Annotated in this window: 56 protein-coding genes (2 of these 56 only partly in view); 39 read left to right on the plus strand and 17 right to left on the minus strand. The window is 61.8% G+C overall.

Features of this window, described 5'->3' with window-relative positions; translation table 11 throughout:
* From cofE to LB532_RS24175, 12 genes are all read left to right on the plus strand, one after another.
* Positions 1–213: the end of a coenzyme F420-0:L-glutamate ligase gene (gene cofE, locus LB532_RS24120; RefSeq protein ID WP_140640832.1), read on the plus strand. The gene continues 558 nt to the left of window position 1, outside the view; the window shows 213 of its 771 coding nt (coding positions 559–771); its start codon lies beyond the left edge, outside the window; it ends in the stop codon at positions 211–213.
* A complete protein-coding gene (gene cofD / locus LB532_RS24125) occupies positions 213–1,190 on the plus strand; it encodes a 2-phospho-L-lactate transferase (RefSeq protein WP_140641025.1) in 978 nt (325 codons plus the stop codon). The genes cofE and cofD overlap by 1 nt, the downstream gene beginning before the upstream one ends.
* Entirely contained in the window at positions 1,187–1,900 is a 714-nt protein-coding gene (cofC, locus tag LB532_RS24130) for a 2-phospho-L-lactate guanylyltransferase (RefSeq protein WP_140640834.1), read from the plus strand. The genes cofD and cofC overlap by 4 nt, the downstream gene beginning before the upstream one ends.
* Positions 1,897–4,299, plus strand: a complete 2,403-nt coding sequence (gene cofH, locus LB532_RS24135; RefSeq protein WP_140640836.1) for a 5-amino-6-(D-ribitylamino)uracil--L-tyrosine 4-hydroxyphenyl transferase CofH — start codon at positions 1,897–1,899, stop codon at positions 4,297–4,299. Before cofC ends, cofH begins: the two co-directional genes overlap by 4 nt.
* 299 nt (positions 4,300–4,598) lie before the next feature.
* On the plus strand, positions 4,599–6,062 hold the full coding sequence (locus LB532_RS24140; protein WP_224557294.1) for a pyridoxal-phosphate dependent enzyme: 1,464 nt from the start codon (positions 4,599–4,601) through the stop codon (positions 6,060–6,062).
* Between the two features lie 41 nt (positions 6,063–6,103).
* A complete protein-coding gene (locus LB532_RS24145; RefSeq protein WP_181169404.1) occupies positions 6,104–7,069 on the plus strand; it encodes a CoA transferase subunit A in 966 nt (321 codons plus the stop codon).
* Complete coding sequence (locus LB532_RS24150; protein WP_140640840.1) at positions 7,062–7,832, plus strand: CoA-transferase subunit beta; 771 nt, start codon at positions 7,062–7,064, stop codon at positions 7,830–7,832. Before LB532_RS24145 ends, LB532_RS24150 begins: the two co-directional genes overlap by 8 nt.
* Before the next feature lie 19 nt (positions 7,833–7,851).
* A complete protein-coding gene (locus tag LB532_RS24155; RefSeq protein ID WP_140640842.1) occupies positions 7,852–8,805 on the plus strand; it encodes an LLM class flavin-dependent oxidoreductase in 954 nt (317 codons plus the stop codon).
* 60 nt (positions 8,806–8,865) lie between these two features.
* Positions 8,866–10,146, plus strand: coding sequence for an ArgE/DapE family deacylase (locus LB532_RS24160; protein ID WP_140640844.1), 1,281 nt, complete (start codon positions 8,866–8,868; stop codon positions 10,144–10,146).
* Positions 10,147–10,330: 184 nt separating this feature from the next.
* Positions 10,331–11,470 carry a Re/Si-specific NAD(P)(+) transhydrogenase subunit alpha gene (locus tag LB532_RS24165; protein ID WP_140640846.1) on the plus strand — a complete coding sequence of 380 codons (1,140 nt, stop codon included), beginning with the start codon at positions 10,331–10,333 and terminating at the stop codon, positions 11,468–11,470.
* A 99-nt stretch (positions 11,471–11,569) separates the two neighbouring features.
* A complete protein-coding gene (locus tag LB532_RS24170) occupies positions 11,570–11,893 on the plus strand; it encodes an NAD(P) transhydrogenase subunit alpha (RefSeq protein ID WP_181169405.1) in 324 nt (107 codons plus the stop codon).
* Positions 11,890–13,275, plus strand: a complete 1,386-nt coding sequence (locus LB532_RS24175; protein WP_140640850.1) for an NAD(P)(+) transhydrogenase (Re/Si-specific) subunit beta — start codon at positions 11,890–11,892, stop codon at positions 13,273–13,275. Before LB532_RS24170 ends, LB532_RS24175 begins: the two co-directional genes overlap by 4 nt.
* Positions 13,276–13,365: 90 nt before the next feature.
* Here LB532_RS24175 and LB532_RS24180 read toward each other — a convergent pair whose 3' ends face one another.
* Both LB532_RS24180 and LB532_RS24185 read right to left on the minus strand, forming a co-directional pair.
* Positions 13,366–14,214, minus strand: a complete 849-nt coding sequence (locus LB532_RS24180) for a MerR family transcriptional regulator (protein WP_140640853.1) — start codon at positions 14,212–14,214, stop codon at positions 13,366–13,368.
* A 140-nt stretch (positions 14,215–14,354) separates the two neighbouring features.
* Positions 14,355–14,828, minus strand: a complete 474-nt coding sequence (locus LB532_RS24185) for an Lrp/AsnC family transcriptional regulator (protein WP_140640855.1) — start codon at positions 14,826–14,828, stop codon at positions 14,355–14,357.
* A 124-nt stretch (positions 14,829–14,952) separates the two neighbouring features.
* Between LB532_RS24185 and LB532_RS24190 the strand changes: the two genes are divergently transcribed.
* Positions 14,953–16,146: a diaminopropionate ammonia-lyase gene (locus LB532_RS24190; RefSeq protein WP_140641029.1), complete on the plus strand. Its 1,194-nt coding sequence runs from the start codon at positions 14,953–14,955 to the stop codon at positions 16,144–16,146.
* Here LB532_RS24190 and LB532_RS24195 read toward each other — a convergent pair.
* From LB532_RS24195 to LB532_RS24210, 4 genes are all read right to left on the minus strand, one after another.
* Complete coding sequence (locus LB532_RS24195) at positions 16,143–16,913, minus strand: GntR family transcriptional regulator (protein WP_140640857.1); 771 nt, start codon at positions 16,911–16,913, stop codon at positions 16,143–16,145. The genes LB532_RS24190 and LB532_RS24195 overlap by 4 nt on opposite strands.
* 130 nt (positions 16,914–17,043) lie before the next feature.
* Positions 17,044–18,264, minus strand: coding sequence for a xanthine dehydrogenase family Fe-S subunit (locus tag LB532_RS24200; RefSeq protein WP_140640859.1), 1,221 nt, complete (start codon positions 18,262–18,264; stop codon positions 17,044–17,046).
* On the minus strand, positions 18,264–19,100 hold the full coding sequence (locus LB532_RS24205) for an FAD binding domain-containing protein (protein ID WP_140640861.1): 837 nt from the start codon (positions 19,098–19,100) through the stop codon (positions 18,264–18,266). Before LB532_RS24205 ends, LB532_RS24200 begins: the two co-directional genes overlap by 1 nt.
* Complete coding sequence (locus tag LB532_RS24210; protein ID WP_140640863.1) at positions 19,097–21,448, minus strand: xanthine dehydrogenase family protein molybdopterin-binding subunit; 2,352 nt, start codon at positions 21,446–21,448, stop codon at positions 19,097–19,099. Before LB532_RS24210 ends, LB532_RS24205 begins: the two co-directional genes overlap by 4 nt.
* A gap of 446 nt (positions 21,449–21,894) precedes the next feature.
* Here LB532_RS24210 and LB532_RS24215 point away from each other — a divergent pair, with 446 nt between their 5' ends.
* The 20 genes from LB532_RS24215 to LB532_RS24310 all read left to right on the plus strand — a co-directional run bounded on the left by LB532_RS24215 (position 21,895) and on the right by LB532_RS24310 (position 43,360).
* Positions 21,895–22,872, plus strand: a complete 978-nt coding sequence (locus tag LB532_RS24215) for an acetamidase/formamidase family protein (RefSeq protein ID WP_140641031.1) — start codon at positions 21,895–21,897, stop codon at positions 22,870–22,872.
* 40 nt (positions 22,873–22,912) lie between these two features.
* Positions 22,913–24,130: a transporter substrate-binding protein gene (locus LB532_RS24220; protein WP_140640865.1), complete on the plus strand. Its 1,218-nt coding sequence runs from the start codon at positions 22,913–22,915 to the stop codon at positions 24,128–24,130.
* 72 nt (positions 24,131–24,202) lie between these two features.
* Complete coding sequence (locus LB532_RS24225; RefSeq protein WP_140640867.1) at positions 24,203–25,069, plus strand: branched-chain amino acid ABC transporter permease; 867 nt, start codon at positions 24,203–24,205, stop codon at positions 25,067–25,069.
* 32 nt (positions 25,070–25,101) lie between these two features.
* The gene (locus LB532_RS24230; RefSeq protein WP_224557296.1) at positions 25,102–26,106 is read left to right on the plus strand and encodes a branched-chain amino acid ABC transporter permease; all 1,005 of its coding nucleotides are present in this window, start codon (positions 25,102–25,104) and stop codon (positions 26,104–26,106) included.
* A 1-nt stretch (position 26,107) separates the two neighbouring features.
* Entirely contained in the window at positions 26,108–26,821 is a 714-nt protein-coding gene (locus LB532_RS24235) for an ATP-binding cassette domain-containing protein (RefSeq protein WP_140640869.1), read from the plus strand.
* Positions 26,821–27,510 carry an ABC transporter ATP-binding protein gene (locus LB532_RS24240; protein WP_224557331.1) on the plus strand — a complete coding sequence of 230 codons (690 nt, stop codon included), beginning with the start codon at positions 26,821–26,823 and terminating at the stop codon, positions 27,508–27,510. Before LB532_RS24235 ends, LB532_RS24240 begins: the two co-directional genes overlap by 1 nt.
* Before the next feature lie 361 nt (positions 27,511–27,871).
* The gene (locus LB532_RS24245) at positions 27,872–28,675 is read left to right on the plus strand and encodes an ABC transporter ATP-binding protein (RefSeq protein ID WP_140640872.1); all 804 of its coding nucleotides are present in this window, start codon (positions 27,872–27,874) and stop codon (positions 28,673–28,675) included.
* The gene (locus LB532_RS24250) at positions 28,668–29,459 is read left to right on the plus strand and encodes an ABC transporter permease (RefSeq protein WP_140640873.1); all 792 of its coding nucleotides are present in this window, start codon (positions 28,668–28,670) and stop codon (positions 29,457–29,459) included. The genes LB532_RS24245 and LB532_RS24250 overlap by 8 nt, the downstream gene beginning before the upstream one ends.
* Positions 29,434–30,438, plus strand: a complete 1,005-nt coding sequence (locus LB532_RS24255; RefSeq protein ID WP_224557297.1) for an acetamidase/formamidase family protein — start codon at positions 29,434–29,436, stop codon at positions 30,436–30,438. Before LB532_RS24250 ends, LB532_RS24255 begins: the two co-directional genes overlap by 26 nt.
* A 22-nt stretch (positions 30,439–30,460) precedes the next feature.
* Positions 30,461–31,543: an ABC transporter substrate-binding protein gene (locus tag LB532_RS24260; RefSeq protein WP_140640875.1), complete on the plus strand. Its 1,083-nt coding sequence runs from the start codon at positions 30,461–30,463 to the stop codon at positions 31,541–31,543.
* 39 nt (positions 31,544–31,582) lie between these two features.
* A complete protein-coding gene (locus LB532_RS24265) occupies positions 31,583–33,943 on the plus strand; it encodes a xanthine dehydrogenase family protein molybdopterin-binding subunit (RefSeq protein WP_140640877.1) in 2,361 nt (786 codons plus the stop codon).
* Positions 33,940–34,779, plus strand: a complete 840-nt coding sequence (locus LB532_RS24270; RefSeq protein ID WP_140640879.1) for an FAD binding domain-containing protein — start codon at positions 33,940–33,942, stop codon at positions 34,777–34,779. The genes LB532_RS24265 and LB532_RS24270 overlap by 4 nt, the downstream gene beginning before the upstream one ends.
* Complete coding sequence (locus LB532_RS24275) at positions 34,776–35,978, plus strand: xanthine dehydrogenase family Fe-S subunit (RefSeq protein WP_140640881.1); 1,203 nt, start codon at positions 34,776–34,778, stop codon at positions 35,976–35,978. Before LB532_RS24270 ends, LB532_RS24275 begins: the two co-directional genes overlap by 4 nt.
* Positions 35,975–36,907, plus strand: coding sequence for an ABC transporter substrate-binding protein (locus tag LB532_RS24280; RefSeq protein WP_140640883.1), 933 nt, complete (start codon positions 35,975–35,977; stop codon positions 36,905–36,907). The genes LB532_RS24275 and LB532_RS24280 overlap by 4 nt, the downstream gene beginning before the upstream one ends.
* A gap of 207 nt (positions 36,908–37,114) precedes the next feature.
* Positions 37,115–38,356, plus strand: coding sequence for an MFS transporter (locus LB532_RS24285; protein WP_140640885.1), 1,242 nt, complete (start codon positions 37,115–37,117; stop codon positions 38,354–38,356).
* A 59-nt stretch (positions 38,357–38,415) separates the two neighbouring features.
* Positions 38,416–39,369, plus strand: coding sequence for an XdhC family protein (locus LB532_RS24290; RefSeq protein WP_140640887.1), 954 nt, complete (start codon positions 38,416–38,418; stop codon positions 39,367–39,369).
* 170 nt (positions 39,370–39,539) lie between these two features.
* Positions 39,540–39,968: a MarR family winged helix-turn-helix transcriptional regulator gene (locus LB532_RS24295; protein ID WP_140640889.1), complete on the plus strand. Its 429-nt coding sequence runs from the start codon at positions 39,540–39,542 to the stop codon at positions 39,966–39,968.
* Positions 39,969–40,053: 85 nt separating this feature from the next.
* The gene (locus LB532_RS24300; RefSeq protein WP_140640891.1) at positions 40,054–41,067 is read left to right on the plus strand and encodes a nitrilase-related carbon-nitrogen hydrolase; all 1,014 of its coding nucleotides are present in this window, start codon (positions 40,054–40,056) and stop codon (positions 41,065–41,067) included.
* Between the two features lie 395 nt (positions 41,068–41,462).
* Positions 41,463–42,734, plus strand: a complete 1,272-nt coding sequence (locus LB532_RS24305) for an acetamidase/formamidase family protein (RefSeq protein WP_140640893.1) — start codon at positions 41,463–41,465, stop codon at positions 42,732–42,734.
* Positions 42,735–42,739: 5 nt separating this feature from the next.
* Entirely contained in the window at positions 42,740–43,360 is a 621-nt protein-coding gene (locus LB532_RS24310; RefSeq protein ID WP_140640896.1) for a hypothetical protein, read from the plus strand.
* Between the two features lie 236 nt (positions 43,361–43,596).
* Here LB532_RS24310 and LB532_RS24315 read toward each other — a convergent pair whose 3' ends face one another.
* On the minus strand, positions 43,597–44,073 hold the full coding sequence (locus tag LB532_RS24315) for a hypothetical protein (protein ID WP_224557301.1): 477 nt from the start codon (positions 44,071–44,073) through the stop codon (positions 43,597–43,599).
* Positions 44,074–44,306: 233 nt separating this feature from the next.
* Between LB532_RS24315 and LB532_RS24320 the strand changes: the two genes are divergently transcribed.
* A complete protein-coding gene (locus LB532_RS24320) occupies positions 44,307–45,254 on the plus strand; it encodes an AraC family transcriptional regulator (RefSeq protein ID WP_140640900.1) in 948 nt (315 codons plus the stop codon).
* Between the two features lie 106 nt (positions 45,255–45,360).
* Here the strand turns inward: LB532_RS24320 and LB532_RS24325 are convergent, their stop codons facing one another.
* Genes LB532_RS24325 through LB532_RS30350 form a run of 3 tightly spaced genes read right to left on the minus strand, consistent with a single transcriptional unit; the run spans position 45,361 to position 46,422 of the window.
* Entirely contained in the window at positions 45,361–45,783 is a 423-nt protein-coding gene (locus LB532_RS24325; RefSeq protein WP_181169407.1) for a hypothetical protein, read from the minus strand.
* On the minus strand, positions 45,780–46,046 hold the full coding sequence (locus LB532_RS30345; protein WP_224557333.1) for a glycosyltransferase family 25 protein: 267 nt from the start codon (positions 46,044–46,046) through the stop codon (positions 45,780–45,782). The genes LB532_RS24325 and LB532_RS30345 overlap by 4 nt, the downstream gene beginning before the upstream one ends.
* Positions 45,934–46,422, minus strand: coding sequence for a glycosyltransferase family 25 protein (locus LB532_RS30350; RefSeq protein WP_140641037.1), 489 nt, complete (start codon positions 46,420–46,422; stop codon positions 45,934–45,936). Before LB532_RS30350 ends, LB532_RS30345 begins: the two co-directional genes overlap by 113 nt.
* Positions 46,423–47,538: 1,116 nt before the next feature.
* Here LB532_RS30350 and LB532_RS24340 point away from each other — a divergent pair.
* Positions 47,539–48,240, plus strand: a complete 702-nt coding sequence (locus LB532_RS24340; RefSeq protein WP_318011242.1) for an ATP-dependent DNA ligase — start codon at positions 47,539–47,541, stop codon at positions 48,238–48,240.
* 174 nt (positions 48,241–48,414) lie between these two features.
* On the opposite strand, the gene LB532_RS24345 is transcribed toward LB532_RS24340, so the two are convergent.
* The 5 genes from LB532_RS24345 to LB532_RS24370 all read right to left on the minus strand — a co-directional run bounded on the left by LB532_RS24345 (position 48,415) and on the right by LB532_RS24370 (position 50,446).
* Complete coding sequence (locus LB532_RS24345) at positions 48,415–48,654, minus strand: hypothetical protein (protein ID WP_140640904.1); 240 nt, start codon at positions 48,652–48,654, stop codon at positions 48,415–48,417.
* A 2-nt stretch (positions 48,655–48,656) separates the two neighbouring features.
* Complete coding sequence (locus tag LB532_RS24350; RefSeq protein WP_140640906.1) at positions 48,657–48,920, minus strand: hypothetical protein; 264 nt, start codon at positions 48,918–48,920, stop codon at positions 48,657–48,659.
* A 193-nt stretch (positions 48,921–49,113) separates the two neighbouring features.
* Positions 49,114–49,302: a hypothetical protein gene (locus tag LB532_RS24355; protein ID WP_140640908.1), complete on the minus strand. Its 189-nt coding sequence runs from the start codon at positions 49,300–49,302 to the stop codon at positions 49,114–49,116.
* Between the two features lie 167 nt (positions 49,303–49,469).
* Complete coding sequence (locus tag LB532_RS24365; protein WP_140640910.1) at positions 49,470–49,859, minus strand: hypothetical protein; 390 nt, start codon at positions 49,857–49,859, stop codon at positions 49,470–49,472.
* Complete coding sequence (locus LB532_RS24370) at positions 49,859–50,446, minus strand: hypothetical protein (RefSeq protein WP_140640912.1); 588 nt, start codon at positions 50,444–50,446, stop codon at positions 49,859–49,861. Before LB532_RS24370 ends, LB532_RS24365 begins: the two co-directional genes overlap by 1 nt.
* A gap of 99 nt (positions 50,447–50,545) precedes the next feature.
* Between LB532_RS24370 and LB532_RS24375 the strand changes: the two genes are divergently transcribed.
* Positions 50,546–50,806 carry a hypothetical protein gene (locus LB532_RS24375; protein ID WP_140640914.1) on the plus strand — a complete coding sequence of 87 codons (261 nt, stop codon included), beginning with the start codon at positions 50,546–50,548 and terminating at the stop codon, positions 50,804–50,806.
* 294 nt (positions 50,807–51,100) lie between these two features.
* Entirely contained in the window at positions 51,101–51,283 is a 183-nt protein-coding gene (locus LB532_RS24380; protein ID WP_140640916.1) for a hypothetical protein, read from the plus strand.
* A gap of 269 nt (positions 51,284–51,552) precedes the next feature.
* Here the strand turns inward: LB532_RS24380 and LB532_RS24385 are convergent, their stop codons facing one another.
* On the minus strand, positions 51,553–52,788 hold the full coding sequence (locus LB532_RS24385; RefSeq protein ID WP_140640918.1) for an MFS transporter: 1,236 nt from the start codon (positions 52,786–52,788) through the stop codon (positions 51,553–51,555).
* Between the two features lie 101 nt (positions 52,789–52,889).
* Between LB532_RS24385 and LB532_RS24390 the strand changes: the two genes are divergently transcribed.
* Positions 52,890–53,798, plus strand: coding sequence for a LysR family transcriptional regulator (locus LB532_RS24390; protein ID WP_140640920.1), 909 nt, complete (start codon positions 52,890–52,892; stop codon positions 53,796–53,798).
* 522 nt (positions 53,799–54,320) lie between these two features.
* On the opposite strand, the gene LB532_RS24395 is transcribed toward LB532_RS24390, so the two are convergent.
* Entirely contained in the window at positions 54,321–55,199 is an 879-nt protein-coding gene (locus tag LB532_RS24395; protein WP_140640922.1) for a GNAT family N-acetyltransferase, read from the minus strand.
* 250 nt (positions 55,200–55,449) lie between these two features.
* Between LB532_RS24395 and argE the strand changes: the two genes are divergently transcribed.
* Positions 55,450–56,525, plus strand: the 5' portion of a protein-coding gene (argE, locus tag LB532_RS24400; RefSeq protein WP_140641039.1) for an acetylornithine deacetylase. It continues 49 nt past the right edge of the window; 1,076 of the gene's 1,125 nt are visible here — the first part of the coding sequence; the start codon lies at positions 55,450–55,452; its stop codon lies off the right edge, out of view.

Below are 56,525 nucleotides of genomic sequence, written 5' to 3' on the forward strand. Positions count from 1 at the left end.
ATCGACCGGGTTGGGGCGGCGGATCTTTTCGGACGCGAGCTCAAAGTGACGGAGATCGCCACCGCAGACGAGCTCGCCTCGGCGGCTTCCCTGCTCATGGGGCAAGCCAACGAAGGCAGGCCCGTCATCGTCATACGAAACTACCGTTCGGCCGCGCCTCAAAGGCCAGCCTCGGCACTTCTGCGCAGTCGCGAAAGGGACATGTTCCGGTGATGGTGCGTCCTGGCAAAGGCAAGGTGGTGGCCCTGTGTGGCGGGGTCGGTGGGGCAAAGCTTGCTTATGGCCTGTCCCGGCTCCTGGGCAACCGTCTGGTCCTGATCGTCAATACGGGCGATGATTTTGAACATCTCGGCCTGTCGATCTCGCCTGATATCGACACCGTCCTCTACACATTATCGGGCCTCGCCAATCGCGAGCTCGGCTGGGGCCGCCAGGATGAGACCTGGAACTTCATGAGCGCCCTGGAGACCATTGGCGGGGAGACCTGGTTCAGGCTGGGCGATCGCGATCTTGCGCTCCATGTCGAGCGGACACGTCGACTCGGGGAGGGGGAGACGCTCACCCGCATCGTCGCGGATTTCGCATACAGGTTCGAAATAGCGGCCACCATCTTGCCAATGAGCAACTATCCCATCCGCACCATGGTCGCGACGGCTGAAGGCATGCTGCCTTTCCAGCGTTACTTTGTGGAGCAGCGTTGCGCGCCGCCCGTCAACGGCGTTGTTTTCAAAGGCAGCCGTGCGGCCGTTGCGTCGAAACAGGTCCTGGGTGCCCTTGAGATCCCGGACCTGCGCGCGATCGTTATCTGCCCCTCGAACCCCTTCCTCAGCATCGATCCGATCCTGTCCGTCCCCGGGATCAGGGAGCGTATCGAGAAGTCTTCGGCGCCCGTTGTCGCTGTCTCTCCCATCATCGGCGGCAAGGCGGTCAAGGGTCCCACAGACAAGATCATGGCGGAGCTTGGGGTGCCTGCGACGTCCAATGCGATCATGCGCCACTATGGCGGTCTGCTCGACGGGCTGATCATCGACACATACGACGAGCGCGACCGTGCCGACCTGTCGGGCAATGTGAGGGTGGCGCGGACCTTGATGAAGACCGACGATGACCGTGGCCAGCTGGCCACAGCCGTATTGGACTTTGCCGATCAGTTGACGGCGATGGCCATTGCCAGGAGGGAAAGGCAATGACGCGCGCCGCCCGCTTGCCTGTCAGCGGTGCGTGGGCGCTTGTTCCGGTCAAACCCTTTGGATTGGCCAAATCGCGGCTTGGCGCCTTGCTCAGCGCGGCCGAGCGCAACGTGCTTGCCCAGGCGATGTTGAAGGATGTCATGGAAGCGCTTTGGCAGGCGCATGGTCTGAACGGCGTGCTGGTCGTAACCAGTGATCCCGAGGCGCAGTCCATTGCCCGGTCTTTCGGCGCAAAGGTCCTGAACGACCCCTTGGACACCGGGACAAACACGGCCGTCGAGCTCGGCTTGCGCTACCTGGCCAAGGCGGGTGCCAGCCGCGCGCTGGTCGTTCCGGGCGACATTCCTTTCATCGTCGCTGACGAGATCGAGGCGGCCTTGTTCGCCATGGATTGGAATCCGGTGGTGCTGGCGCCGGCGCGCCGCGACGGCGGCACCAATCTCTTGGGTCTGCGCGGCCCAGACGTCATCACCCCGGCCTTCGGCCCCGACAGCTTCGCCCGCCATCTGGCCGCGGCTAAGCTGCTCGGTCTCGAACCCGCGATCTTGCAGCTAAGCGGTGCCAGCAATGACATCGACGTGCCTGGCGACCTGATGACCGGCAAGCTGGCCGGAGGCCCCGCCCGCCGCACGCGGGCGCTACTTGCCCGCATCACTGACCTCAAGATGCGGGCGTCCACGCAAAACACACTGGAGTTGTCGCGGCTATGAGCAATGCTGATCTGTTGGCCGAGTTTCCCCTTTCGCGTCGTCTAGAACGCCAGGAGGCCCTCGATCTCATCGCGGTGAAGGACCTGACGAAGCTGCTGGAAACCGCTGCAGCTCGGCGCGATCAGGCTCACGGGCCCTATGTCTCGTACTCGCGCAAGGTCTTCATCCCGCTGACGCAGCTCTGCCGCGATGTCTGCCATTACTGCACCTTTGCCCAACCCCCGCGTAAGGGGGAGCGCGCTTTTCTCACACCGCAGGAAGTTCTGGCCATCGCCAGGGCAGGCAAGGAGGCTGGTTGCAAGGAGGCGCTGTTTACACTGGGCGACAAGCCGGAGGCCCGTTACCGTGCTGCTCGAGAGGAGCTCGCGCAACTGGGTCACGCGACAACCATTTCCTATCTACGGGAAATGGCGGCGCTGGTGCTGCGCGTGACCGGCTTGCTGCCACACGTCAATCCGGGTCTGCTCACTGACGACGACCTCGTTGCGCTGCGCAAGGTTTCGATCTCGCAGGGCATCATGCTTGAAAGTGCCTCGGAGCGGCTCTGCGCCAAGGGCGGCCCGCATCACGGCTCCCCCGACAAGCACCCCGTTGCGCGCCTCGATACGATCAGGCGCGCGGGTAAAAAGGCTGTTCCCTTCACTTCCGGCATCCTGATCGGTATTGGCGAGACGCGGGAGGAGCGAATCGACGCTCTGCTGGCCTTGCGCGAGCTCAACGATCGCTATGGGCATCTGCAGGAAGTGATCATCCAGAATTTCCGGCCCAAGCCGGGCACAAGGATGGCCGACGCGCCTGCACCCGATTTGGAAGACCATCTCTGGACCATTGCGGTTGCCAGACTGCTCTTCGAACCGCAGATGAACATCCAGGCTCCGCCAAATCTCAGCCCAGGCGCCCTGGCGCAACTGGTCGGCGCCGGCATCAATGACTGGGGCGGTGTCTCACCGGTGACACCCGACCATGTCAATCCCGAGGCACCGTGGCCGCATCTGGAGGAGCTCGGCTCGGCGACGCGTCATGCCGGCAAGAAGCTCGTCGAGCGCTTGGCGATCTACCCCGCTTTCGCCCGCGATCCGCTCCACTGGGTCGATGCGGACTTGCGCTTCTCGCTCTATAACCTTGTCGATGCCGACGGCTGGCCCCGTACCGACCACTGGTGCCCCGGCCGGCTCGACCAGCTGCCCACCGCCGATGTGGACTTGTTGCGGGCAAAGCCCATGCCGGCCAGCAAGAGCATCCAGGCCGTGCTGGACAGAGCCCGCGAAGGGCGCCTGCTTGGGGAAGCGGACATCGTGACGCTTTTTCGGGCGCGCGACACGGATTTTGCAGCCGTGTGCCGCGCCGCTGACGACCTGCGGCGCCGAACCAATGGCGATGTCGTGAGCTACGTGGTGACGCGCAACATCAACTACACCAACATCTGCTATTTCAAATGCCAGTTCTGCGCCTTCTCGAAGGGCAAGATGAGCGAGAACCTGCGTGGGCGCCCCTACGATTTGGAGCTCGACGAAGTGGCAGGCAGGGTGCGTGAGGCCTGGGAACGCGGCGCCTCCGAGGTCTGCATGCAGGGCGGCATTCACCCGTCCTATACGGGTGACCGCTATCTGTCGCTCTGCCGCGCGGTCAAGGAGGCGGTGCCCTCCATCCACATGCACGCCTTCTCGCCACTAGAGGTCTTCCAGGGCGCCAAGACGCTAGGCCTTTCTGTGTCAGACTTTCTTGCGCAGCTCAAGGCGGTGGGGCTCGATACATTGCCCGGGACGGCGGCCGAGATTCTTGATGACGAGGTGCGGCGCACGCTTTGTGCCGACAAGCTCAACACAAAGGAGTGGCTGGACGTCATGCGCGCCGCGCACGGCCTCGGCTTCCGTTCGACCGCCACCATCATGTTCGGCCATATCGACGCCTATGAGCATTGGGCAAGGCACCTGATCCGGGTGCGTGACCTGCAGGCCGAAACCGCCGGGTTCACGGAGTTCGTGCCATTGCCGTTTGTGCACATGGAGGCCCCGATCTATCTCAAGGGGCGGTCGCGGCCTGGCCCGACATTCCGTGAGGCGATCTTGATGCATGCGGTGGCGCGGCTCACGCTCCACCCGCACATCACCAACATCCAGGCCTCCTGGGTGAAGCTTGGCCCCGAGGGGGTGCGTCACTGCCTCAACGCCGGTGTCAACGACCTTGGGGGGACGCTTATGGATGAGAGCATCTCGCGCTCCGCCGGCGCCAGCCACGGCCAGGAGATGACGCCTCAGAGGATGGAAAGCATAATTGTCGATGCCGGGCGTGTGCCACGGCTCAGGACCACCACCTACGGCAATGCCTCGCAAAAGCAGCGCCAGCGCGCGCACATGGCTGCCCTGCCTCGACCGCTATGGGTCCTGCCGGCAGTTTAGCCAAGTCACGCCGTCGTTGGATTGGGAATCGTCGGCTAGGGCCTTGGCCGAAGATGCCCCTGATCTCGACAGACAAGATCGCGGATCGTCCGGTCGGCAATTTCGAAACCGTTGCCCGACTGCCTGTATCCGGCAGCGAGCATTCTTATGCGAATGCATCCCTCCTTGCCACAGGATTTTGCCTCTTTACTAGTCGTACTAATGTTAGTATGATAGTCTGATATTGACGTTGCACATGCAGCGAATGGGGAAAAGTTGCGATGATCGGGCTGGGAGAGGCTCTGCAGGACAAGGCGCAAGTGCTCGATGCGGATATCCGTCGCGCCGCGGTCGAGAGGGCGCGCGAGCGCGCCATCGTGCTTCCCACCTTTGCCCAGCTTGCCGGCGAGGAGCCGATCCCTCAACGGGCGCTTGAGCGTCTGGCAGACGTTGATCCCGACGCGGCTGACCCATCCAATCTGTGGCGGGTAAACTGGTTCAATGATGCCGGCCGCCGCGGTCGCTCCGACGTGCCGTCCTATGTCGTCTTGCCCGCGGCGCTGACTGGGGTGAGGACGCCCATCGTGGTGCTTCTGGGCGCGCGCTTCCCCATGATCGGCGCCCACAAGGTGCTGCCGGCCTATGCCGGCCTGGTCACGCAGCTGGTTTCGGGCCGGTTCAATCCTGACCGCCATCGCGCGATATGGCCCTCGACGGGCAATTACTGTCGTGGCGGCGTCGCGATCTCCCGTATCCTGGGTTGCGCCGGCGTGGCGGTTCTGCCCGAAGGGATGAGTCGGGAGCGCTACGAATGGCTGGAGCGCTGGGTTGCCGACCCGTCCCACATCGTCAGGACAGTCGGAACCGAGAGCAACGTCAAGGAGATATACGACAAGTGCCATGAGCTGGCGCTGAGCGACGAGAACGTCATCCTCAACCAGTTCTCGGCCTTTCCGAACTACCTGGCCCACCACGTGTGCACGGGCGGTGCCTGTGACAGGGTGTTCTTCGATTTTGCTGCCGCCCATGCCGGCGCGCGGCTGGCCGCCTTTGTGTCGGCAACCGGCTCTGCCGGGACCATCGCGGCCGGTGACCGGCTCAAATCCACGCACGGGACCCGGATCGCGGCGGTGGAGGCGGTCGAGTGTCCGACCCTGCTTGAGAACGGCTATGGCGAACACAACATCCAGGGCATTGGCGACAAGCACGTTCCCTTGATCCACAACGTCATGAATCTCGATTTCGTCATCGGGATATCGGATCGCTCCACCGACCTCCTCAACCTGCTTTTCAATGCTGATGGCATGCGCTTCAGGCTGGCGAGGCGTTTTGGCTTGGAGGAAGCGCAGCTTTCGTTCCTGGACGAAATCGGCATCTCCGGAATCGCCAATATCCTGGCTGCGATCAGGCTCGCCAAATACATGGACTACGGGTCCGACGATGTTGTGATGACGATCGCCACCGATGGAGCCGGTCTCTATCGCAGTGAGCTTGAGACCTTGGAGCGCAAGGAGTTTGGCGGCGGGATTTCCGATGCAGACATCGCCGCGGTGCTGGCTACCCATCTTGGAGCGTCCGCGGGGCCCCATCTTCTGGAAACCGACGCGCGGGAACGCCGGCGCATTTTCAATCTCGGCTACTACACCTGGGTCGAACAGCAGGGCGTGACTGCTGACGATTTTGAGGCGCGCCGCGACCAGTCATTCTGGCGCGGCGTCGCGCAGAGCGCGCCCGATTGGGACGCGCTGATCACGAGTTTCAACGCTGAGGTCGGCTTGAATTAGGCAAGAGGCGGTCCCGAGCCGCCTGTGAAAGGAGAGAATGCGTGCTTAATGCTCAGGTAGAGCCCTATACGAAGCTCAGGGAGAACCTCGCTGGCCGCGACCGCAGTTTACGCGAGAAGGTGATGTCTCTCCAGGAGGCTGCCTCCTTCGTCCAGGATGGCATGAAGGTGGGTATCGGCGGCTCGACGATGTCGCGCACGCCCATGGCGCTGATCTGGGAGGTCATTCGCCAGCGCCGCCAGAACCTTTCCTGCTCGCGTTGCATCGTTTCAACCGACGGCGATCTCCTGTTCGGTTCTGGCGTCTCCGACCACATCATCACCAGCTGGTTCGCCCAGGGCATTCTTTGGGGCCTGTCCAAGGTGATGCGGCTGCATGTGGAAAAGCTCGGCAAGAATTACGAAGAGTGGAGCCATATGGGCGTCGGCATGCGCTTTCGCGCCGGCGGCATGGGCGTGCCCTTCTTGCCGATGCGCGCCATGCTGGGTTCTGGCGTTCTGGAACAGCGTCCCGAGGCGCAGCCTTTCGATTGTCCTTTCACGGGCGAAAAGCTCTTGCTCGTGCCGGCGCTGAACCCGGACGTCGCTCTCATCCATGTGCAGCGCTGCGACGCTTACGGCAACGCCCAGATCGATGGCCTGCAATTCATGGACCTCGACCTCGCAATGGCTGCCAACCGCGTGATCCTGACCACCGAGCGTATCGTCTCGAACGATCAGATCCGCCGCGCTCCGGATCAGACCAAGATTCCGTTCTTCTGCGTCGATGCGGTGGTCGAGGTTCCCTATGGCTCGGCGCCGCATGAATGTTTCGGCATCTACGAGCCGATGCTCAATCACATGGAGGCCTATGTCGCGCAGGTGAACGGGGACCCCGTCAACGGCATGCGCGACTACCTGGACCGCTACTTCTACGGGCCGGACTCCTGGAACGACTATCTCGCACTGATCGGTATGGAGGAGCTTCTCGATGCAAGCCGCAAGGGCCGCAGCATTTACAATGACTGAGAAAAATCACTACACCGCGGCCGAAATCCTGGCCGTGTTGAGCTCGCGCCAGCTGCGCGACGGGCAGGTGGTCTTTGCGGGGGTTGGGACGCCGCTTCTGGCCGCCACGCTCGCGCAGCGCCTGCGTTGCCCGGGCCTCACGATCCTGTTCGAAGGCGGGGTGGTCGGCGCCTTTGTCGAGCCGGGCAAGCTGCCTCCCTCGACCAATGATCAGCGCTGCACCAAGCGCGCCAACATGGTGCTGGGCAGCGCCGACGTCCTGCTGCTCCTGCAGCGCGGATATGTCGATGTCGGGTTCATGGGCGGGGCGCAGATCGACCAGTTCGGCAATCTGAACTCCTCCTATATAGGTGACCCCAAGGACCTCAAGACGCGCCTGCCGGGAACCGGCGGCGGCAACGACATCTCCAGTCTCACCAACATGATCGTCGCCATGAAGCACGAGAAGCGTCGCTTTGTCGAGAATGTCGACTTCATCACCAGTCCCGGCTTCATCCGCGGCGGCAACAGCCGTGCCGAAAGCGGGCTGCCGGCCGGCGGCATGTTCCGTGTCATCACCGAGCTCGCCGTCTTCGGCTTCGATGACAAAACCCGGCGCATGAAGGTGCTGGCGCTCAATCCCGGCGTCTCGCGCGAGGAGGTCCAGGACAATACCGGCTTCAGGCTGGATTTCGATGAGAAAACGGCGGTCACCGAGCCGCCGACCGATCACGAGCTGCAAACGCTGCGGATGCTCGACCCCGAGCGCCTGTTTACTGCCTAACCCTGTGGGAGATTTTTCAATGACTGTATTGTCAAAGACGTTTGGTATCGCCGCGCGCAATTTCACCGCCTATCCCGAAATGCCGAGCGCCAAGGCGCTTGTCGACTATGGTGTACGCGTCGAGGAGCTTGGCTTCGATTCGGTCTGGGTCTGGGACCACATGTTGCTGGGCGTCGATCCGAATTTCCCGATCATCGATTCCCTGACGGTCCTGACGGGCATTGCTGCACGCACCAAGCGCATCAAGATGGGCACGGGCATCCTGGTCCTGCCGCTGCGCAACCCCGTTGCGCTCGCCAAGCAGTTGTCCAGCATGGACCAGCTTTCGGACGGCCGCCTCGTGATGGGCATGGCCTCCGGCTGGTACAAGCGCGAGTTCGACGCCATGGGCACCCCGTTCGAGAAGCGCGGCAAGATCATGGACGAAAACCTTGAGATCATGCGCCGGCTGTGGACCGAGCCGTCGGTGTCAGGCGAGTACATGAACCACAAGATCTCCAAGGCGGTGATGTATCCCAAGCCGCACCAGAGCGAGATCCCGATCCTGATCGGCGGCTATGTCGACCGTGTCCTGCAGCGCGCCGGCACCGTCGGCGACGGTTGGCTGACCTATTTCTACCGTGCCGAGGACTTCAAGCGCTCCTGGGACAAGATTCGCACCTACGCCAAAGAGGGCGGAAAGGATCCTGACAAGCTGCTCAACGCCTCCCAGCTGCCGATCATGATCGGCCCGTCAAAGGATGCGGTCCGTGAGGCCATGATGGACTGGTTGAACAAGGAGTGGGACTTCCCCGAGCACAGCGATTGCACGCGCGAGAGTGCGGTCATGGGCTCGGTCGACGACTGTGTCGCGCAGCTCAAGGAGCATATCGACGCCGGCGTCCAGAAGATCATCTTCGTCCCCTACAAATATCAGATGGAGCAGGTCGAGACGATCGCCCGCGAAATCATCCCGAGGCTCAAGGCGCTCTGACGGCGCCGCATCCCCGGCGGGCGCCGGGCAAACCTCAGGCCAGACTCCGGAGAAATTCTAATGACTGATAGAGAGCGCAGGAACATTCTCTACAAGATCGACGGATTGCGCGATCATGCCGTCGAGTTCCTGCAAAAGATGGTGTCCATACCGAGCGTGACCGGCGATGAGGCCGCGATCCAGAAATTCGTCGGCGGCTACATGAAGGATATCGGCCTTGAGGTCGACAGTTGGGATACGGACTGGGAGGAGCTGAAAAAGCATCCCGGCTATCGCCCGGTGGCGCGCGGTTACGAAGGACGCCCCAACATCGTGGCGACACTGAAGGGTACCGGTGGCGGGCGCTCGCTTCTGCTCAATGGGCATACTGATGTGATCCCCGTCGGCAATGGCGAGGGGTGGAGCGACAATCCCTGGTCGGCCAAAATCGAGAACGGGCGCATCTATGGACGGGGCTCCTGCGACATGAAGAGCGGGGTCGCCAGCCATATTCTGGCGGTCCAGTACCTCAAGGAACTGGGCCTGACACCCAAGGGCGACGTGCTGATCAACGTCGTCATCGACGAAGAGGTCAGCGGCCATGGCACACTCGATACCGTGATCCGTGGCTATAGCGCGGATGCCGGCATTTCGGGCGAGACCAGCGACCTTCACGTCCAGCCGGCCTGCATCGGCCGCATCTGGTTCGAGATCGAGATCCAGGGCAAGCCCGCCGGCATCCAGCAGCGCTACCTCGGCGTCAGCGGCATCAAGCTTGGGCAAAAGATCGTGGAAGCCGTGCAGGAGCTGGAAGACGAGCGTGTGGCGAGCGTCAAGCACCCGCTCTATCCAAGTGCGATCGATTCCTTGCCTTGCATTATCGGCAGCTTCCAGGCCGGCAACTATCCGAGCGCCTTCCCGGCGACGGCGCTGCTGAAGGGCAGTATCGGCACTGTTCCCGGCGAGGATCATGAAGGGGTCAAGCAGAGCCTGGTGAAGAAGATCGCCGAGGCGGCCAAGAAAGACGACTGGATGAAGGACCATCCTCCGGTCGTGCGCTTCGTTGGCTATGACGCGGAGGCTTCCGAGATCCCGCGCGAGCATGCAATCGTCCAGACCGTCAGCCGTGTCTACACGGAAATCACTGGCAAGGAGCCGATCATCAGCGGTCGCCAGGGCGCCGCGGATACCCGCTTCCTCAACAGCTATGGCCACACCCCCACGGTGATCTTCGGACCGGGCTCGACCGCTGTCATGCACGCCAATGATGAGTATGTCTCGATCGACGACTACATCACCTCGATCAAGGTGATGGCGCTCAGCATCTATGACTGGTGCAACGCCGATCCTGTCGCAAAATAGGTTCCCCTCGGGCACTGACCGCGCCCGAACTGGGCCCGCGAAAGCGGGCCTTTTTTTGGCTTCGCCGCTCAGATTCTGTCTATCATACTATAAATAGGTTGACTTTGCGCAAACAAAGGTCCATGGTGCATTTGGACAGCGCGAGCCGTTTTGGCCCCCCTTGTCCGTTCAATGGGGAAGCGTCATGCATATTTGTGTCTTATCCGACAAGCTGACCGACAGCCGGGTCGCGGCAACGCCCGAGACGGTCCGCAAATATACCGCCCTCGGCGGCACGGTCGACATCCAGGGCGGCGCGGGCGACGGCGCCGGCATATCCGACCAGGACTATGAAAAGGCCGGTGCCAAGCTGGTCGCGGACGCGCGCTCAGCCGTGCGCGAAGCCGATATCGTGCTCTCGGTGAACAGGCCTTGCGAGGACATCATCCGGGCCTGCCGCCCGGGGGCTGCCATCATTGCGACCATGGACCCACACCGGGCCAACGGGGCACTGGACGTATTGGCCGGCGCCGGCGTCTCGGCCTTTGCCATGGAGCTCATGCCACGCATTTCGCGGGCGCAGGCCATGGATGTCCTCTCCAGCCAGGCAAGCCTTGCCGGCTACCGCGCCGTGATCGATGCCTCTGGCGAGTTCACCAGGCTGCTGCCGATGATGGTGACGGCGGCGGGCACGGTGCCTGCGGCCCAAATCTTTGTCATGGGCGCAGGCGTCGCTGGCCTGCAGGCGATAGCGACCGGCCGGCGGCTTGGCGCGGTGGTCAGCGCCACCGATGTGCGGCCCGCGGCGAAGGAACAGGTGGAATCGCTTGGCGGGCGCTTTGTGGCTGTCGAAGATGACGAGTTTCGCGCCGCCGAGGCTGCGGGAGGCTATGCGAAGGAAATGTCCAAGGCCTACCAGGCCAAGCAGGCGGAACTCGTCGCGGCGCATATCCTGAAGCAGGACATCGTCATCACGACCGCTCTTATCCCGGGGCGCCCGGCACCGCGGCTTTTGACCAAGCAGATGATCGACACGATGCGCGCCGGCTCGGTGCTGGTGGATCTTGCGGTCGAGCAGGGCGGTAACATCGAGGGCTCTGTTCCGGGCCAGGTGGTGGTGACCGATGGCGGCGTGAAGATCATTGGCAATTCCACCATCTCGAAGGTGGCTGCGACCGCGTCCAATCTTTATGCACGCAACCTTCTAAGCTTCGTGTCGACGATGGTCGATGCGGAAAAAGCTGCTCTGGCGATCGACTGGGAAGACGAGCTGATCCGCAGCACGAACCTGACCCGAGACGGCTCGATCGTGCACCCCGCCTTCCAGAAGGCGAAACCGAACTGACGCCGACCCGCTAACCGCGCTTATGTCGCCGCTTGGCGGCCCTCACCTTTGGGGATGGGCCGTCCCCCCGGGCCGTCGCGCCAAACCTTGGAGACCGTCGTGACCTCGACCTCAGTGATTCAGCTCTTTGTGTTTATGCTCGCCGGCTTCGTCGGCTTCCAGACCATCAGCCGCATCCCGCCATTGCTGCATACGCCGCTGATGGCTGCCACCAACGCCATCTCTGGCATTTCGCTTGTTGCCTCCATCGTGCTGGCGGGCTCCGGCCAGGGTCTGATCGGAAGCTTGCTCGGCGCAGTCGCCGTGGGGGGTGCCATGGCCAATGTCGTCGGCGGCTTCCTGATCACCGACCGTATGCTCGCGATGTTCAAGTCCTCGCCGGCAGCCAAAAGGGGAGGGCGCAACGGCGCCAATGACCAATGACTGATACCCTTATCCAGATCGCATATCTCGCGGCGGCAACGCTGTTTATCCTCGCCCTGCGCGCCCTTGGTCATCCCGACACGGCGCGTCGCGGCATGCGCATGGCTGCCTTCGGCATGCTGGTCGCCATCTGCGCGACACTGTTCCAGCAGCGTATCGTCACCTTTGAATGGATTGCCATAGGCGCGGTCGTCGGGGCGGCGGTGGGCTACCCGCTTGGAATGTGGGTGCCCATGACCGCGATGCCGCAGCGTATTGCCTTCAGCCACGCCTTCGGCGCCTTGGCGGCGACCCTGGTTGGTATTGGTGAATATATTCACGGCCTGCATGGAGCGGGCCTGACAGCGGCCAAGATGACGGCAATCGGTTTTGAGGTCCTGTTCGGCTCGCTGACGGTTACCGGCAGTTTGATGGCCTTCGGTAAGCTCCAGGAACTGCTGCCGGGCAGGCCGATCACCTTTGCCGGCCAGAACGTGTTCAACATCTCGCTCTTCCTCGCGGGCGTGATCTGTCTTGGTTGGGTGATTTACGATCCCTACAACGTCAATGCCTTCATCGCCATCGGCGCCATAGGCTTGGCCGTCGGCATCTTGATGGTCGTGCCCATCGGTGGCGCCGACATGCCTGTCGTGGTCTCGTTGTTGAACTCCTATGCCGGCCTGGCAGCTGTCGCCACGGGTTTTGCGATCGACAACAACATCCTGATCGTTGTCGGCGCGCTTGACGGGGCGAGCGGCTTCATTTTGTCGATCGCCATGAGCAAGGCGATGAACCGCTCTTTCACCAATGTCCTGTTTGGCGCCTTCGGCGCGGCCGACAGTGGGGGTGCTGCCCATACCGCAGCTTCCGGTGAGATGTCGCCCATCAATGCTGAGGACGCAGCCCTGCGGCTGGCGTTTGCCCAGCGCGTCATCATTGTGCCCGGCTACGGACTGGCCGTCGCCCAAGCCCAGCACCAAGCGCGCGAGCTCGTCGACCTGATGGAAAAGCGCGGTGTCGATGTGCGCTTTGCCATCCACCCGGTCGCGGGACGCATGCCCGGCCACATGAATGTGCTTTTGGCAGAAGCGGGGGTCTCCTACGACAAGCTGGTCGACATGGAAGACATCAATCAGCGCTTCGCCGACGCCGACGTGGCGCTTGTGGTGGGAGCCAACGACGTGGTTAACCCGGCGGCGCGCACAAATCGCGCCTCGCCGATCTATGGGATGCCGATCCTGAACGTGGTTGACGCCAAAAGTGTCATCGTGCTCAAGCGCGGCAAAGGCACCGGCTTCTCGGGTGTCGACAATGACCTTTTCGTGTCGCCCAAGACGTCGATGCTGTTTGGCGACGCAAAGCAGTCGCTGGCAAAGCTCGGCGCCGAGGTCAAGCTCGCCTAGGGCTGATCCAACCAGGAGGGGCGGTTTGCCGTGCTCATGAAACGGTGAAACGCCCTCCCCGGATACAGTCGTTCGCAGCGACGGCTGCGATCAGTAGGTGGGTGGCGTGTTCACCCACAGCACCTTGGTGACCTGATCGGTAGAATTGCCATATTTGTGCGGGCGATGGCTGGCAAAGGTCATCGCGTCACCGGTGTCCAGCGCATAATCCTCGGTTTCGTCCAATGTGAGATCGAGTCTGCCTTCCAGCACAAACAGGAACTCTTCCCCTGGGTGCTTGTAGCTCTCGCCGCTATGGCTGCCCGGCTCCAGGATGAAAAGCAGGGATTCGAGCGAGCTCTCAGCGCGGAAAAGCTGCTGGATTTCGATGCCATCGAGATTGATGTCCAGCGGGCGCCTTTCACCTTCCTTCACAATCAGCTTGTTGGGCTCGAACGCCCCGCCCAGGAGCGCAACCGTGTTGGTGTCGAGCGCATTGGCAAGCTTCAGCAAGGCGGCGAAAGAAGGGTTGGCGACCGAGCGCTCGACCGCGCTGATATAAGAGGGGCTGAGACCGGTCGTCGTCCCGAGTTGCCTGAGACTGACCCTCTGTTTCTGGCGCAGGGTCTGGAGCTTGAACCCGAGCAGCGCGGGTGGCGCGGTGACCGAATTGCCCTGGCCCGAGCCGGGCTCGGCCAGCGCATGTTTGATGCCGGCCAGGTTTACCCCCGAATTCGACAGGTCCCGGATACGGCGCATGCGTTGAAACTGCTCCACCGGATAGATCCGGTAGCCCGACTTGGTGCGCGAGGGCGCAATCAACCCATGCTTGTCCCATTGCCGGACTTTGCTTGCCGAGACGCCGAGCATCTCGGCAACCTCACCAATATAGAAGCCGCCGACCTCGGAAGCCGTGGGCGCCGGTACGACCTTTTCAGATCGTGACATGTGTCTGTTCATTCAATCAATCCTGCAAAGGACGGATGGCTCTGCGGCTGCGGGCATGGGAGGGGCGACAACACATGCCTGAAGACGCGATTCCTGCAGTGACCAGTGTCACAAATTAGCATTAATTTTGCGCCGAACCAGTGCCGAGGCGGCTAGGCTGCGGGGAGCGGCACCGACAGCCCCACCTTGACCCGTTCCATGGCCACCAGCGTGCGAAAGCGCTTGACGTTGTGGTTCTCGAAAAACAACCGCCGCGTCAGGGCCTCATATTCCGCCATAGAGGCGACCGTCACAATGAGGATGAAATCGGCATCGCCCGTCACATAGTAACATTGCTGTACCCGAGGATCGGCAGCAAAGCTGCGCTTGGCGGCATCGAGCAGGTCGAGCCGCTCGCTCTCGATATTGACCTCGACAACCACCGTGATCGGCAGCCCGACATGGGCCGGATCTGCCACCGCATAGTTGCCGACAATGGCGCCTTCCTCTTGCATGCGGCGCACGCGACGATGGACGGCCGCGGCTGAGAGGTTGACCCTTTCGCCGATAATTCGTTGCGGCGTCGTATTGTCCCTTTGGAGAATATCAAGGATGGCGACGTCGAAGTTATCCAGCTTTTGCGGCATCGATTTTCTTTTTTGCAGAATTGAGATGATTTTTGCAAAGAAATTTCGCTGAGGGAAAGAAATCAGGCGAAATCTCTATCGCAAATAGAAACATAATATCGCCAGATAATCAATGGAGATCGGCGTGCTGTTACTTAATTCCCATTTCGATTATAAAGCGCCTTTGGACGCAGTTGACGCCGAAACCCTGAGCGCCGATGCCGTAAAAATGGTCCAGCGCTACCTCGAGCACCGCTCAAATCATAAGCCCACCGATCTCGTCAGCCTGGCTGGCCTGGCAAGCGAGGTCGGCATTGCCTCAATTCACGTCAAGGACGAGAGCACGCGTCTGGGGATGGGCAGTTTCAAGGCGCTCGGTGGCTCATATGCGGTAATCCGCCTGGTGCTGGAGGCCGCCTATCGCAGGCTCGGTCTGCCCGTCGACGTCAGCGAGCTGCAGTCGCCGGCGGTGCGCAAGACTGCCGAAGGCATGATCTTCGGCTGCGCCACGGATGGAAATCACGGCAAATCGGTGGCATCGGGCGCACGGCTGGTGGGGGCCAAGGCCGCGATCTTCGTCCATTCCGGCGTCAGCGACGAACGGGTGGCGGCGATCGCCGAATACGGCGCGCAGATCATTCGCGTCAACGGCACCTATGACGATTCCGTGGCAGTGGCTGAACGGACGTGCCGCGAGAGCGGCTGGACCGTGGTGTCGGACACCTCCTGGCCTGGCTATGAGCGCATTCCTGGGCTCGTCATGCAAGGCTATACCGCAATGCTGGGCGAGGCATTGCGCCAGCTGCCCGAATGGCCAACGCATGTGTTCATGCAGGCAGGGGTCGGCGGCCTGGCCGCGGCCGTTGCAGGCTATTTTGACATTGTCATGGGACCGAAGCGGCCGAAATTCGTCGTGGTCGAGCCCGACCTCGCGGCCTGCCTCTATCAAAGCGCCGTCAATGGCTCGCCCGTGAAGATCGATCATGGCCAGGCGACAATCATGGCGATGCTTGAATGCTACGAACCCTCACTGGTGGCCTGGCGCATCCTGAGCCGCAAGGCTGATGCCTTCATGACGGTCAGCGACGATGACGCAGCCAATGCCATGCGGCGGCTGGCAAAGCCAGCCTCCGGCGATCGCGCAATCGTTGCTGGCGAGAGCGGCGGGGCGGGGCTCGCGGGCCTGCTGCGCGTGATGACCAATGCGCAGGACCGCAAGGCGCTCGGGCTTGACGAGAACGCCCGCGTGTTTGTCATCAACACCGAGGGCGCGACCGACCAGGGTCGTTACCAGGCCATCGTCGGGCGCGAGCCGCGCCAGGTCCTGGAGGCGGCCTAGCCCTTGGTCCGCGAAGCCTTCTTGATGCGCGATTTCTCCAACAGGTCGATGCGCATCGCGAAACATTCGCGTTGATAATGGATGTTCGCCACATAGATGGCGACGTCCTTGTCGTCGACGAGGATCAGCCGACAATCAGCGGTCGGTTCGCCAAGGCCGATCTTGAGAAGCTCCGCCGTCTCAGGATCGGCCACGCCAATCGTCAACGTCTGATAGGCATGGGCGATGGTGATGTCTTCCATCTCCACCATTTCTGGCAAGGCGGCATGATGGGTGAAGCGCCTGTTGTCCCTGTCGAATATATCCTGAGCCAGGTGCAGGTTCACAACCGAGAAGGGCTCGCCATCATTATACTGGACGCTGCGCAGGAACGCGTAGCCGTCGGCAAGCTTGCCTTCACCTTGCTGCAGATCGGGCGGCGAGGCCCTGTTCTCGACATGGACGCGCTTGGGCACATTCTTGCGGATCGAGGCGATCATCATGTCGAAATCGGTGGCGAGATTAAGCCAGCGATTGCGCTTGGGTTTGCCCGACACGAAGGTTCCGCGACCTTGCTGGGCATCGAGAAGACCCTCGCCGCGCAAGAGGTCGATCGCCTGGCGGATGGTCACGCGGGCGACCGAGAACTCCTGTTCCAGGACTTCGATGGTTGAGATCTTCTCGCCTTCAACCCAATGGCCAGTTTCGATACGCTGCCGCATAACGGAAGCCACCTGGACATAGAGCGGTATGCGGCTCCGATCGTAGTTCGAGCTGATTCTATTCATGGTCCCTACTTATGACAGATAAGCTGACTTCGCCAGCCGGTTCTTCTGTCAATCGTTGGAATCATGGTCTTTGCGTGTCAAACAGGTCGCACGCGCTATCTGATCTTGTACTATCTCGCGCGAGACCGCCCTAACCTTGGCCGGGCTTGCTTCGCTTGCCAAACAGCGCTGAGAAGATGCCCTTGATGCGTCCCAGGATCACAGAGGACATCAGCGAGCCCGCATCGAACTCCGTGGCGACGGCGACCTCTGCGCCTTTGCCGGAAAGCTTGGCCTCCAGATTCTTCACGAAGGCCTCGATGATGCGATTGGCGACGTCCTGCACGAGCCCCGACCGGCCAAACTGTGCCAACATGCCCGTGAGCGTGTAGCCGATGGTGACATCGACCTTTGTCTCGCCAACATTGGCGCCTTGCTTGACCGCGTAGCCGATGAGGCCGCGGGTCGCCGAGTTGCTGCGCTGATCGCGGCCGGCGCCGGAGATTTGGCCGGTGCGCGAAGCCTCGTCACGCGTGACGCCGGCGACGCCCTGGAACTCGGCACTGATGGGCCCAACTTTGACTTTAATGCGCCCCTCGACATGCCCGTCGACCGGCTCGCCGGTGAGGGAGGCACCGGGCAGACAGGACGCAACCTCGCCGATGCGCCCAAAGAAATTCCAGACCGCTTCCGGGGGGTGGGAGACAACAAAACCCTGGCCAAAAGACATTTGCGGCTTCCAGTCCGCATCAAGCTTGGTGTCGGCCTTATTGCCGGCAGAAGGGACGGCGGCCTTCGCCGCTTGCGGCCTGAGCTTCGCCTCGCCGCCTAGCGCGGCCGGCGCGTGGCCCGAACCCGCGGGACCGAGCACGGTCCTGTAGCCGCCCGGCACCGCCCCGACGCGACGCGCACGGCGGGCTTCGATCACGCCCGCAATCGCCCGCACGATCCCGACATAGCCGGTGCAGCGGCAAAGATTGCCACTCATCAGGACCCGGATCTCGTGTTCGGAAGGAGCCTCCATGCGCAGCACCACGTCGCGCGCCGAGACCATCATTCCAGGCGTGCAATAGCCGCATTGCAGGCCATGTTCCTTGGAGAAGGCGGCCCTGAGCTCTTTTGCGATCTCGTCGTCGTCGAGCCCTTCGATGGTCGTGACTTCGGCGTGGTCGCATGCGACCGCAAAGGTGATGCAAGAACGTGTCGGCACACCGTCCACGAGAAGGGTACAGGCCCCGCATACGCCATGCTCGCAACCAATATGGGTGCCGGTGAAATTGTGGGTCTCACGCAAAAAGTCTGCGAGATGCGTGCGCGGCTCCGCCGAGGCGGTGGTCGCCTTGCCATTGACGGTGAGATTGATCAAGGTCATCAGGGCCTCGCCTGTTCGATTGCACGCCGCAACGCGACAACATGCGATCGCCGCTCGATTTCGTCGCTCATGCCGCTCTCTTGCGCCATCTTGGCGGTAGCCTCTCGATCGAAGCCATCGATGAGATTCTTGGCTGTGCCGTCGCCGATCAGGTGCCGTGCGTCGGGCACGACAAATGGCCGGCTCTCGGTGGCACCGATGACGGCGCGGCTTAGCTTGCGCTGTGGATCGAGGAGGAAGGCGCCGATGGCGTGGGCGAACTCGCCGGTCTTGCGGCAGCTCTTGTAGTAGCCCCATCTGGCGCCCGGGCTGAGCTTGGGGATCGTCACCGACACCAGCATCTCGCCGTGACGAAGGTCGGCCTCCAGCGCGCCGAGCATATAGTCCTCGACGGCCAGAACGCGGCTGCCCTGCGGCCCTTGCAGGGTCACTTTCGCACCGAGTGCCGACAAGATCGAAATCCAATCGGCGGAGGGATCGGCGTGGGTGATGCTGCCGCCGATGGTGCCTCGGTTGCGCACCGCGCGGTAGGCGATACCGCGCGCCACGCTAGGCATGGCGCCACGGGTAACGTCGGGCACGCGGCAGTCTTCGAAATCCGCATGCGTCACGCAGGCGCCGACGACAATGCTGTCGCTCTCCTCACGCACGGAACGCAGGGCGCCTATGCCCGTGATGTCGACGATCAGGTCGGGCTGAACCAGGCGCATGTTGAGCATCGGGCCGAGCGACTGGCTGCCGGCCATCAACTTGGCGCTGCGGGTGTCGTCCACCAGCAGTGCGATTGCGGCAGAGATTTCCGCCGGGCGCGCATAATCGAAGTTTACCGCTTTCACGCTGCTTTGCTCCGCCCATTGTCCTTGCCGTCGCCCGCGATCGCCTCCAGCACGCGGCGCGGCGTCATCGGCGAGTGCAGCAATTCGACCCCAAAACCCTTCAAGGCGTCGTTGATCGCGTTACCGATTGCAGCCGGCGGTGCAATCGCCCCGCCTTCGCCGATCCCCTTGACGCCAAACTCGGTGTAGGGCGCGGCAGTCTCCATGTGGTCCAACCTCGGCGCCGGCACTTCAGTCGGCCCCGGCAGGAGATAATCCGCGAAGGTCGAGGCAAGCGGCTGGCCGGAGGCATCGAAATTCATCTCTTCGTAAAGGGCGGTGCCGATGCCCTGCGCCAGGCCGCCATAGATCTGCCCGTCGACCACCATCGGATTGATGAGCTTGCCGCCATCCTCGACGATCACGTAGTCGAGGATCTCGATATTGCCCATCTCGGGGTCGACCGCGACCACGACCGCGTGCGCCGCGTAGCTGAAGGTGCCGGAATCGCGCGCCGGCTTGTAGCCGATGGTTGTCTCCAGGCCACGCGGGTCGACATTGGCGGGCAGGTCCTGCGGGCGGCGATACCAGGTGTGCGCGATCTCGGCCATGGTGACGCTGCCATTCGGCCCGTGCACGACACCCTCCCTGAGATAGACGTCCTCGACCTTTGCCTGCAAAAGATGGGCGCCGATCCCCCTGGCCAGCCTTGCGATCTCCTTGGCCGCGGTGGCCACCGCGCCGCCGGACATGACGGCGCTGCGTGAGCCCCAGCTGCCGGTCGAATATGGCGTGTATTCGGTGTCGCCATGGACGAGCTTGATCTTCGATATGTCGATGCCGAGGAACTCGTGGGCGATCTGGGGCATGGTGGTCTCCATGCTCTGGCCGTGCGAATGGGCTCCGATACGCAGTTCCAGCCCACCGTCGGGCGTCATGCGCGCAGTTGCCTGCTCGTGGCCAGGCACCATCGGGATGCCCCAGCCCGCATAGACCGACGTGCCATGCGCGCCCTGCTCGCAATAGATGGAGTGGCCAACACCGACCAGCCTGCCGTCGGCCTCGCCCCGACGCTGGCGTTCGCGCACCTTGTCGACGTCGATTGCAGCAATTGCCCGCCTCAGGGCCTCGGGATAATCGCCACTGTCGAAATGCTTCTTGGTGATATTGTCGAACGGCATCTGCTCGGGCCGCACGAGGTTCTTCAGCCGCACCTCATGAGGCTCCAGGCCGGCCGCGCGTGCGACCGCGTCCATGATGAGCTCGATCGCATAGCACACGCCCGTGCGGGCCACACCGCGATAGGGCAGGATGGGACACTTGTTCGTCGCAACCGAGTACGTGCGACAGCGATAGGATGGAAAATCATAAGGGCCAGGCAAGATCGAGGCGACTTGAGCGGCCTCCAGGCAGGCCGAGAAAGGATAGGAGGAGTAAGCGCCCGAATCGACCGAGGCGACGCATTCGACACCGCGTAATTTGCCGTCGAGATCGGCATAGGCGGTGATCTGGTAATGATGCTCCCGGCAATTGGCGCCGGCAGTCAGGCTTTCGCGACGGTCTTCGAGCCACCGCACAGGATGTCCGCACCGCATGGCGTACCAGCCAAGGCACACATCTTCCGGCAACAGAATGCCCTTGTAGCCGAAACCGCCGCCAACGTCAGGAGAGACGATCCTGATCTGATGCTGCCCAAGGCCGAGGCACTCGGCCATGCCGTTGCGCACGATGTGGGGCATCTGGCTGCCCGTGTAGAGCACCAGCTGGTCCATGCGGTTGTCCCAATAGGCGATAGTGCCTCGGCCCTCCATCGGCGCCATGCTTTGACGCGCCGTCGAGATCTCGCGCACCACCTTGATGGGCGCATCGAGGGCTGCCTCCATGTTGACGTCGACAAAGGTCTCCAGAAAGACGTTGTCGCCCCAATGCTCGTGCAAAAGCGCCGATCCGGGCTCGCGCGCCTTCAGCATGTCGTGGACGGCCGGCAATTCCTCCAGCTTGATATCGACCATGGCCGCGACATCCTCGGCGGTGGCCCTTGTCTCGCCCACACACATTGCCAGCAACTCGCCAACCTGGCGAACCTTGTCGAAGGCAAGAATGGGCTGCTCAGAAGCCTTGAAGCCGGCGAGACCCGAAATCGCCACGATGGGCTTGACGCCCTTGAGGTCTTCGGGGAGCACGACGCGCCCACGGATATCGCCGGGGACAGTGGCGCCGCGCACCCTGGCATGGGCTAGCGGTGAGCGCACAAAGGCAACATCCATCATGCCGGGGAGCCGGATGTCGCCAACGAACTGGCCGCGGCCGCGCAGATAGCGGTCGTCTTCCTTGCGCAATAGCGAGGCGCCGACGCCTTGTGCCTTCATGTCTTTCTCCACCTTGGTGACCGAGCGACTCTCGCATCTCTCCCAAGGTGCGCATCGGCCTGAACGTCAGAAATTCATACTATCATTAGTATGATAGAAAATCAACGCGGTGCGGAAGCGTTTTGCAAGCCTTTTGATGTGTGATAAGGTTAGAGAAGTTTCATACAGAAGCGTGCCGCAATCTGCAAGGCTCAACATCGGGAGTCGCCGCTCGTGGTTGATTCTCAGCGAAACGGCGCATTTGCAGGCATCGGGAGGAATTTGGTGGCGCTCGGCGGCGCCTGGAAGGATCCACTGCGTAGCTGCTCTCGTCGATCATTCGTTAGCCAGGCTTGACAGTGTGCAATAAGGTTCTATTATACCAATCATAGGATGTTTACGCGACTGGGGACGCCGCTCGCGAGAGCCGATGTGCCTTGGCAGCCAAAGTGGCAGGATGCATTTCAATGGTTCGTTATTACCTCCCGGCCAGCACCAAGACCGTGCAGTGGGGCGTCTGGGACGCCCGCATCCCGCCGGTCATGCACATCAAGTCGGGCGATAGCGTCACCATAGACACATTGTCGGGCGAGCCCGAGGACCTGCCCGCGGACGCCAGCTTCAATGTGCTCGACGATCACCGGATCGTGCTGGCCGCGGGCCTGCGTGGTCCTGGGCCGCACATGCTGAGCGGTCCGATCGCTGTCGAAGGCGCTGAGCCTGGCGATGTGCTGGAGGTGCGCATCGACGAGATTGAGCTGCGCCAGGATTGGGGCTGGAACCTGCAAAAGCCGCTGCATGGAACCTTGCCAGACGAGTTTGCCGAAGAGCGCAGGCTGCATCTGCCGATCGATATCGCCGCGGGCACCGTCACCTTGCCGTGGGGGCGGAGCATGACGTGTCGCCCCTTCTTCGGCAATATTGGGGTCGCCCCGCCAAAGAGCTTCGGGCGGCTGTCTTCCGTCGAGCCGCGCATGTTCGGCGGCAACATCGACAACAAGGAGTTTGTTGCCGGCACCACGATTCTGTTCCCGGTATTCGTGCCGGGCGCGCATTTTTCCGTGGGTGACGGGCATGCCCTGCAGGGCGATGGCGAAGTCTGCCTGACCGCGGTCGAGACGGCGCTCAGGGGCACTTTCACCATCAGGGTGCAGAAGAACAGGTCACGGGCTTTGCCAGTGGCCATCACCGAGACATCGCTGATCTCAATGGGGTTCCATCCAAGCCTGGACAACGCCGCCGAGATCGCGCTCCGCGAGATGATTTCGCTCATTGTCGAGCTATCGGGTTTGTCCCGCCAGGACGCTTACACCCTATGTTCGATAGCGGCGGATCTTCGGATCACGCAAACTGTAGATCGAGAAAAGGGCGTGCACTGCGTGATCGCGCGCCAGGACCTGCCGAAGTTCGGGGAGGAGATAAAGACTCTGTCCTCGTTCGTCTGAATAGCCAGCAAATCTGAATGGGAGGAGAAATATGGTTACGATGAGACGCCGCACATTCCTGAAGGGGACCGCCGGTTTGCTTGCGGCACCCTATATCGTTCGCAACGCCTTTGCGGGCGATACGATCAAGGTCGCGTCTATCCACGATGCCAGCGGCGTGCTGGACATCCTTGGCAAGCCGATGGCGCAGATGGTCAAGATGGCCGTCGACGAGATCAACCAGGCAGGCGGCCTTTTGGGCAAGCAGCTGGAGCTGGTGAGCTACGACACCCAGTCCAACAACCAGCTCTACGGCCAATATGCCACCGAGGCTGCAACACGCGACCAGGTGGCGGCAGTGTTCGGCGCCGTCACCTCGGCATCGCGCGAGATCATTCGCCCGATCCTGCGCCGTTATAAGACGCTGTTCTTCTACAGCACCCAGTATGAGGGTGGCGTTTGCGACCGCAACATCTTCTGCTTGGGCACCACGCCAGGCCAAAAGACCGTGAAGATCGTTCCCTACGCGATGAAGAAGTTCGGCAAGCGCGTCTACACCGTCGCTGCCGACTACAATTTCGGCCACATCGTCAGCAAGTGGCACGAGAAGGTCGCAAAGGACAATGGCGGCACTTTTGAAGGCGTGGAATTCTTCCCGCTGGAACAGACCGACTTCGGCGCCACCTTGAAGAAGATCCAGAGCATCAAGCCGGACCTGGTGATGGCCGATCTCGTCGGCAGCAACCATATCGGCTTTTTCCGCCAGTGGGCCGCCGCCGGCATGTCGGGGCGCATCGGCCTGGCGTCGACCATCTTCGGCACGGGTAACGAGCAGCTCTTCACCAACCCGGCCGAGCACAACGGCATCCTCACCAGCGCCTGCTACTTCCCCGAGATCGACTCTGCGCAAAACAAGACCTTCGTGGCCAACGCCGCCAAGGCCACGGGCAGCGATCGCTCGCCGATCAACGAGCTGCCCGCCATGAGCTACTATGCGCCGAAATTGTGGGCCGAGGCGGTCAAGAAGGCCAACAGCGTCGACCGCGACGCCGTCATTGCTGCGCTCCAAGGCAATCTGGCGTATGCTGGCCCCGGTGGCTCCGTGACGGTCGACGGCAAATGCCACCACGTGTCGCATGATATCTATATCGCTGAGGCTCACGATCACGGCTTCAACATCCTTGAGCGGTTCGAGAACCTGCCGCCATCGGACACGGCCGCTGTTTGCGACCTCGTCGCCAACCCGAACGACACCAAGCAGTACGTTCTGGGCGAGTAAGGTCTGGTTCGCGCCTGCCGTGCTGTTTGGTTGCCGGCAGGCGCGTCCAGTTTGACGCGGTAAGGGAACGCAATGGATTACACTTTCATCCTGATCATCCAGGCTTTGTCATCGGTGGCGATGCTCGTCCTGCTCTCCATCGGTCTCGCCATCATGTTCGGCATGATGAAGGTCATCAATTTTGCGCATGGCGAGTTTCTCATGATTGGCGCCTACACGTCCGTCATGTCCGTCAATGCCGGCCTCAACTTCTGGATCGCCACCTTCTTCGTGGCGCCCTTGTCGGTGGCGTTGGTCGGCTTTGTCGTGGAGCGGCTGATCATCCGTCACCTCTATGGCAGATTGATCGAGACCATGCTCGCCACCTGGGGGCTGAGCCTGTTTCTCATCGGCGCCGTCACATTGGTGTTCGGCAATACCGTTACCGGCATCTCGGCACCGCTTGGCGCCGTAGAGATCGGCTCCTATTCGACCAGCGCCTATGAACTGCTCCTGATCGTGCTTGCGCTATTTTTGCTTGCTGCCTGCGCGATCTTCCTGAAAGGCACCAAGGCTGGCCTGGTGGCGCGCGCCGCCATGCAGAATTCCGACATAACGGCCGTTCTCGGACATGAGCCGGCCAAGATCTATTGTGCGACCTTCGTCGTGGGCTCGGCAATCACGGGGCTGGCTGGCGGGCTGATTGCGCCACTGACAGGCGTCTCGCCAAGCATGGGGCTCGCCTTTGTCGCGAAAGCCTTCATCACCGTCATCTGCGCCGGTCCCGCCGTGATCACGGGCACCGGACTTGTGGCCTCCACCTTCGGCAGCATCAACACCGCCGTTACCTTCCTGTCGACGCCGGTCTTTGGCGAAGTCGCCCTGCTGCTCTCGGCGATCGTGCTGTTGCGCGTCATGCCGCGCGGCTTCACGGCCAAGTTCTTCAGGGGGAGCCTATGACCAGCTCCGCCATAACTGAACGGATCCCCGACGTGTCTGCGAAAGCCTCTTCATCCGACGGTATCATCATGGTTGCGACGCTGCTTGCAGCGATCGTGGTGGCCGTCGTCTTCCCGATGTTTGCCCAGCTCTACACCGTCATCAACGCGACCATCTTCATCAGCCTCTGCATCCTGTCGCTCAGCCTCGGCCTGGTCTGGGGCTATGGCGGGATCTTCTGTCTCGGACAGGCGGTGTTCTTCGGACTGGGCGGTTACGCTTACGCCATTGCCTCGCTCAATGCAGGCGAGACCACGATTGGCGTGGCGGCCGCAATTCTGGTGCCGATGTTCTTCGCCGCCCTGGTTGGAAACTTCATCTTCTGGGGCAGGATCGGAGACGTCTATGTCGGCGTTATAACGCTCACCATCACCCTCATCTTCAGCCAGTTGCTGAACGGCTCGGCCGGGGATGCCTACACGATCGGTTCGGTGCCGTTGGGCGGCTTCAACGGTATACCGATGACGCCGCAGCTCAACATGCCCGGCGACCCGTCCAACACGCTCTCGACCGAAGTGATCTTTGGCGTCGCGATCATCGCGCTCGCTTTGGCCTACGTGCTGTGCCGCGCCTACCTCGCCTCGGCGACGGGCAAGACCATGGTGGCGATCAGGGAAAACGAGACGCGGGTGGAGTTGCTTGGCTATGACACGCGTGTCGTCAAGCTCATCACCTTCGTTATCGGCGCCGGGCTTGCCGGCCTCGCCGGGATGCTGTTTGCCAATTCGCTCACCGTCACGCCCAACATGTTCAGCCTTTCCATCACAGCCCAGATCGTCATCTGGGTGCTGATCGGCGGTCGCGGAACATTGCTTGGCCCGCTTGTCGGCTGCGTCCTGATCCAGGTCCTGACAACGGCTTTGGGAACGAGCGGGTTCATCAATCCTGAAGTGATCCTCGGCGGCGTCCTGATCATCTTCGTCATGTTCGTGCCAAGCGGCTTGGCGCCCGCCTTGCGCAGCCTGTTGCTGCGCCTGACCGGAAACAGGGAGGGCTGAGATGTCGATGATTGAGGTAACCGGGCTCGGAATGCGCTTTGGTGGCGTGGTCGCGCTGGATTCCGTCAGCTTTGCCATCGGCACCAACCAGCACTGCTGCGTCATCGGTCCGAACGGGGCTGGCAAGAGCACCTTCTTCAAATGCCTGACGGGGCAGTTGAAACCTTCGGACGGCGATGTGCGCTTCAAGGGTCGCTCGATCCGGGGCCTGCATCCGCATCAGATCGCCAAGATGGGCATTGGCATCAAGACCCAGGTTCCAAACGTCTTTGACGGTCTGACGGCGGCCGAAAACATCCAGATCGCCCTGCGACGGGTCTGCTCGGGTGCGCGGCTTTCCTCGCGACTCGACGAGATTTTGGAGACCATGCATGTCGCAGAGATCCGCAACAAGATGGTTGGCAAACTGGCGCATGGCCATCGCCAGCTCGTCGAGCTCGGCATGGTGGTCGCGCAGGACCCGGACCTGATCCTGCTGGACGAGCCTGCCGCTGGCATGACCAAAGCCGAATCGACGCGCCTTGCCGGGCTCATCAAGGAGCTTGCCAAGAAGCACGCCGTTATCGTTGTCGAGCACGATATGCATTTCGTGCGCCTGATCGGGGGCAGGGTGACGGTCTTCAACCGCGGCGAGGTGCTGATGGATGACCATGTCGACCTCGTGCTCAGCGATCAGCGCGTGAAAAATGTCTATCTCGGAAAGCAGGCCGCGTGATGTCAGTCCTATCGATCAAAGCGCTCCGCTCAGGATATGGCGATATCGCCGTCATCAACAGGGTCGATCTCGAATTGCGCGACAACGAGTTCCTGGGCGTGTTCGGTCACAATGGCATGGGCAAGTCTACGCTCATGAAGACGATCGCCGGCCTGGTGCGCGCGACGGCCGGCCACATTCTGCTCGATGGCGAAGAGATCACCGGTAAGACGGTCGCCAAACGTGCAAAGGCTGGTCTCGGCTACGTCCCGCAGGGCAGGCAGATCTATCCCAACCTCAGCGGCGAAGAGAATCTCAAGGTCGCCCAGCTGGGCGCCGGTTCAGGCAGCGTGAGCATCGAAGCCGTCGTGACGCTCTTGCCGCGCATTGGTCCGCTGCTCAAACGCCTTGGCGGCGTCATGTCGGGCGGCGAGCAGCAGATCCTTGCCCTCGGTCGCTGCCTCATTGCCTCGCCCCGCATCATTTTGCTGGACGAGCCGACCGAAGGTATTCAGCCGTCTATCCGTGAAGAGATGGTAGAAACCCTCAAGCACATAAGATCTCAAACGACCATATCAATCATCCTGGTCGAGCAGAATATCGAGTTCCTGAAGTCGCTTTCGGATCGCATCGTTGTGCTCCAGAAAGGGACAATCGTGTCTGAAGTCGTTGACGTGTCAGGTGCCGAGCTTGAAAGCATCGATTTGTAGATTTGATTTTATGACTCGTAAATTGCGATGAATCATCATAAATTTTGAGTGGAAGTATTTTCGGCTTAAATTGTGAAAAAAGGATTCAAGGAGGAAGAAGATAGATTTGAATATCTGATCTATAAGACATGAATGTTAGTCGTCACGCATAAAGTGGACGTCGCGCTCCTTGCCCCCGATTGCTGTCTCTAATCTGCGTGGCCTGCCCGATCTGGCTGGCGCACGGACGGCTGTGAAAAAGCCCCTTGTCACATAATAATTCCTAAGGTACCTAAGATAGTACGATAGGAAGATAGAACGAAGGGCAAGGCTGCCGGTCGACGGCAGTCCGGGGCTTTCGTTGCAGGTGGGGGGCGAGCTTATGGGCCAAGTCAGGCCTTTTAGTGCTGCAAAACCGGGAGGCGCCGTCGTGGATCCGAATGGATTGCAGATAGACAATGTGCGCAAAGTCTTCGGACAACTGGAGGCGATCCGCAACGTATCCATCAACATCGAGCAGGGTGAGTTCGTGAGCCTGCTCGGGCCGAGCGGTTGCGGAAAGAGCACTCTGCTGATGATGGTCGCCGGCCTCACGCACCCCACATCGGGCACGCTGAAGCTCGCGGGCAAGCCGATAACGGGTCCCGACGCCAATGTCGGCGTGGTGTTCCAGAGCCCGGTGCTTTTGCCCTGGCGCACCATCTTGGACAACGTCCTGTTCCCCATTGAGTTGCGCAGGCTCCCGCGCTCCCAATACCTGCCGCGCGCTCGTGAACTGTTGAAGATGAGCAAGCTGGAGGATTTTGCCGATGCGCTGCCAAGGCAGTTGTCCGGTGGAATGCGCCAGCGCGCCTCCATCTGCCGGGCCCTGATCCACGATCCGAGCACTTTGCTGATGGACGAGCCCTTCAGCGCGCTCGATGCCATCACGCGTGACGACATGGCCTTCGAGCTCCTGCGCATCTGGCAGTCCAACCGCAAAACCGTAGTCTTTGTCACCCACAGCATCCGCGAGGCGGCCATTCTCTCCGACCGCGTGCTGGTCATGGGCAAGCGCCCGGCAACCATCATCGACGAAGTCGAGATCGACCTGCCGCGGCCGCGCGAACGGAGCATGCCGGAGGAGGAACGCTTCAACGCTATCGTTCGCCGCCTGCGCACATCGATCGAGGCCAGTCATGCTTAAGAAGCTTCGCGCATCCATCCGGTCTTCCATCGCCCCGATTGCGGTAACGCTGGTGCTCTTCCTGATCTGGGAGGCCTCGGTGCGGCTTCTCGGCATCAGGAGCATCGTGCTCCCGGCACCAAGCGAAATTGTTGCAGTCATCATAGAGCGCCACGATCTTCTCATGACGCATCTTTGGCCCTCGCTCTATTTGACCATTCTGGGTTTTCTGCTGTCGGTGGTCGGCGGCATATTCGTTGCCATCCTCATTACCTATTCCGAGGTCCTGCGGCGCGGTCTCTATCCGGTGATCGTGGTATCCCAGGTCATCCCGAAGATATCCATCGCCCCGCTCTTCATCGTCTGGTTCGGTACCGGTGCGATGTCGAGCCTCCTCCTGGCCTTTCTGATCGCCTTTTTTCCCATGACGATCAACGCGGCGCTCGGCCTCCAGGCCATTGACGAGGATATCAGCCGGATGGCGCGCACTTTCATGGCCAGCCGCTGGCAGATCTTCTGGAAGATCCGTCTGCCGAATGCGCTCCCCTACATTTTCGGCGGCATGAAGATTTCCATCACCCTGGCGATCATCGGCGTGATCGTCTCGGAGTTTGTCGCCTCGCAAGAGGGCATTGGCTACCTGATCAAGCTTTCCGGCGGCCTGCTCGACACGCCACTGATGATGGCTGCCATCACCGTGCTCAGCGTGAGTGGCCTCATCATGTACTGGGTCATTGCCGAGGTCGAGCGTCGCACCGTCTTCTGGCAGGTCGCTGCCGATGAATCCGCGCGTCAGGGAGGCTGACATGAACAAGCATATGATACGCCTCGAAGCGACTGCGGCCACCGTTCATATTGGGTTCCATCACGGCACCCTATCACCCGTGCTTGAGGTGGACTCGGGCGCCGAGGTCTCGGTGCAGACGCTGTCGGCCGACTCATCCCATCCGGTCCCACGCGAATGGCTGCCTGAGGGCATCGATGACATCTGGTCGAAGGCCGAGCGCGGCACCGGCCCACATATCCTGACCGGGCCGATTGCGGTGCGTGGCGCCATGCCCGGAGAGGTGCTTCAGGTCGACATCCTCGAGATACGCCTGACGCAACCCTATGGCTACAACATCGTCAGCCCCCTCAAGGGCATGTTTGCCGGTGAAGAGCCACTGCAGCGCACGCATATCATTCCGATCGACCTCGAAACGGGCCTCGCCCTCGTGGCGCCTGGCGTGTGCGTCGCCACGCGCCCATTTTTCGGTCAGGTCGGTGTGGCGCCGCCCCAGGAGTGGGGCCGCCTCGACAGCCGCCCGCCGACGCGCTTCGGCGGCAACATCGACAATAAGGAACTCCTGCCCGGGACGCGCCTGTTCCTGCCTGTGGCCAATGAGGGCGCGCTGTTCAGCGTTGGCGACGGCCACGCCGCCCAGGGTGATGGCGAGGTCAATCAGACGGCGATCGAAACCAGTCTGGATGGGCGGTTCCGGCTGACGGTTCGGCGCGACATAAAACTGACCTGGCCCTTCGCCGTGACGCCCACGCATCTGATGACGATGGCGTTCCACGAGGACCTCGACGACGCGGCGCGCCTGGCCATGCGCGACATGGTGGGCCTGCTGGAGCGCTATTATGCGCTGTCTTTCCACGACGCCTACCGGCTCTGCAGCGTGGCCGCAGACATGCGTATCACCCAGTTCGTCAATGGCAATCGCGGCATCCACGTCATGATGCCGCGAGAGCCGCTCACAACAATCGAAAAGAACCAGGCTGCGCAATCGCTAACTGGCTGATCAAAGGAGAGGAGACGTGACCATGGACAGACGCGCATTTCTTAAATCCACCGGGGCGCTGGGTATCGGCGCAGGACTTAATCTCGCAATGCCGGCGATCAGCCGTGCGGCGCTGACGCCGGTGAAGTTCACCCTGGCATGGCTGCCGCTCGGCACGTTCAGCTATGCCTTTGTCGCCAAGGCCAAGGGCTTATTCGAGCAACACGGCCTTGATGTCACCATCGATCGCGGCTTTGGCTCCGGCAAGGTATGCGTGCCGGTCGACCAGGGCCAATATGAGTTCGGCGTGATCGACGCCAGCGTCGCGATGAACTGCGTATCGCGCGGTCTCGACCTGGTGTCGGTGGCGGGCATCTGGCCGAAATCACCGGTCGGGATCTTCTCGCTCAAGGAGAAGGGCATCAACAAGCCGCAGGATCTGGAAGGCAAGACCGTCGGCTTCGATGTTGGCAGCGGCGACTTCCAGCTCTGGCCGGCCTTCGTCAAGGCGACCGGCATTGACGACGCCAAGGTCAATAAGGTGACCATGGATGCCGCCTCGCTGATCAAGGCTTTGATCGAGAAGGACATCGACGCCGAGGGGAATTTCTTTGGCTCGATCGCGCCAAGCCTGTGGTCGCAGAACCTGGAGATCAACGCGGTGCTCTACGAGGACTATGGCGTCAGGAGCTTCAGCAACGTCATCGCCTGCAAGCAGTCGACCGTCGCCGACAAGCCGGAGCTGTGCAAAGCGTTCCTGAACGGGCTGCTTGAGGGGCTGAAATACGTCTATCTCAACCCGGAGGAGTCGGTTCAGCTGCATCTGCAGAGTGTGAAGGAATTCCAGGGCGGCAGCGTCGCCAATCAGAAGGTCATCGAATACGGCCAGGCCGTCAGCACCGCGCTCGGGATGGTGCCGGAAGTCAAGAAGAACGGCCTCGGTTTCATGGATCCGGGGCTCATGCAGGTCACGGCCGACACGGTCAAGAACTATATGGGCGCGAAGGACCTGCCCGACATCGCCAAGCTCTACACCAACCAATTCATCGGCGAGGTCAATCTCACCGAGCAGGAGTGGGCCACGGTCGAGGCACGGTCGGCGAAGTATCTGCCCAAGCAGGGTTGATCATCACCCATCCGCGTGAGGTGTCGGCTGGAGGAAGAGATGGTCAAAGAATCTGGTGTCAGCGCATCGGTTCCCCGCAAGGAAGATGCTCGCTTCCTCGTCGGAAAAGGGCAATATGTCGCCGACTTCTTCATTGCCGGGGCGCAGGAAGTCGCCTTCGTGCGCAGCCCGCTGGCACATGCGCGCATCCGAGGAATCCACGTCCCTGACCATCTCAGGGACGTGGTGTTCACCGCCAAGGACTTGGAGGGTGTAAAGCCGATCTTCGCCGCGACTGCACTGCCCAAATTCAAGCATTCCCACGAGCCGATCCTGGCTTCGGACAAGGTGCGCTATGTCGGCGAGATCATCGCCATGTGCGTGGCGAAAACCCGGGCGGCGGCCGAAGACATCGTCGCCCAGGTCAGCGTCGACTTCGAAGAGCTGCCGGCCATCACCGACATGGTCGGGGCGCGTGAGGAGGGTTCCGCGCTCGTCCACGAGCATTGGGGCGACAACGTCTTCATCGAAATCAATGTCGATGGCGACATCGAAAAAATTGCTGCCAGCGCGCCGGTCAAAGTCACTTACGACATCCGTACTTCGCGCCAATGCATGTTCCCCATGGAGGGGCGGGGCGTCCTCGCCTATGTCGACGAGCGTCTCGGTTACCTCACGGTGGTCACGGCGACCCAAATGCCGCACATCGTCCAGACGGGGCTCGCGGAGTGTCTGGGAATATCCGAAAGCGAGATCCGGATCATATCGCCCGACGTCGGCGGCGGGTTTGGCTATAAGGGTCTGCTTTTGCGCGAGGAGGTGGCCCTGGCCTGGTTGGCCAGGAGCAAGGGGATAGCGGGGCGTTGGCTCGAAGATTGCCGCGAGCACCTGTCTGCCAACGCAGACTGCCGGGAGCACATGTACCACATCACCGGCTATGCCGATCGGGAGGGCCGGCTGCTGGCTCTCGATTGCACGGCAAGCGTCGATGCGGGTGCCTATTCTGTGTACCCGACGTCATCGGCGCTCGAGGCTTCGCAGATCGCCAACCTCCTGCCCGGCCCCTATGACTTCAAGGTCTATCGCTGCCGCTCAGCCGCCGTGGCGTCCAACAAGCCACCGATCTTGCCTTACCGCGGTGTGGCGCGCCCCGGCGTCTGCCTGGCGATCGAGGCAGTCATGGATGCCATCGCCTGGGAGACCGGTCTTGAGCCCTATGAGGTGCGCATGCGCAACCTCGTGCGCGCCGATCAGATGCCCTATCTCAACGTCGTCAACAAGCTGTTCGACAGCGGCGATTATCCAGAATGCATGCGCCAGGCGGTCGAGGCGATCGAAGTCGCCAAGATCCGTCAGCGCCAGCGCCAGGGCGAGCCGGATGGGCGCCTGATCGGGGTCGGCGTATCCTTCTTCTGCGAGCAGGGCGCCTTAGGCACGGGCGTGCTCTCCGGCTGGGGCCGGCCAGTGGTGCCAGGCTACGAGCAGGCCTCGGCCAGGCTGACGGCCAACGGACATCTGGAAATCAGGGTCGGAACGCATTCGCACGGGCAAGGCCACGAAACCACATACGCGCAGATCGCGCATGAGGTGCTGGGCGTGAAATTGGAGAAGATCAAGATCCTGCAGGGCGACACGCTCTACAGCCCGTTCTCCACCGGCACCTACGCGTCCCGCTCGATCGTCATGGGCGGCGGCGCCGTCGCGCAAGCTTCCCGCGAGCTCGGCGACAGGATAAAGCGCATCGGTGCCTGGCTGCTCCAGGCCGATATTGCCGATGTCGAGATCGCCGACGGGTTGGTGGTCAGGGACAATGCAAGCGTCTCCATGCGTGAGATCGCGAACGCCTGGTACCTGCAACCTCAGCAGCTCCCGCCAGACGCCAATCCGGGAGGCCTGGAGGTGACTGCCGGATATCGGGCCGGAAAAGACAGCGGCACCTTCAGCTACGCGGCGCACGCGGTCGTGGTGGCGGTCGATCCCGATACGGGCTTGATCCAGCTTCTCGACTACGTGGTCGTCGAAGATGGCGGCGTGCTGATCAACCCCATGATCGTCGACGGACAGATCGTTGGCGGAACCGCGCAGGGTATCGGACAGTGCCTTTACGAGGTCATGCCCTATGACGTGCAGGGCCAGCCGCTCGCCTCGACACTCCTCGATTACATTTTGCCTGGCGCTCCTGAGGTCCCAAACGTCAGGCTCTTTCACATGGAGACACCCTCGCCGCACACCGAATTTGGCGTCAAGGGGATAGGCGAGGGGGGCGCCGTCGGTCCACCCGCGGCGATTGTCTCCGCCGTCAACGACGCTTTGCGGCCGCTCGGTGTCGAAGTTCACGATCTGCCGCTCAGACCCGACATGGTCCTCGACGCCATCCTGGGCGCCCGGCAACGGTTGAAAGCGAAGGTCGCCTTACAGTGAAGCCTGCCAATTTCGATTATGTTCGCCCACGCACAGTCGCCGAGGCAACAAAGGCTCTCCTTTCCGCCAATGGCAGCGCAAAAGTCATAGCAGGTGGACAGTCTCTCGGCCCGATGCTCAATCTGCGGCTCGTCCAGCCAAGCCTGCTGGTCGACATCGCCGGCCTGCCGGAACTGACGCAGGTGAAGCAAGATCGCGCCGGCCTGACCGTCGGCGCAGCCATAACAGCGGCCGATATCGAAGATGGCCGCGTCCCGTCCGCGTCCGTTCCCGTGTTGCCCCGCATTGCCGGCGGGATCGCCTACAGGGCGGTCCGCAACAGGGGCACGATCGGGGGCAGCCTGTGCCATGCCGATCCGGCGGCCGACTGGGTATGCACGCTGGCCGCGCTCGGCGCTATCGGCCACGCCGTCGGGCCGGACGGGAAGGGGCGCGACATCCCCTTAAAGCAATTCATGTTGGCGGCCTTCGAGAATTCGCTCGCCGACGCAGAAATCCTCGTCTCAGTCACCATCCCGGCGCTCTCGCCCTCGGCCCGTTTCGGCTACTCCAAGATCTCGCGAAAGACCGGTAAATTCGCCATGGCGAACGGTATCGTCGTCCAGGATCCCAACCACCGTACCTTGCGGGCGGTGATGGGGGCGACCGATGGCAAGCCAATCCTGATCGAGGACGCCCGCCCGGTCTTCGGGGAGCGCCTCGACGCGTCCGATATCCGGGTTGATGAAACGCTCCTGAAGCGCCTCCTGACGGATAGCGGCGTCACCGCGGATCGCGCCCAACATCTCCACATCACGGCGCTGAGGCGCGCCGCGCAGGAGGCTTTCGCCGCATGACCAGGGTCGAACTGAAGCTGAATGGCCGCCAGGTCAGCGCCGAGGTCGAGGCGCGCACGCATCTTGGCGATTTCGTGCATGACGACCAGCGGCTGACTGCGACGCATCTTCGGTGCGAGCAAGGCGTTTGCGGCGCATGCACGATCTTGGTCGACGGGATGCCGGTACGCTCCTGCATTACCTATGCCGCTCAATGCGCCGGCGCCGAGGTGACGACGCTGGAGGGCCTTGAACGCGACCCCATCATGGTTGCCTTGCGGGCCGCCTTCATGGCCGAACATGGCCTCCAGTGCGGGTTCTGCACGCCAGGCATGCTCGTCACGGCGCGCGACATCGTTTCACGCCTGCCCGACGCCGACGAAGAGCGCATCCGTCGTGAGCTGTCGGGCAACCTATGCCGTTGCACCGGCTATGCCGGCATCGTGCGGGCCGTAAAGCGGGTCCAGGACGAGCGTCGGCGTGGTCTAGCCGCTGCTGCGGCCATCAGCCGCCTCGGTCCGGCCGGGGCGCATCACCAGACCGAGAGCGTTTCGATAACCGCAGTCCAGAAGCCGGCGCCGGCCCCGCAGTTGCCTGATGCCGATGAGGGCCAGCTCGAAGGGGAGGTGGGCCTCGGTGCCCGCAAGGCCAATCTTGAAACCAAACTGGCCTTCAAGGTCGCCCGGCCGGTCGAGGAGGTCTGGGCCACGATGGAAGACATTGAACGCGTGGCACGCTGCATGCCGGGCGCCTCACTTGCCGGGCCGCCTGTCGATGGCCACATCAAGGGCTCCGTGTCGGTCAAGATTGGCCCGATCGCCACGAACTTCAGCGGCGCGGGCGTCGTTGTCCGCGATGAGGCCGAGCGCCAGGGCATGCTGTATGGCTCGGCCCGGGACAGGTTGAGTGGGTCCAGCGCACGCGCAGAGGTGGCCTATGCCGTCCATCGCGATGGTGAGGCCTCGACGCGCGTCGATCTCACGGTGCGCGCCTTGCTAGCCGGCCCCCTGGCGCAATTCGGCCGCAGCGGGATTGTCCAGGACCTGATCGCCCGTATCGCGGGCGAATTTGCGAAAAGGCTGGAGCACAATCTGGCGACCGGAGAGCACGCTCCCGACAGCGACACCTCGTTCAATCCTGTCAGCCTGTTCTTCTCGGTCGTCCAGGCGCGCATTGCGAACTTCTTCGGCCGCTTCTTCAGCGGAGGCAAAAAGTCATGAGCTCCAAACTGCGGATCGCGGTCCCCGACCTCATCTCACCGTCCTACTTTCCTGCCGAGGCCGCGGTTGAGCTTGGCTGTTTCCGCGACGAGGGGATCGACGCCGAGCTCGAGCTCATTTCACCGGTCGAACGCGCCTATGCCGATCTTCGTGACGCAAAGGTCGACTTCGTCGCCGGTTCCGCCCATTCGGCCCTGTCGGCTTTTCCGCGCTGGAAGGGCGTGCGCCTCCTGTGCGCGCAGTCGCAAGGCATGTACTGGTTCCTGGTGATGCGTTCTGACCTCGGCGCCCGGCGCAACGATTTGAGCGTGGTCAGGGGTCGCCGGATCGGCGCGGCGCCCTGGGTCGGCATGGGGCTTAGGCACCTGCTGGTCGAAAGCGGCATAGATCCTGTGCGCGACGAGGTCACGATCATGCCGACACCGGGATCGCTCGATGCGAAAGTCAATTTTGGCGTGGCGGCGTCCCGGGCCCTGGAAGCTGGCCTGATTGACGGGTTCTGGGCCAATGGCATGGGGGCTGAGATTGCGGTCGGATCTGGTGTCGGCACGCTGGTGCTCGACGTGCGCCGTGGTGACGGACCGCAAGGGGCGTTCAACTTCACCATGGCGACGCTGGCCGCCACCGATGCGTTCATCCAGTCGCGACCCGAGGCCGCGGCCGGAGCCGTGCGGGCGATAGCGGCCGCGAACCGCAAGCTGGTCGAGGACCCGACGCGGGCGCATACGGTCGGGATGAAGATATTTCCGCAGGAAGCCGACCATATCGTCGAGCTCATCCGGCGAGATGTCCCGTTCTACCAGACAGCGCTCTCAACGGACTTTGTGTCGGGCATGAACACGTTTGCCCGCAACGTCGACATCCTCGACGTGGATGTCCCCTACGAGCACGTTGTTGCGGAGCAATTTGCTCGGTGGTGGACGCACTGATGGGGCCCGGGCGGCCTTGGCCGGCCAAAGATCCGTGCGGCCTCATGGCCCAGATCGTTTGGCAGATCATGGACCTTTTTGGATCGGCCTTGTGCCCGGACGGTAAGGGTCTGGCCGCGACCACCGGCGCAGCGGCAGGCTGCGTTGACCGACGCGCATAGGCTGGCAGGGACCTTTGGCGGGCCGGCCATCTTGGAGATGTCTGGAATGACGAAATCGCAAGGGGTGAACGGCGCCTTCCTGATGCTGGCCATCCTCCTCATCTCCTTCAATCTGCGCCCTGCCATTGCCGCGATCGGGCCGCTGACGGCCCAAATCCTCAGCGACACCGAGATGGGGTCGACAGGAATTGGGCTTTTGACCACGCTACCGGTGTTCCTGATGGGCCTTGCGGCAATGAGTGTGCGCCGGGTTCGCCGGGCGCTGGGCGAGAAGATGGGCATTGGACTCGGCGCCCTGGTGATAGCTGGCGCATGTGCCGCAAGGATGTGGTTTCCGACCGGACCGGGGCTCTTGGTGACGGCGGCCGGCGCGGGCGTTGGCATCGCGATCGTCCAGGCGCTTGTCCCGGGGTTCATCAAGCGCAATTTTGCCGCAAACACCGGCCGCGCCATCGGTCTCTACTCGACCGCGATCGTGGCGGGGGCGGCTGTCGGATCGGCGAGCGCCGCCATGTTGGCGGATCGCCTTGGCTGGCCCTCTGCGCTCGCCTTCTGGGCGATCCCCGCATTTCTGGCCATGGCGCTATGGATGGTGGCCAGCCGCAACGCGGCCTCTGACCAGCGATCGCCCTCCGGGCAGGCGCACGCCGCCAGCCAGGTCACATTCTGGCGCAACCCGCGTGGCTGGTCGTTGTTGATCTTCTTTGCCGTTGGCACCGGGGCGTTCGTGATCGTTGTGGCCTGGCTGCCGCCTTTTTATGTCGAGCTCGGCCAATCGCCGAAGCTTGCCGGCTATCTGCTCGGCGCGCTCACCATTATCGAGGCCTTCACGGCGCTCGGTGTCGCCGTCTTCATCCATCATTTTCCTGATCGACGTGGGCCCCTGATCACGTCGCTTGTCTTGGTGCTGGCGGGCCTCGCCTGTCTGCTGCTCTCTCCGATCCTGCTCGCCATCCCCGCGGTGATCTTGCTCGGCGTTGGCATCGGCATCCTGTTTCCGCTGTCGATTATTGTCTCGATCGACCACGTCAACGATCCGACGCTGGCCGGCGATCTCACGGCCTTCACGCAAGGCGGCGGCTACATGGCGGGAAGCGTCTTTCCGCTTGTCGCCGGGGCGCTGAGAGACGCCTTCGGGAGCCTCTCGCCAGGCTGGCTGCTGATGGCGGCGGGCATCGTCGCGGGTATCCTGCTTGTGCTGCGCTATTCGCCGCAAAGCTATCTGGAATTCAGGAGAGGTTTGACGCCGGCGGCCCTGCCGAATGCCGTGCCGACCAGAGTACATTGAGTGCAAGCCAGTCTGCGGGCTCGCTCGCACCGGGGGGTTGAACCAGGAAAAGGACCCAGATGATGGGACAGCAAGTCGATGGCTTGGAACGGTTTGACGACTATGTGATCGACTTCGTGCGCGAGCGCATGATGGCTGGCGAGCGGGTCGTCATCGTCACCCTGGTCCACATCGAAGGCTCGTCACCGCGGCCCGTGGGGGCGCAGATGGCGGTTTCGGAGGATGGGGACTGGGTCGGTTACCTTTCTGGAGGTTGCATTGAGCGGGCGGTCGTGGCGGAGGCGCTCGCCGCAATTGCGCAGGGGCAAAACCGGCGCGTGCGCTACGGTCGCGGCTCCCGATATCTGGACATCCAGCTGCCCTGCGGTAGCGCGATCGAACTGGTCTTTGACGTTAAGGTCGCTCTGTGCGACATCTTGGCGATCGACAGCAGCTTGAAGGCCCGCAGGCCGGCCCGCCTGCCCGTCCCGAGCGAAGAGGGCCAGCCGGGGATGCTGCGGGAATATCGCCCCAGGCGCCGCCTCCTCGTCTTCGGCGTTGGGCCGGCCACGGTCCACCTGACGCGGCTGGCGCAGATGTCTGGATTTGAAACCGTTCTATACTCCCCCGATCGGGAGACGATCCGCATCTGCGAAATCGGGGGATCGGTTGCCCACGCTATCGACAGCACGTCAGCCATCCCCGTATTCGAAGCCGACGCCAATTCGGCCATTGTGTTCATGTTCCACGACCACGCCTGGGAAAGACGATTGATCCCCAAGGCACTGGAGTCGGCAGCCTTCTATGTCGGAGCCATGGGCAGCCGGCGAACCCATGCGCAAAGGCTTGAGACTTTGAGCGGGCAAGGGGTCGATCCTGTCCAGCTCGGCCGCATCCGGGGTCCGGCCGGGCTCTTCTCCGGCGCCAAGAGTGCCCCCGATATCGCCATGTCGATCCTTGCTGAAATCATGCAGCTTGAGCGTGGCATGAACAGTTCGAGCCTTTATAGACATCGGGCCGGCCTTAGCCGTTGAGGCTGAGACCGGCATTGGCCGGCAACGCGCCTGGCGCGTGGGGCTCGCTTTTTCGCCCCTTTGATCCCTGCTATTGAAGAGGAGCGTCGTATGCTCGCGGCATCACATTGCCCTGGCCGCTGTTGACATTATGTTGCATATACAACATATGAGCAGGAAAGGAGCATCTGATGGCGAGCAACGTGGCTTCGGAGGTCACCCAGAACTGCCTGCTGACGCGCACACGTCGGATATCGCGCGTTCTGACAGGCATCTACGACCAGGAGCTGCGCCCCTTCGGCGTCAACTCTCCGCAGTTCTCCCTGCTCGTCCTGATCGCCCGTCTGGGCGTCACCACGCGGGCCGAGATCGGCCGGGCCAACCATCAGGATCGCTCGACCTTGACCCGCAACCTTCAGCTCCTGCTCTCGCAAGGCTGGATCGAGGAGATTGCGCAAACGGCGGGACGCGGCAGGCCAATCGAGCTGACCAAGGCTGGAAGGGATTTGCTGGGTGAGGCGGTTCCGGGCTGGCGGAAGGCCCAGGCAAGAGCGACGAAATTGCTCGGCAAGGATGCCGTTGCCGTGGTTGCCGGAATCGCCGATCGGTTGCCGCCATGATCACGGGCATCCGAAAGATTTGCCGCCAATGTTGCATATACAACAATGACGGCGCTAACCAAAAAGTGAGAAAAGGAATCGCTCGATGAGCACAGTCAAGGCCGCAGCTGTCCAGATCAGCCCCGTGCTCTACAGCCGGGAAGGAACCGTTGCGAAAGTCATTCAAAAGATCCAGGAGCTCGGGCGGCAGGGCGTCCAGTTCGCGACCTTTCCGGAGACGGTCATCCCATACTATCCCTATTTCTCTTTCATCCAGGCGCCTTTCGACATCAGGATCGGTAGCGAGCATCTGCGGCTGCTGCAGGAATCGGTAACCGTACCCTCGGCAGAGACGCGCGCCATTGGCGAGGCGTGCAGGCAGGCGCAGATGGTCGTGTCGATCGGCGTCAATGAGCGCGATGGCGGCACCATCTACAACACGCAATTGCTGTTTGATGCGGACGGCACGCTGATCCAGCGCCGGCGCAAGATCTCCCCCACCTACCATGAACGCATGGTTTGGGGGCAGGGCGACGGATCGGGTCTTCGCGCCGTTGACAGCGCCGTCGGCCGCATTGGCCAGTTGGCGTGCTGGGAGCACTATAACCCGCTGGCGCGCTATGCCTTGATGGCCGATGGCGAGCAGATCCATTCGGCCATGTATCCCGGTTCCTTTGCGGGTGACGTGTTTGCCGAGCAGATCCAGGTCAACATCCGCCAGCACGCGCTCGAAGCGGCCTGTTTCGTGGTCAACGCGACGGCGTGGCTGGACGCCGACCAGCAGGCCCAGATCCTGAAGGACACCTCTTATTCCAGCGCTCGCCCGATTTCGGGCGGCTGCTTCACGGCAATCGTTTCGCCAGACGGCATGCTGATCGGAGAGCCGCTGCGCTCCGGTGAGGGAGAGGTGATTGCGGATCTTGATCTCTCAATGATCGATCGCCGCAAACAGATGATGGATTCGCGCGGCCACTACAGTCGTCCCGAACTGCTCAGCCTTTTGATCGACCGCACGCCCGTTCAGCACCTGCACGAGCGGGACGCCCATCCGAAGGCAGCTGTCCAAAAGCCTGGCACAGAGAGCCAGCCCAAGGATTCTGCCGACATTGGAGTGGTCTAGGCCAAGGTGGTGCCGGTGCGCCCAGAAACTGCCTCGGGGCCGCATTGAGCGGCGCCGAGGGGATCACGATCTTTCGTTCTCTCCTTTGCCTCCAGCGGTCTCCGTCGCGGGCGCGCGGGCTGGCCTCAGGTACCGATGCGTTCCGCGGACCTGCCATGCTCGGTGCATGATTTTGCTGAGCATCCACAGACCATCATGGTCTAGTCAATTCGTTACAATATGCATCTATTGATAGACCAAGAAGGTCTTAAGTTGCCCCTGTGCGCATCTCGAAATCAGAGATGCGCTCCTGATGAAAGCATTGGGCGCGATCGCCTGCTTCATCGGTCGCTGCAACCCCTTAGGAGGCTGCATTTTGACAGGCGCCGGCTGCCGGTGCCTCAGAAGGAGACGTTATGAGACATCAACTGAAATCAAAATTAATTTGGGCCCTGCCGGTCGCAGCGCTGTTTGTGATCTTCTGCGCGGGCGCCGCGCTTGCCGATACGAGCTCGGTCAAGGGCCCCGCGCCAGTGGTGATCGCGAAGTCCGGCGAACATTGCAAAGACGACCCCAATTGCTTCAACCGGATCCACTATGCGGTAAAGCCGGTGGCTCACGTGCAGCCGGACCAGCTCTTCATCCTGGAGACCCGCGACGGGCTCGATTCCGATTTGAACTTTCAGTCGACGCCCGAGGACGTGGCGGCCGTCGATCTGAACCGCTGCCACCCTCTGACGGGACCGGTTTATGTCGATGGCGCAAAGCGCGGTGACTCGATCGATGTGACCGTCGTCGACATCGCTCCTGATGATTTCGGCACCACAACCATCGTTCCCGGCTTCGGCTTCCTGCGCGACGTGTTTCGCGATCCCTACATCGTCCACTGGAACCTCAATCGACTTGAGGCCCGTTCCAAGGACATGCCGGGAATCTCGGTTCCCATGAATGCCTTCATGGGCACGGTCGGCGTGCTCCCCGACAAGCCGGAGCTCGACAAGTGGCTTAAGCGTGAGAAGGAACTGGCCGACGCTGGTGGTGCTGTGCTGACGCCGCAGCCGGTGGAGGCGCTGCCCGCTGATCTTTGCGGGGTCGACGGCACCAACAAGGACGAATGTGTGCGCACCGTTCCGCCGCGCGAGAACGGTGGCAATCTCGACACCAAGGAAACGGTTGTCGGCACGACCATCCATTTTCCTTGCTATATCGATGGGTGCGGCCTCTTCGCCGGCGACGTGCATTTCGCCATGGGCGGCGGCGAAGTCGCTGGGACCGCCATTGAGATGGGGGCTCGCGTAACGTTGCGGGCAAAGGTGACGCGCGGCGGCGCGGCAGCGCTTCCGACAGTGCAGTTCGAAGGAGGTGCGGAGCTCAAGAAGCTTGCCCCGTCCAGCTTCTATGCGGTCTCCGGTCTGCCGATCAAGCAGAAGGGCGACGTGCCTGTCTTCGAGACCTATCTAGGCGGCAAGAAGATTGCCCCGCTCGCCAACATGTCCGAGGACCTAACGCTTGCCGCGCGCAACGCCACCCTCAACATGATCGACTACCTGGTCAAGACCAAGGGGCTGACCCGCGAGCAGGCCTATGTGCTCACCAGCGTGGCAGCCGACCTCAATGTCGCCCAGGTTGTCGATTTCCCCAATGTCGGCGTCACCGCGATCCTCAATCGCGACGTGTTCAAGGACTGACGGCGATGGAGCGGCGCGTATTGTTGACCCTGGGCGCGGGTCTGGCCGTATCGGCATTGACCGGGTTCAGGCCCTTGCCACCTGCGGCCGGAATAGCCAAGACCGGCGAGCCCTTCCGGCTTGCCGATCTGGAGCCGGACGGCATGGCCAAGACGTATCGGCGCTACCGTCTCTTGATCATCGGCCAGCGGGACGATGCAAGAGCTGGTGGCGTGGCAAAGGCAGCCGTCGACGTGTTGGCCAGATTTCTGCCAGACTCGCGCTCGACCCTGATACGCGCCGCCGACACCCGCCGTGTCGGCATCCTGATCGGCACCCGCCAGCAGGATATCGGCATCATGACCAGGCAGGGCGCGGAAGCGCTCTTCCGGGCCATGCCGCCCTTCGCCGATGTCAGGGATGTGCCCTTGAGAACCATTGTCTCGTTTGGGGACTACCTCTTGGTGTGCCGGACGGATTTTGCGGCGCGCCACGCCTATCTCTTGGCCAAGACGTTGAACGCCCATGGCGAGCTGCTGCCCCAGCCCGCCAGCGCGCCGGATGGGATCGTTCCTGGACATGAAGGTGCCGCAGCCTTCTTCGACGGAAGGGATCGGCCCGACGACCAGGAGGAGAAGAAGGGCTAGTAAGCTATCGGGGTGGTTTCGAAATCTGGCAGACCGGCGCGGACGTCCTGGAGGCGGCCGCGCCGGAACTTTTCGGTGATCAGCTGCTAATACCCGGCACACTCAGCAGGTTTTAAGTGACGCCGGAGGCCCAATCGACGACTGTTCTGCAATCAATCAACGGATGATGGTATTGGCTGCTGTGGGGCCGGAAGCGGAATAGCAGCTTCCGACGCGCAAGAAGCGATTGCGGACATTCAATGCCCGCCTTCCCCGAGTTCTGACGGACGAACATCGGCAAGGTCTTGACCCCCGACGCCGCCGTCGCCGCCTTCATCCCGCTGTGCGCCGGTCCAATCCCGATCGCGCCCCGACTGGCTCCTCAGGCGCGTTAAACACTGACGTCGTGAGCAGGACAGCGGCAGCAAGGACCCAGTAGTACCAGGCGTCGAACCCGGAGAATTTGAAGGCAAACGGAGCGATGACAAACACCACGCCGAGGCGCGATCGACCCAAAGGTGCAGCCGGTAGGGAATGATGCGGACGAGCCCGGTGGGATGATCGGTCAGGGCGGCCAAGAGTAGCGCCGCGGCACCGGCAACAACCGAGAGCCACATTGCGCCTGGTCCGCTCTGGCCGAGCTTCAGCACGAACGGCGCTGCGATCAAGACGATCGCGACGGGATAATCGATCAGGTAGGCGTGGATAGACTTGGTGATGAAGCGGAACGACATCGGTGACTCCTACGTCCTTGGTTGCTCGATACGGGCGCACGCCACTATTGGCGGCCGCGGCCTCGCTCCGGTTATGAGTAAGGTCGGGACGATCTGGCAAGATCAACGCAATGAATGTGAACCAGAGGCATAGCCTGTCGGACGATCTGCATCATCAAAGCCTGTTTCGCTTGACAGACGAGCGACGAACATGTCGTTTTGAACGAAGACGAGCAGGGAGGCTCCTGGCGCCCATGGACGTTCTAAGCGACATTTTCGAAACGCTGTCGCTCCGGGGCAGCTTTTACTTCCGCACGGAATTCTCAGCCCCCTGGGCCGTCGCGGTACCCGCCTTCGCACGCGCGGCACGCTTTCACCTCGTGATCGAGGGACGGTGCCATATCCGGTTGGCCTCAGGCGCGGACATCGTCCTCAACACCGGCGACCTGTTGATGATCCCGTACGGACAGGCACACGTCCTGGCAGACGCCCCGGGCCGCGACGCACCGCCCCTTGAGACGGTCCTGGAGCAGGCCGGATACAACGGGGAGGGTGTACTGGTTTGTGGCGGGGGCGACCCCTCCGCCACCACCCGAATGGTCTGCGGGCATTTCAACTTCATCGAGAAGGCTGACCATCCGCTGATTCAGGCGTTCCCGGAATACCTTCAGATTACGCCGGTCACGCGCGCCAAGAATCCGTGGCTCGATGAAATGCTGCGCTTGATCGTTCGCCGCGTGTTTTCGGAGGGGCCTGGCGCGATCGCCACGATCCTCAGGCTGTCAGAGATCATCTTTATCGAGACGATCCGCGCGAGTGGTGAGCAGTCGCCATCGTTGAGGCAGATTCTGTCCGCATTCCAGGATCCGCAGATCGGCAAGGCGATTCAAACGATCCATCGGCGCAGCGAGCAGAATTGGACTGTCGCCTCGCTTGCCCTGGAGGTCGGAATGTCGCGAACGCAGTTCGCCGAACGTTTCAAGGAGATGATCGGCGACGGTCCGTTGAGCTATCTGACGAATTGGCGCCTGCAGCGGGCACAGGCTCTGCTAACCCAGTCCCGGCTCAGCGTTCGAGAGGTAGCACGGCGCAGCGGCTACGCGTCCGCTGCCGCTTTCACCCGCGCCTTCCGGCAAAAGTTCGGCGAGCCGCCAACGGCGCTGCGCGAGGCTCGGGTCGCGACAAGGGCGGGATCAGAATAGTTGGCCCTCATCGATCGGGCGAGACAGGTCTTCACTGTTAATCGGCATAGGGTCCGGGCGCCGATCGGCGCGAAGTAAGTCACTGGATTCATGTGAATCTGAAGGATCACAGTGCCTGCTTCGCCAGAAACGCCGCAGCCAGGTATTCGGCCGTGGTCCGGTGGGCATAGTCGACTGTTTCGGGTTCAGGGCCTGCGACGAAAACCCTTCGACTTAAGGCCGCCTGAACCTTTGTTGGATCAAGGAAGGTCAGGGAACGATAGCTCGGAATTTCCGGAATACCTTCTTGCTCGGTCAGGCTGATCGCTTCAACATCGGCAATAAGCCGTGCTGCGCAGATCGCGCCGGCAACATGCCGCAGTTCCGCTGGCACATAAATGCCGCTGCCCTTGCGCGCGTGGTCGGGGTCAAACTCTTTCAGCATGAGCCCGGTCGATTGCTCGAAAACTTCCTTGCGTGTCGCAGGCCATGAACCCGTTTGCACCGCGCCACAGCATGATGAGGTTTTGCGGGTTTTCGAGAAAGTCACCGAGCCAGCGGCTCTTGGCTTCGGTAAGGAACGCGACCGCCTCGTGCGGCCTCAGGCCTTGGTCCTTCTGGATACAGATGGTACGACTGAACGCAGAGCGCAGGCAGTATTTGATACGTCTTCAGGCCTCGGGCTACGCCAAAGGCAGGGTTAAACATCACATGGTCTACCGGATCGGAAAATCGCTCGGTGAGTTTTAACAGCCGCTTTGCAGCAGATTTCGAGATGATGTATCCAGCCGTCCCGAAGTGCAGGCTGCGCAGGAGGGTAAGGCGGAAATTGCCGGGTAGCATAGGAAACCACACGGTCCAGCCACACCCTCCCCAGGACCGTCTCTATTTTGACGATGTCGGCGTCGGCCGGTATCCAATTAGTGTCGTCCCCTATGAATTGAAGTAAATGTGAGGAGATGATTACATCATCCTCAAAAACGCAGCCAAATGGCTCTTGCCCCAAGGCTATCTCCGACCAGCAATTGCGATGGCTCAGAAAGCAGCCAACTTCCCCCAAGGTCAGCGTGGCCGCGTTAGGGATGGGCTGATATATCGCCATCACGTCATCGTAGTGAAGCAAACTTCCATCCACAGCTGGAATTCTTTGAAACCGAACGAATCGACGTGAAGCGTTGACATATCCGATCCCACCTAGCCGGGCTCCGGTCTAGGTTAATTACATATGATTCACGAAAAGCCCCCCGGCTCTTGTAGATATGAGCGCGACTGCTATGTCATTGCTTATGGAACAACAAGGGTATTTACGTTAGTCCAGAGCATTGCTGGTGTGCTGCTGGGTGACAGGCTCGGAGCGGCGTGCCTGGCAAAACCACTGCTCATTTAGGATTGGACTTAGGTCCTGCGCCGATCCGACTAAAGCCCGGCCCTGGAACGTTTTCCTTTGAACGATGTTGTGTCGCGCAATCTCTCAGGGAGGAAATTTACGAGAATGCATTTTACAGCCGCCGCCGCGATCCTCTGTCACGCAAGCGTGGCATGTTTGTTGCTTCCACAATCATGAGGGAGCAACGGAGCTCGACAGGGGATGTATCGGAATCACGCAGAACTATGCGCCCGCGCGAGTGCGCTAGGCGTCACAATCTATCAACGTTCTAAGACAGTGTGGATTGCGGCCGGAGCCTATCGAGGCCGCGACTGGGAGGTAAAAGGGCGGTCTCCAGCTATTGCGCTCGCTCTATGGGTTGAGGCTACCCAATACCGAGGGTCGATATAAGGGCGTCTATCGAGGTAGGTGGCCGGCGTCTCTTTGGGGGGTGGGGTAACCAACCTGCCGTAGGGACGCGGGCCTGCGGGTTGGAGTTCCGCAATGAAATAAACCAGCACGAGATGCCCTGGGCCATCGGAGTTAACAATTGTTAATAAGGTGTGGACAAGGGCGGTCAGCTCCGTGAGCGGCAAGCGGCGCCAAGGTCTTGCCGCGTCTTCATTCGAACTCCCCGAGCCCCTGGCACATGGCGCATTCGAATTCGTAGGCGACGAGTTCGACACGTTCCGCGCGGTCCCTCCCACATGGCGGGCGCGCGCGAACCGTCGGCGTAGATGATGGTGGCTTTGGCTAGGTCGTAGCGGTCGTCGATCTCCGCGGCGGGGAGATGCCAAAGCCGTGGCCATTGCACAGCGGACAAACCTTGATCAGCATGAACGGCCTCCTCAACCTTTCAAACATTCAATTTGGCTAAAATGTTCCGGAACTGAAACGGGCGTCGCGGCTTGAGTCGCGTCGGTAGCGTGGGGGTGTCAATTGCGTAAGCTTTCCGGCGGGGGTCGGCTGAAGTTCATCAGGCCAATGGAGCCGGAGCTTGTCGACCGGCCGCCCGAGGGGGACGGGTGGTGCCACGAAATCAAATTCGACGGCTATCGCACGGAAGTGATCAAGGACCTCGACGGCATTCGCTTCTACACCAAGAACGGCTTCGACTGGACGGACCGCTATCATGAGCTTGCCCGGGAGGCGGCGTCGATCGAGGCGGAAAGCTTCATCTTCGAAGGCGAGGCGATCAGGATCGACGAGGCCGGCGTTTCCGATTTCCATGGCTTGCAGTCTGCGGTCGCGACGCGCCGGCCAAAAGACCTCTATCTGATGACTTTCGATCTCCTCCACATCAATGGACACGATCTGCGCGACATGCCGCTGGAGGATCGCCGCGAGATCCTTCGGGAGATGATCCCGGCGGGTAGCAGGATCCAGTTCAGCGAGGCGCTGCCCGGCACCGGCGACGCCGTCTACCACCTGGTCGACCAGGCCGGCCTCGAGGGCATGGTTTCAAAGCGCAAAGGGAGCGTCTATCGCAGCGGCGCTACGATGAACTGGCGCAAGATCAAATGCTATGAGGTCAAGGAGATGAACATCATTGGCGCGCAACGCGACCCCGGACAGGCGGCAAGGGTGTTTATGCCGATCACGGCCGCTATTTCGGTACCGCGAACGTGGGGTCAAGCATGACAAACGGCGGCGCCTATTGCGTCAAGTGCAAGGCAAGATCGGAGCCCCGCGGCCGAAGGGGCTGAAGAAAGAAAAGGCTGAATGGCTCAAGCCCGGCCTCGTCGGCCGAGTGAAATTTCTGAAGGGCGAAGAGAAATTGCGCCACGCCTCGCTGCTGGACTTTAGAGAACGGGATTAGCGGCCGGCCCGCATCCTAGCCCGCGCAATCGTCAGCTGCGCCTCAGTCCTGGCGTTCTCCTTCTGGGTCATGTTGTCGGCCGCGATGAGCCGCCTCAGCGACCGCATCACCTCGCCGCGCGTCCATCCGACCTCAAGCATGCAATCCACTATCGCCTGGAAGCCCGGCTCCATGGACTCTTGGCAGTCGATCAAGCGGTCTGGATATTCTTCCTGGCGCTTCGGTGGATTGATCATATTCATTCCATGTCTGGCACTTCGCCGGTGGTGAAAAGCACGTTCGGCGGGCCATAGTCACCTAGCGCGGGATCGGCGTCCCGACTCCAGGCTATGACACCGGTATGTTGAGCCGCAAGCGCCCTGGCCGTGCGAACGGCGCGCTCTTCGCTCTGTTGGTCAGCCGGACCATAAGCCGTGAACAGCTCGCCATCCTCGCCGCGGTCGAAAGCCATGACAACAATCAGTTTCGGTTTCTTCTGGCCGGGCAAAACATGATCAGACATTGCCGCTCCTAAAGGTAACGATCACCGTCATCCCGGTGCGCGAGGCAGAACCAGTGCGGCTCCTGCCTCGACCGAACAAAGCCGAATGGCGCCCGCAGGCCGCACCCGGCATGTTCGCAGACCTGGTTCTCAATTCGCCCCCGGTCTCGCGGCATTGCCACCGTGCCTTCGGCAAGTTTGGCAGGTTCGTCGCTCATCCGTAGCGCTTGCCGACAGGCGGGGCCTTGAGCGCGCCAAGCTGATCCCGAAGGCGGCCGTTCAGCACGATCATTTCCTTCAGCGCCTTCATCGTGTCGCCTTTGTGCAAGGCGACGAACTTGTCGGCGACAGCTTGCAATGCTGCTTCCTGGCGACTGTCGAGACTTACGATGTGGTCTGCCATGGCGATACCTCCACTGGCTTAGAACAAAGAACCCTGCGCCGGCGCCTGCCTCGGGCATGTTCGGATAGAGCTCGATCGACGTTCCAAATTACCCAGAATGTCACGTAGGGCGCCCGTCCATTGCCGGATCGCTTCCTGGCTGGTGGTGATGTTGTGAAGGTTGCACATCATATCGCCCTAGTTCGCAGGATCTCGGGAACGCTTAGCGGCCCAAGGTGCAGAATGCGTTCATACGCACCAGTTCGGCGCCAGACGCCGCGAGCGCGCCCATTCTCCCTGTCTCGTTTCGGATCGAACATGATGCCCTCGAATTGGTCAAGAAACGTGCTGGCGGCGGCCAGGTCAGCAAAGCAATGCAGCCGCCATTCTTCGTAATTACCGTCGGGCCATATCGCCTGCACCTTGCGGGTCAGGTAGCGGATGCCCTGCGCCTGACAGAACTCCGTGATCCGCGTGAGATTTCGGTCCACGCACAGGTCGTCAGGCAATGCGACCTGGTGCGACCAATCGCGATCGATGACGAACGGGGCAGGGGTGGCCCTGCTGCGCTTTGGCATCAGTGCGATGTCGGCTCTTGGGTCGCCGCCTCAAGAGCATTGATCGCGTCCCGCACAGCTTGGCGCTTCGGTTCGATTGGCTTCTCGGGGTGCCGGTGAGAAAGTGCCAGATGGGTGAAGGCCACCGTCACGTTACCGATAATGTCGCTCACTTTCAGCTTATCCTCGACATCGGCAGCAACTCGCCAGGCCAATATTGCGTCTCGTCCGCTCAACGTGTCTTTGCCGTCTCTCTCGATATCTTCGCGCAGCATCGCCAGTGCCGTTGAACGATCGGCTAACTGGGTCTCGGGATCGGTCAGCAGTTCCAGACTGACGGTGATCGGCTTTCGTTCTTCGGGCCAGCCGGCGCAGCAGGCTTCCAAAGCAGCGTTGTTGGCTTGCCCCCACGCCTGTGCGGCGCTCGATGTCCAATTGTCCAGTCCGTCTTCCGGGAATCCATTGATATCCCAGCCTTCGACTACGAAGGCACCCTCTGCCGCCTGTTCTGCGGTGAAGCCGGCGCGCGCTAACACTCGCTCTGCCGCTTCGATGCCGCGCGCAATTTCCTCGGGCGAGGCGCCCGGAACTGATAATAGCAGGTCCATCTCTGCCTCCTGTGGCTATCCTGCCAATAGTGAACAAAATGAGAACACTGGAGTCAAGTGCCTCTTGACTGAACAGGAATATGTTCCTTTTTTAGACCCATGGCGCACGAACCGATCGACACGCTGGGCAAGGCGACCCGGCACAACATGCTCGTCAAGGCGGAATGCAGCTGTGGCAACGTCCGCTATCACCCGTCGGCCGACCTGATGATGGTGTTCGGCGGCGGCCGTGATCCTCAAACTCTGAATTTCACGTGCGACCGCTGCAAACCGTCGATCAAGGTTACGCTGCTCGAGGTGCATCCGGAACACCTGCCCAAGAAGCTGATGATTCACAAGCCGGTGAAGGTCGGCGGGTGAGCCGATGCTGGACCTTATCGTGACGATGGACGATGCCACGAGCACGATCTATTCGGCCTTCCTGATCGAGGAGGAAGGCACGGCGTCGAGCTTTCAGGGCCTTCTGGAGACATTCGTCGCCAAGGGATTGCCATCGAGCCTCTACAGCGATCGCGGCAGCCACTATTTCGTGACGCTGAAGGCCGGCGAGGCGGTCGACAAAAGCCGGCTGACCCAGTCGGCCGGGCGCTCGAGCGGCTGGGTATCGAACATATTCCGGCCTATTCCCCTGAAGCGCGAGGCCGCTCGGAGCGGATGTTCTCCACCTTGCAGGATCGGCTACCGAGAGAGCTGGCGCTGGCCGGAATTGCCGACATCGAGGGCGCCAACCGGTTCATCGCAGAGACCTACCTACCAGCTCACAATGCCCGCTTCCCCAGGCCGGCCGCCGTCGGGGACACCGCCTTTGTCGCCGCAGACCCGCAACAACTGGCCTAGATCCTGTGCATCGAGGAGGAGCGCGTCGTTGCCCGCGACAACATTGTCGCCTTCGCGCGGCTGCGATTGCAGCTGCCGCAGAGCCCGATCCGGCATCACTTCGTCAAAGCCACCGTCAAGGTCAGGCAGTACCCGGATGGCACCATCGCAATCTTTCACGGGCCGCGCCACATCGCTCGCTACAGCTCTGACGGTGCCGCAATCGAAGACACTTGCCCCCATCAGGCAAGCCGCGTGACCGCTTCGACGCCAAAACAGAAGCGGACAGATCATGTGCTACCAAACCGGACAATTTGGCTAGCTACCGACAGGACACTCAACGAGATGCCGATGGCGCAAACCGCGTTCCAGCCGCCGACACCCCATGCTACGCCGGCAAGCGCCGACCCCATCGCTCCGCCGATAAAAAATAAGCCCACGAACAAGGCGTTGAGGCGGCCACGCGCCTCCGCCTGCAACAGATTGATCGCGCGGCGGCCGAGAGTCTGGTCGCCCGTGACACCGATATCCAGGAGAACCGCGCTCGCCCCCATCATGACAAGCGGCAGGAGCGAGGAGTTCGAATGCACCGATCCGGCCCAGATCGCGAGCCCGAGAGCGCCGATGAGGACGATATGGGCGGTGATCGTCGTAGGCCGTTCCCATCCCCGGTCCCCCATCCGGCCAAAGAGGGGCGTCGCGATCGCGCCGCCGGCGCCAACCAGCGCGAAGAGGGCGATGCCGCGCTGACCGAGATCGAACGGGGCCTCGGCCAGCCGGAGTGCGATTGCGGTCCAGAAAAGGCTGAACGCCGCCATCGTCAAGCTCGCCGTCAGTGCGCGCCGACGTAGGATCGACTCGGACGCGAGCAAACGGCCGAGCGAGGCGATCAAGGTGAGATATCGGGAGCGGGTGTCGGGCTGCCGTCGGGGAAGGCGGATGAAAAGAACGCCAGTGAGCGCCATCATTGCGATCGAACTCATCGCGTAGAAGGCGCGCCACCCCAATGAGCTTGCAATGAAGCTGGCCGACGGCCGTGCCAGAAGGATGCCGACCATGAGCCCGCTCATCACGTCGCCGATAACGCGTCCGCGCCCCTCGGGGTCGGCCATTGAAGCAGCGATTGGAACCAGAACCTGGATCGCGGAGCAGAACGCTCCGAGAAGGAAGAGGAAGACCAGAAAGGACGTCGCGGTCGGGGCCACGAACGCGCCGCCGGCAGCCAGCGCCGCGCAGGCGAGCATGCGAGTGACCAGGGCCCGGTTCTCCAGGACGTCAGCCAACGGCACAAGGAGGAACAGCCCGGTCGCGTAGCCGAGCAGGGGCGCCGTCGAGGCCAGACTGCTGCCTTTGGTTCCGAGCCCCAGCGATGGCCCAATCAGCCCCACGAGGGTCTGAGGCGCAAAGAGATTTGTGACGATCACCCCAACCGCAAACGCAAACAGCAGGGTCGGTGGGCGGGCTGCACCGGCGGCGGACTCATCTCGGCCCGTCTCTTGATTGGCAACGTCGTTTCTCAGGGACATAGGAGTTCCTCTCGCAAATGCAGGGTTCAGCAGGACGGTTTACAGCGTCAACACAACATGCGACAATTTAATTCTTATCATTATCATTATGCGAGTTGCGCATGAACATTCGTGATCTCGAAGCCTTCGTCGCCGTGGTCGAGACCGGTTCGATCAGCGGAGCGTCCGTAAGATTAAACCTTACGCAGCCGGGCGTGACCCGCCGCATCCAGAATCTGGAGGATAGCCTCGGAACGGCGCTTCTCGACCGCCAGATGAAACCTCTGAGGCCGACCTCGTCCGGGCGGGAGGCGTACGAGCATGGGCGGCGCGTGCTGCGCTCGCTTGCGGATCTAAAGACGAGCGTGTCGCCGCAGGGGGATATCCACGGAGAGTTCCGTCTTGGCGTGATGCCCTACCTCTCCGATGCCGCACTATCGCTCCCACTCGATCGCTTGCGTCAAGAATTTCCCCGACTGACCTTGCGTGTCACTTCCGGCTGGTCACCGCGACTCGTCGAGCAGGTCGCCCGGAGCGAACTCGACGCGGCTGCACTGTGCCTTGCGGACGGTCTCGGTCCTCCGGACGGCCTTGTCGGTCAGGACCTCGGTACAGAGGAAGTCCTGCTCGTGGCCTCTCCGGAACTGGGAGTGCCGAATCCGACCGCGCTTACAGACCTTGCGCGCTTTCCGTGGGTGTTGAACGAAACCGGATGCGGCTTCCGAGCTTTCATTCGCCAGCGCATCGAAGCGGCGGGGCTCTCGTTCCATATCGGCGTGGAGGCCCTCAGCGCGGATCTTCGTATGTCGCTCGTTGCCCGGGGCCATGGCATAGGGATCGTGACGCCCGCAGCCTTCGCAGCCAGTTCGTTGGGGGAAGAGGTAGAGGTCATCGACTGTCCGGAATTCAAGCCGCGCGTCCGGGTGTGGATGCTGCACCGACCGCCGGCAGGGCGCCTGGGGCGTCCCATTGTTGTATTCCAGGAGGCGCTTCTGAAGGCGCTGCAATTGCCGATGCCATTGTCCGCATAAAGTTGCCTGGCAGCGTCTTGTCGCTAACCGGAACGGCAGTTTCCTACGATCAGACGCCACAAGCAGACAATCTGGTTTCGGCCCCGAAGCAGCCGTGCTCATAGCCTTGCTCAACGGGCCTTATCGTCTTTTCTTGTGCGATAAGGCAGAGACACACCTTGCATTAAAAACTATTCCTCCTCCTTGTCCTTAGGTTCGCCAGACCATACGAGACGATACGAAGGATATGGGTTTTCTAACCATCCGCTAGGCCATTGATTTTCTTGCGAATTCCTATGCCCTCGGCCCTCAGCGCCTAACGTAATCGTTATCCGCCAACGGGTTACGAGTCCGTTCGCAAAGCGCAGCGCGATTGCCGCAGGCCTCTGGAAGGGCGGAACGGCGAGGAACTCCGCGAGATCGTAAGGGCACCGGCGGCGCTGCGCTTCCGATCGCGAGATCACCATCTGCGACATACCAGCACCGGCGCCCAGCGCACGGCCATCGCCGCTTTCGCTGTTGCTGCCGCGCTGCTGCTCGAATTCAACTCAACGCGTGGCCGGCCAATCCATAAACCCAGGGACCATTGCTTTCCCGGTTCAGGAACCGGCGGCCTTTGGACATTGTCGTCACGGTCTCAGCTATGCCGAGGCCGCTCTGCTGAAGAAACTCGGCAAACACGCCATCGCGCTCGCGCGTATCTACACGCGTGAATCGACCTGCCAACCTTTTCAAATGGACGGCTGTCAGGTGGACAGCGTCCTGGTCGTTTCGGGCCACTGTCGGGCCAACCACAAAGCCGCGCCCGAACTCGCGAGACATGGAGTAGCCAACGATCTCGCCGGCACGGCTTAGAGTGACTATCGAGGCATCCTCTGCGAGCAACGCAAGCACCTTCGCACGGTCTGTCCCGAATGCACGCGCGTCCAACGCGGCAATTTCGTTGAACCTGTCGCTGGGCAAGTCCCTCAGTCCCCCGTCCAGAGGCGGCATTGCCGGGAGGGTTTGTGGGGCCTCTCCCTGACGCATGTAAACGATCGCCTCGCTCGTGAAGCCGAATGAAACATACAGGGGATAGGCGGCGTGGGTGGCGTTCAGGCTCAGATTGCGATCGCCGCACTGCTCAAATATTTGCTCCATGAGCCATCGGCCACCACCCTGCGCCTGCGTGCGGGGTGTCGTGATCACCAGTCCGATGGTGGCAAAGTCGTCCCCCTGAGGAAACCACATCGCGCTTCCGAAGACACGCCCAATGCCGTCAACGGCAACGATGCCGTGCCCAGCCCGACGCAGCAGGTCCCAGTCCTTGGGCCGATGCGGCCAGCGAACCGAGATCGACAGCGCGTGCAGCAGTTCAACGTCGACATCGTTGATGTCTTGCGCGACGAGTTCGAAGGATTTCAGGCGCACTGATCTCTTCATGTCAGTCGATCCGCTCCTTCAACAATGCCCCCAGGGTTGCGAACACACGCGGTGTTGATCCTGCCGCCCATTGCCATGTCTGCGACGGTCCTCTTTTGCCGCAACTTTACATCGGAAAGCCAGCAGGTTCGGCTGGTTCGAGGCGCTTTTTCGCAATCTTCGGCCGAAGCACGACGCGATTCGGCAAGGAACACGCTTGCCGGTGGTTACGCTGGTCGCATCCGCTGAGTGGCAAGCAGAAGTGGCCGTGATGAACGTGCAAGAGATTCTCGCGAGGCTAATTGCATTTCCCTCCGTTGTAGGCACGCCAAACGGCGCGATCGTCGATTGGATCCGCGACTACTGCCAGGCAGCCGGAGCCGACGTAACGATCCTCCCCGGTCCCGAGGGCGACCGGTCTAACCTATTCGTCACGATCGGCCCGCGCGAGCATCAGGGCTACATCATCTCCGGACATCTGGATGTCGTGCCGGCCGGTGAGCCTGAATGGAGTTCGGATCCGTTCATCCTGCGTCGGGACGGCGACAGGCTCTACGGCCGCGGCACCACTGACATGAAGGGCTTCCTGGCATGCGTTTTGGCAGCGCTCCCGGGACTTGCGGCCATGAACCTGCGGCAGCCGGTTCATCTCGCGTTCTCCTACGACGAAGAGGCGGGATGTCGCGGCGTGCCGCATCTCCTGGCCGCGCTGCCGGGCCTGTGCGAAAAGCCGCTTGGCGCGATTGTCGGAGAGCCGAGCCGGATGCAGCCTGTGCGCGCCCACAAGGGGAAGGCCGCCGCACGGCTCGAGTTGATCGGCCGATCCGGCCATTCGTCACGGCCCGACCTTGGGCTCAATGCGGTACACGCCATGGCCGGCGTGATCACCCATGCCGTGGCCTATGGCCAATCGCTTGCAGACGGGCCGCTCGACGACAATTTCGAGCCCCCATATTCTTCGTTGCAGGTCGGCGTCATCGCGGGTGGACAAGCCGTCAACATCGTCCCTGACCGATGCACTGCCGATATCGAGGTGCGTGCCGTGCCGGGTGTCTCTCCGCCTTCTTTGCTGGAGCCTGTGAAGGCCCAGCTGTTTGCCTTGCGCGATAGCGGCTTCGAGGTTGCTTGGCACGAACTGAGTTTCTACCCGGCCCTTGCGCCGCTGAACGGAAGTGAGCTGGCGGCAACGCTGACGCAACTGACCGGGCAGGAGCCGCTCACGGCAGTCAGCTATGGAACTGAAGCAGGGCTTTACCAGCAGGCCGGCATCGACGCGATCATTTGCGGTCCTGGCGAGATCGGGCGAGCCCACCGCCCGAATGAATATATCGAACTCGACGAACTCGC

Source organism: Mesorhizobium sp. ESP-6-2, from assembly GCF_020164675.1.
Classification (GTDB): domain Bacteria; phylum Pseudomonadota; class Alphaproteobacteria; order Rhizobiales; family Rhizobiaceae; genus Mesorhizobium.

What these genes read in the sequence shown, in the direction of transcription:
- cofD (WP_140641025.1), top strand. Translation starts at nt 213, where the DNA reads ATGGTGCGTCCTGGCAAAGGCAAGGTGGTGGCCCTGTGTGGCGGGGTC.
- cofC (WP_140640834.1), top strand. Translation starts at nt 1,187, where the DNA reads ATGACGCGCGCCGCCCGCTTGCCTGTCAGCGGTGCGTGGGCGCTTGTT.
- cofH (WP_140640836.1), top strand. Translation starts at nt 1,897, where the DNA reads ATGAGCAATGCTGATCTGTTGGCCGAGTTTCCCCTTTCGCGTCGTCTA.
- LB532_RS24150 (WP_140640840.1), top strand. Translation starts at nt 7,062, where the DNA reads ATGACTGAGAAAAATCACTACACCGCGGCCGAAATCCTGGCCGTGTTG.
- LB532_RS24155 (WP_140640842.1), top strand. Translation starts at nt 7,852, where the DNA reads ATGACTGTATTGTCAAAGACGTTTGGTATCGCCGCGCGCAATTTCACC.
- LB532_RS24160 (WP_140640844.1), top strand. Translation starts at nt 8,866, where the DNA reads ATGACTGATAGAGAGCGCAGGAACATTCTCTACAAGATCGACGGATTG.
- LB532_RS24165 (WP_140640846.1), top strand. Translation starts at nt 10,331, where the DNA reads ATGCATATTTGTGTCTTATCCGACAAGCTGACCGACAGCCGGGTCGCG.
- LB532_RS24175 (WP_140640850.1), top strand. Translation starts at nt 11,890, where the DNA reads ATGACTGATACCCTTATCCAGATCGCATATCTCGCGGCGGCAACGCTG.
- LB532_RS24180 (WP_140640853.1), bottom strand. Translation starts at nt 14,214, where the DNA reads ATGAACAGACACATGTCACGATCTGAAAAGGTCGTACCGGCGCCCACG.
- LB532_RS24185 (WP_140640855.1), bottom strand. Translation starts at nt 14,828, where the DNA reads ATGCCGCAAAAGCTGGATAACTTCGACGTCGCCATCCTTGATATTCTC.
- LB532_RS24195 (WP_140640857.1), bottom strand. Translation starts at nt 16,913, where the DNA reads ATGAATAGAATCAGCTCGAACTACGATCGGAGCCGCATACCGCTCTAT.
- LB532_RS24200 (WP_140640859.1), bottom strand. Translation starts at nt 18,264, where the DNA reads ATGACCTTGATCAATCTCACCGTCAATGGCAAGGCGACCACCGCCTCG.
- LB532_RS24210 (WP_140640863.1), bottom strand. Translation starts at nt 21,448, where the DNA reads ATGAAGGCACAAGGCGTCGGCGCCTCGCTATTGCGCAAGGAAGACGAC.
- LB532_RS24215 (WP_140641031.1), top strand. Translation starts at nt 21,895, where the DNA reads ATGGTTCGTTATTACCTCCCGGCCAGCACCAAGACCGTGCAGTGGGGC.
- LB532_RS24220 (WP_140640865.1), top strand. Translation starts at nt 22,913, where the DNA reads ATGAGACGCCGCACATTCCTGAAGGGGACCGCCGGTTTGCTTGCGGCA.
- LB532_RS24225 (WP_140640867.1), top strand. Translation starts at nt 24,203, where the DNA reads ATGGATTACACTTTCATCCTGATCATCCAGGCTTTGTCATCGGTGGCG.
- LB532_RS24235 (WP_140640869.1), top strand. Translation starts at nt 26,108, where the DNA reads ATGTCGATGATTGAGGTAACCGGGCTCGGAATGCGCTTTGGTGGCGTG.
- LB532_RS24240 (WP_224557331.1), top strand. Translation starts at nt 26,821, where the DNA reads ATGTCAGTCCTATCGATCAAAGCGCTCCGCTCAGGATATGGCGATATC.
- LB532_RS24245 (WP_140640872.1), top strand. Translation starts at nt 27,872, where the DNA reads ATGGGCCAAGTCAGGCCTTTTAGTGCTGCAAAACCGGGAGGCGCCGTC.
- LB532_RS24250 (WP_140640873.1), top strand. Translation starts at nt 28,668, where the DNA reads ATGCTTAAGAAGCTTCGCGCATCCATCCGGTCTTCCATCGCCCCGATT.
- LB532_RS24255 (WP_224557297.1), top strand. Translation starts at nt 29,434, where the DNA reads ATGAATCCGCGCGTCAGGGAGGCTGACATGAACAAGCATATGATACGC.
- LB532_RS24260 (WP_140640875.1), top strand. Translation starts at nt 30,461, where the DNA reads ATGGACAGACGCGCATTTCTTAAATCCACCGGGGCGCTGGGTATCGGC.
- LB532_RS24265 (WP_140640877.1), top strand. Translation starts at nt 31,583, where the DNA reads ATGGTCAAAGAATCTGGTGTCAGCGCATCGGTTCCCCGCAAGGAAGAT.
- LB532_RS24275 (WP_140640881.1), top strand. Translation starts at nt 34,776, where the DNA reads ATGACCAGGGTCGAACTGAAGCTGAATGGCCGCCAGGTCAGCGCCGAG.
- LB532_RS24280 (WP_140640883.1), top strand. Translation starts at nt 35,975, where the DNA reads ATGAGCTCCAAACTGCGGATCGCGGTCCCCGACCTCATCTCACCGTCC.
- LB532_RS24285 (WP_140640885.1), top strand. Translation starts at nt 37,115, where the DNA reads ATGACGAAATCGCAAGGGGTGAACGGCGCCTTCCTGATGCTGGCCATC.
- LB532_RS24290 (WP_140640887.1), top strand. Translation starts at nt 38,416, where the DNA reads ATGATGGGACAGCAAGTCGATGGCTTGGAACGGTTTGACGACTATGTG.
- LB532_RS24295 (WP_140640889.1), top strand. Translation starts at nt 39,540, where the DNA reads ATGGCGAGCAACGTGGCTTCGGAGGTCACCCAGAACTGCCTGCTGACG.
- LB532_RS24300 (WP_140640891.1), top strand. Translation starts at nt 40,054, where the DNA reads ATGAGCACAGTCAAGGCCGCAGCTGTCCAGATCAGCCCCGTGCTCTAC.
- LB532_RS24305 (WP_140640893.1), top strand. Translation starts at nt 41,463, where the DNA reads ATGAGACATCAACTGAAATCAAAATTAATTTGGGCCCTGCCGGTCGCA.
- LB532_RS24310 (WP_140640896.1), top strand. Translation starts at nt 42,740, where the DNA reads ATGGAGCGGCGCGTATTGTTGACCCTGGGCGCGGGTCTGGCCGTATCG.
- LB532_RS24315 (WP_224557301.1), bottom strand. Translation starts at nt 44,073, where the DNA reads ATGTCGTTCCGCTTCATCACCAAGTCTATCCACGCCTACCTGATCGAT.
- LB532_RS24320 (WP_140640900.1), top strand. Translation starts at nt 44,307, where the DNA reads ATGGACGTTCTAAGCGACATTTTCGAAACGCTGTCGCTCCGGGGCAGC.
- LB532_RS24345 (WP_140640904.1), bottom strand. Translation starts at nt 48,654, where the DNA reads ATGATCAATCCACCGAAGCGCCAGGAAGAATATCCAGACCGCTTGATC.
- LB532_RS24350 (WP_140640906.1), bottom strand. Translation starts at nt 48,920, where the DNA reads ATGTCTGATCATGTTTTGCCCGGCCAGAAGAAACCGAAACTGATTGTT.
- LB532_RS24355 (WP_140640908.1), bottom strand. Translation starts at nt 49,302, where the DNA reads ATGGCAGACCACATCGTAAGTCTCGACAGTCGCCAGGAAGCAGCATTG.
- LB532_RS24365 (WP_140640910.1), bottom strand. Translation starts at nt 49,859, where the DNA reads ATGCCAAAGCGCAGCAGGGCCACCCCTGCCCCGTTCGTCATCGATCGC.
- LB532_RS24370 (WP_140640912.1), bottom strand. Translation starts at nt 50,446, where the DNA reads ATGGACCTGCTATTATCAGTTCCGGGCGCCTCGCCCGAGGAAATTGCG.
- LB532_RS24375 (WP_140640914.1), top strand. Translation starts at nt 50,546, where the DNA reads ATGGCGCACGAACCGATCGACACGCTGGGCAAGGCGACCCGGCACAAC.
- LB532_RS24380 (WP_140640916.1), top strand. Translation starts at nt 51,101, where the DNA reads ATGTTCTCCACCTTGCAGGATCGGCTACCGAGAGAGCTGGCGCTGGCC.
- LB532_RS24385 (WP_140640918.1), bottom strand. Translation starts at nt 52,788, where the DNA reads ATGTCCCTGAGAAACGACGTTGCCAATCAAGAGACGGGCCGAGATGAG.
- LB532_RS24390 (WP_140640920.1), top strand. Translation starts at nt 52,890, where the DNA reads ATGAACATTCGTGATCTCGAAGCCTTCGTCGCCGTGGTCGAGACCGGT.
- LB532_RS24395 (WP_140640922.1), bottom strand. Translation starts at nt 55,199, where the DNA reads ATGAAGAGATCAGTGCGCCTGAAATCCTTCGAACTCGTCGCGCAAGAC.